We start from the raw sequence: 55,121 nt of genomic DNA on the forward strand, positions 1-55,121 counted from the left end.
TGGGACTATACTCATTTTAGCATTCCTAAGTTCAATTATTCCGCTCACTTTGCTTATGCATATATCAACACTCTGCTAAAACAGAGCCTAAATAAAAAATACTAATCTTAGATAAATTTAATCATGTAATATTTATTACATTTCACTCACATTTTGTAACTAATATCGTATTTCTTCATAATATAAAATATATATAAGTATGTATTAGTTATCGAGGTATTACTATGCTTGAATCAATTTTATTAATATCATCTATCTGTATAGATTCTTTTGTTGCAAGCATTGCTTATGGTACATCTAAAATTAAAATCCCGCCAATATCTGCTTTAATAATAAATTTGGTATCTACATGTACACTAGGTATTTCCTTATTACTTGGAGCTATCGTAAAAAAATTTTTACCAGGTAATCTGCCTATGTTGATAGGATTTGTTCTTTTAATGGGACTGGGTATATATCGTTTATTTGAATGCATATTTAAATCTTATATATCTAAGTGCTCTCAAATAGATACCCCTTTAACATTTAAATTATTTGATTTTAAATTTGTACTTGAGGTTTATGCTGATGAGACAAAAGCTGACTTTGATAAATCAAAAACTTTAAGTCCAAAAGAATCATTTTATCTAGCTCTTGCACTTTCATTAGATAGCTTAGCAGTTGGATTTGGTTCTAGTTTGACAAGTATAAATTATATTCAGGTCATAATTCTTAGTTTCATAATTGGCTTTTTAGCTGTATCAATTGGTGTTATAATTGGTAAAAAATTAGCTGACAATATAAACGTTGAACTCTCCTGGCTATCTGGTGTGCTTCTTATAATACTAGCTATTATAAAATTTCTATAAATCCTATCTATGAAAGAGCTATATCAAAATAATTCATAAAATTATTTTAATACAGCTCTTTTATATTTTAAATACCCATTATTTCTTTTATTTTGTTTACATCTATATTTTCTGAAAACACTTTTGCTAATTTTTCATATTGCTCATTTTTATAATCAGATATCTTATTTAATTCATCATCTTCTGATAAATTAAAATTGTTATTCTTCTTTAATGCATTAATAAATGCATTAGTAAATTCCTCCGAATCAAAAATTCCATGCAAGTAAGTTCCTGCAACAGATCCCTCTTTATCACAAACTCCAATGACTTTTCCTTTAGAATCCTTTATAAATGGTTTTACATTTTTTCCAACTTTACTTATCCCATTGTGTATTTCATATCCTACTAATGATTTATTTTCTATTTCATTAATATCTTTTAAATTTGATACTACTTGAGCCTCAACTTGCTTAGTTACTTTTCTTTCATTAAATCTAGTCTTTATATCAAGTAAACCTAATCCTTCTTCTTGAAAAGTATTTCCTTCTACACCCTGTTGATCAAGAAGTAACTTTCCTAGCATTTGATATCCGCCACAAATTCCCAATACTAATGTGCCATTATCATGCAATTTAATTATCTCATCTGCAAGTTTACTTTCCTTTAAGATTCTCAAATCTTCAATTGTATTTTTAGTTCCTGGTATAATAATCACATCTGGATCTTTTAAATACTTTGTACTTTCTACATACCTTATATTAACTCCATTTATTCTGTTAAGTACATTAAAATCTGTAAAATTAGACATATGAGAAAGTCTTATTATAGCTATATCTATATTTTTTCCTTCAGTAGATTCTTTATTACTTATCTTTTCTGTAACACTATCTTCATCCTCAATATCAAAGTATTCATATGGCATTACTCCAAGAACAGGTATTTTTATTATGTCTTCCAATTGTTTTACACCAGGTTCAAAGTATTCTTTCTTTCCTCTAAATTTGTTTATTATAACACCTTTAACTCTTTGTCTTTCATTTTCTGTTAGCAACTGAAGTGTACCAACTATTGTGGCAAACACTCCACCCCTGTCAATATCAGCAACTAATATAACTGGTGCATCAACACTTTCAGCCATATTCATATTAGCTATATCACTATCTTTTAAATTTATTTCAGCACAGCCTCCAGATCCTTCTAATACTATTAATTCATACTCATTATCTAGTTCATCATATGATTCTTTTACAATACCTTTTAACTTCTTGTTTAGTTCTTTATATTTATAAGGTTCTATATTATCATAAACTTTTCCATTTACTATAACTTGAGTATGTCCTCCACTTGGTTTTAATAATATAGGGTTCATTAAAGCACTAGGTTCTATTTTAGATGCTTCAGCTTGTACGACTTGAGCTCTTCCCATTTCCGCACCATCTTTGGTTACATAGGAATTCAACGAGATATTCATTGCTTTAAAAGGAGCCACTTTAAACTCTTCATTTTTTAGCACTCTACATAGTGCTGCTACTAAAGTACTCTTTCCTACTGAAGATGCTGTACCTAAAAACATTATATTTTTTTTATTCATACTACCCTCCAAAAACATCTTTTGCAGTTTTTAACATAATACTTTAACTGCTTATTTTATTATTAAATATCCATAGTTATCTAAAATCTACTTTTCTATTATTTAAAAATTCTATTCATTATTACCAAGTATATTTTTTATACAAGAAATTAATTTAGTATTATCTTCTCTACTTTTAACTGCTACTCTATAATAATATTCATTTAAACAATCGTAGTTACTACAACTTCTTATTAAAATATTGTGTTTTAGTAGTTCTGATTTTAAATTAATATCTAAATTGCTTTTAAAAAATATAAAATTCACACTAGGCTCATATACCTTTAAGCTTTTAAACGTCTTTAGACTATTATATAGGAAAGCTTTCTCTTTTTCCATATATTGTATTGTTTTTCTCATATAATTTTTATCTTGTAAAGAAACTCTCGTTGCTACATCTGCCAGTGTATTTATATTCCAAGCTGGAGTTATCTTATAAACTTCACTTGTAAAATCCTTATTTGAACATAAACCATATCCTATTCTCAATCCCGGTATAGCAAAAAATTTAGTAAGCGACTTTAGTATAATTAAATTATCAAAAGCCTCTATAGTATTAACCATTGAAAAATCTCCTATTGTAAAATCCATAAAAGATTCATCAATTAAAACTTTACTATTGTTCTCTTTAGACTTTATTAAAATTTTCATTAATAATTCTCTATTCGTTAATACTCCTGTTGGATTATTAGGATTACATATAAAAACCAAGTCAATTTCTTCTGTAATTTTATCTAAAATATCCTCACATATTTTAAAAGAATTATTTTCACTCATTTTATATAATTCAACTTTTGAATTTACACATTCTACAGCTTCTTTATATTCTGAAAAGGTTGGCACAGGTATTAATACTTTTTTAGGATTTAATGCTTTAACTATATTAAATAGCACTTCAGCAGCACCATTACCTAACATTAAATACGATTTATCAATTTGTTCATATTCAGATATTGATTTTTTTAATTCCATGTAACTTATATCAGGATATTTTTTAATATCATCCATTGAATCTATTATAGCTCTCTTTACTTCATTTGACATACCTAAAGGATTAATATTAGATGAAAAATCTATTATATTATTATAATCAATTCCCTTTTGTCTTGCTATTTCTTTTATATTTCCACCATGTCCTATATTAGCCATAGATATGTCCTCCAATAAAAATTAATATGATTGATAATATGTATGATAAAATAGTACTACAATAAAGTACTTTTGACGTTTTATCTACATCCAAAATCTCTATTTCCTTAATACTATCTCCTATAGTTTGTTTTTTTACTAATTTTCCAAAATAATAGTTTGCTCCCCCAAGTTGAATTCCTAATATGCCTGCCATTGCAGCTTCTGGATGAGCGCTATTAGGACTTGAATGATTATATCTATCTCTTTTATATATTTTAAAACTACGTTTATAATCATATCCTAAAATCATAGCTGATAATACTATTAAAATTCCTGTAATTCTTGCTGGAATATAATTAAATACATCATCTAATTTTGCAGAAAAGTATCCAAACTCCATATATTTATCATTTTTATATCCAAACATAGAATCTAAAGTATTTACTGATTTATATGCCATAGCTAATGGTGCGCCTCCAAGTCCTGCATAAAAAATTGGTGCTATAATCCCATCTGACATATTTTCTGCAATTGTCTCTATCACGGCTCTTATAATATCTTGTTTATCTAAATTTTCAGTGTCTCTTCCTACTATAAAGGCTAATTGCTTTCTAGCAGCATTAATATCATCTTTCCTTACTAATGAAATAACCCTATATCCTTCTGTCACTAATCCTTTAGCAGAAATACAGAAATATATTACTACTCCACCTAAAAGTATACCTAAATACTTATTAAAATCACTTACAATCTTTAATATAAAAAAGTTAAATAAAAATGTAGTACTTATAATTATTAACCAAGTAATAAGGCCACCTATCTTTAAATAATTCTTAAATAACTTTCTAGATATTTTTTCTAATTTACTAGCAAAATTTCCAATTATTCTAACGGGATGTATCGGATTTTCTGGATCTCCAATTATTAGATCCAAAATAAATCCAATAGTTAATTCTATCATTCTATAAACCACCCTTAATCTTTTGAATTTTAAAATTACATCTTAAAAATTTCTTTAACACTTGTTATTTCTACATCATTTTCTAGTGATATTATAAGTTTATATCCATCTCCACCTTGTGGTTGCCACTCTATAAAGCTTTTTTTATTGTCATATAATTCTTCTAATAACATTCCTATAGTGCCTCCATGCAAAACAGCTAATGCACTTTTAATATTTTCATTACTCAATTCACATATTAAATTAAAAAAGCCTTTTAATATTCTTTCTTTAAATTCTTTTTTACTCTCCCCATTAGGACATTTAACTTCTCCAACCTCATCCATAATCCATTCTTGATATTTAGGATTTTCTTTTAAATCTTCATAAGATTTTAACTCAAATTCACCAAAATTATATTCACACAATTCTGGTACTAAATAATATTCTTCATTTGGATATAAAATTTCAAAAGTTTCATTAGCTCTCTTTAAACCACTAGTAAAATATTTTTCACATAAAGGATATATATAGTTTTTCTTCTTATCTATAAGATCTATAATACCTTCATCACATAATGAGACATCTGTTTTGCCATAATATAATTTTTCTTTATTACAATATGTCTTTCCGTGTCTAATTAGGTACAATTCAATTTTACTCATCTTTTAATACTTCCTCCAGTCCAAAAAATATTCTACATACCTTATTTGAATTTTGTGATAAAAATTGTAGTACTTTTCCACATTCTTCTCTCCATAATCTATCTTCTCTATTTAAAGGTACGATTCCAGAGCCTATTTCATCGCATACAATTATCTTATCCTGAAGAATATCTAAATTTTCTTTTATTATCTCTAAAGTATCAATTTTTTTTAAAACACAATCTTTTATAAACATATGTAATCCCATTATAACTTTGTATGAAAAATCTAAATTCGAATTATTGCAATAAAATAAATCTTTATTTTCTAAGTTATATTTCTTTTTAACAAATTCATTTTTTCCATTATATGCTCCACCATAAATTAAAATCATATCTCCTATTTCCTTTCATTGATACCTTATATAAGTATTCACATAATGTTAGAACAAAGTGGCTGTGCCAACCTTTTTTTAGTTAAGAGTGGATAATTGAAAGTTGAAAGTTTTTGTTGAAAGTCCTAAAGACTTTCTGAAAAAGTATTATATTTGAAAAATTCCATCAAAGAATTTTTTTCCTCAACTCTCCACTCTTCACTCTCAATTCTCAACTCTTATTTACTTTAACTTAGATTTTATCAGCTTTTCATTCTTTAAAAAAATATACATGCTGAAAACAGTCCTACTAATTCTCCAACAACAAGAGAAAATCCTGCTACATCACCAGATATTCCACCAAATTCATTAATGCATTTTTTCACACATAAGCTTATAGCCACTGCAACAATTAGTAAAATTGCTATTCCAGTATATCCAAGTATAATTCCAAACAATATACATACCAAGACTAACTCTAATATTAAAATAACCTTGTCTTTAATGTTTGTCCCTTTTGTAAAATAGCTTCCTAATGTACTTTCTTTAATTGTAATTATAGTAATAAAAAAATATGCTACTATATTTCTACTTATTATAGGTAAAAATATCAATATATATGGATTTTTATTATATTCTAAAAATGAATAAACTGCACCAAATTGTATAAAAAATAAAATAATAACAGATATAACTGAAAATGCTCCTGTTGTAGAATCTTTTAATATTCTTAATTTTTCTTCTTTATCTCTTCTTGATAAAATAGCATCACATACATCCATAAATCCATCTAAATGTAACATTCCAGTAATTATGAATGGTATTATCATTATTAATGCACTTTTTAAAACTATAGATATATTTAAATAATTTATTAATTTATATCCTAGAAACCATACGCATCCTACAATAAGGCCTATAATTGGATAACACTTCATCATGTTTTTAGCTCCATCTTCATCCCATTCTACATATGGCATTGGAATTATAGTAAACATACTTAAAGACATCATAAACCCTTTAAATAAATTTTTCATCTCTTTATTTATCCCTTCTTAGCTAATTCACTTAATAAATTATTTCCTTTATGTACTTTTACATTACTAAAGCTACATTCAATAACTGTATCACATATCTTAGCTAGTTCTTTATTTATTTTACCAAGTTCTCTCTTATAATTTTCACTTATCTCATCATATTCTATAGAATCATTAAATATGTAGTCTGATATAATTACAACATTTTTAACAGTATCTATTATTTCTTTAATATTACTTATTATTTTTAATGAAGGACATTTTATTATATCATTTTTTATAAACATTTCATTAGTTAAAAGTGAAGTTATACTATCAATTAAGATTGTATCTTTTTCATTTATATATTTTATTGTTTCATTTAAATCTCTAAATTGTTCTAAAGTAACAAAACCTAATCCAAATCTGCTAATAATATGTTTTTCTATTCTTTTTTTATCTTCATCATCATAAGGACTCATAGTAGCTATATATATAACCTTATCTTTATTTAAAGATAAAGCTATTTTTTCACCTGTGTTAGATTTGCCACTTTTAGATCCCCCTATTATTAAACAATTCATATTACTTTTCTATTCCTATTCTTGATTTAATACCTTTTTTATAAGGATGTTTTATTGCTTGAATTTCAGAAACATAATCTGCAAGTTCTATTAATTTTTCATTAGGATTTCTTCCTGTTAATACTACTTCAAGACCTTTAGGTTTACTCTTTAAAAAATCTATAACACTATTTAAAGGTATCAATTCTAAATTAGTGGCTGCAATAATTTCATCTAATATAAGAATATCAAAATTTTCTTCTCTAGCTTTTAAAGTTAGATTTTTAAATCTCTTTTCATGTTCTAATTTTGTGTGTTTTTGTTCTTCCTCTGTCATAAATTTAAAAAACTTTTTAACAGGTTCTCCCTTTACTATTTGAAAATTTTGTCCAATTTTATCTATAGAAATTAATTCACCTGTATTATTATCTTTTAAAAACTGAGTAAGAAGTACTTTTTTATCTCTTCCTGCACCTCTCATACCGAGCCCCATAGCTGCTGTAGTTTTTCCTTTTCCATCTCCACAATAAATATGTATCAGTCCTAAATCCATTCTCTTCATTCCTCACTTTTTGTTATAAGTTTTAAGTACTTTATAATTTTAAGTTTTCTATATAATGAAAAGTTCTTATATCTAAAATAGTCTTTTAATAGAATTACCTAACTTTTAACTATACTCACTTAGCATTTATATATTAGATATCTTATCATTATATTATATAAATTATATGTATTAAATTCAAAATAATTATAACATAAGCCAATGATATATTAATTAATATCATTGGCTTATTTATCTTTTCCTTAATCATATTATTTTATTATATATGTCTTTATAAAAATTTTATAGCAAATTATTTTCTTTTAAAAACTCTATTGCAACATCTTTTGGATCTTTTCTTAACTCATCTACTTGATAATTTAAATCTATCATTACTTCATTAGTTAATAAAGGTGCTATCTCTTCAACTATAGGAGTTATTTCTGGATATTTTTCTAATGTTTCTCCTTTAACTAGTGGTATAGCATAGTATGGTGGAAAGAACTTTTTATCATCTTTTAAGACAGCTAAATCAAATTTCTTTAATAATCCATCAGTTAAAAATGCATCTATAACATCACTTTCATTATTCATTAATGCTGTATATTTGGGACTTCCATCAATTCCAATTTCATCTTTAAAGTTAAAATTATATGTTCTTTTTAATCCAATAATTCCATCTTCTCTATTAAGAAATTCTAGACTTGGAGATATTGTTAACTCATCTCCTACTTTTGCAATATCACTTATTGTTTTTAAATTATATTTTTCAGCAGTATCTTTCTTAACTGCTAAAGTGTAAGTATTATTAAATCCCATTTGGTTTAATACTTCAATATTAAACTTATCTTTAAAATCAGTTTTAACTGTGTCATAAACCTTTTCTACATCAGATATAGGTGTATATTTTAATGTATCTCCATAGCATGTACCACTATAATCCACATACATATCAATATCGCCACTTTTTAACGCAGAAAAACAAATTTGTGTGCCTCCAAGAGCACTTTTACGTTTAACAGAAATATCTGTATTTTTCTCTATAGCTTCAGAAAAAATATTACAAAGTATCTCTTGTTCTGTGTAATCCTTACTTCCAATTGTAATGGTCTTACCATTGCTTTTAGCTGATATATTAGTTACTATAAATATTCCTAATATTATACAAGCTGTAAGTGCAAGAATACTTTTTTGTCTTTTATTCTTTTTTACTTTGGAAATTCCTTGTTTAGAATTTCCCTTTTGAATACTTACAGGTGTAACTAAATTTTCAATTAATCCAAATAAAAAATCAACTGCTAATGCTAATATACACGCTGGAATTGCACCTGCTAAAATTTGATAATTATTAACTGTTCTTATTCCTGAAAATACTAAATATCCTAGTCCCCCTCCACCAATGAAGGCAGCCATTGTCATAAGACCCACTGCTGTAACAGCAGATATTCTAACCCCTGACATAATAACAGGTAAAGCTAACGGTAATTGAACTTTTACTAAAATTTGAAACTTTGTAAGTCCAATTCCTCTAGCTGCCTCTAGTGTCAGTGGATTTATACTTTTAATTCCTGTATTTGTATTCTTTATTATTGGCAAAAGTGAATATAAAACAACCATTACAATGGCTGGTGTTGTTCCTATCCCTAAAAACGGTATTGCAATCCCTAAAAGTGCCATGCTAGGAATTGCCTGAATTATATTAGCTATTGCTATAACAGGCTTGTTCATTTTCTTTATATAACTTATACATATACCTAATGGCATTGCAATTATAATTGCTAATCCTACAGATACTGAAGTAAGTTTTATATGCTCAATCAATAACATAAAAATTTGAGATTTAGCTTCCATTAAATAATTTAAAAATCCCATCATTTTTATTCCACCTCCTCAGTATCTAAAAATTGCTCACTTAGCGTTGTAACTAAGCTACTTTTCGTTATTATACCTTTTAAGCATCCACACTCATCAACAACTGGTAATCTTGATATTTTATTTTCTTTAACAAGTTCCAATATATCTATAATTGTATCCTCTGGAAATGCCTTTATAAAATCAGAATTCATTATATTTTCTACTGGTATACTTCTATCCATATTATTTTGTATTTGTTTAGCTGTAACAATTCCTAAAAGATGATTAAATTTATCAATTACCATTAAGCTATCAACTTTTGAACTCCTCATCTTTTCCATACACTTTAGTAATGATATATTTTTATAACAGGTAATAGGATTATCAATCATTATATCTTTTACCTTTATAAATTCTGGTGAAGACCATATTCTGTTTTTTCCAATAAATTCACTTACAAAATCATTGCATGGATTTTTAAGTATGTTTTCTGGAGTATCATATTGAATTATTCTTCCTCCATTCATTATACAAATTTTATCTGCTATTCTTATAGCTTCATCCATATCATGTGTAACAAAAACAATAGTTTTTCTTAATTTAGATTGTAAATCAATTAATTCATCTTGAAGCTGTAAACGCGTTATAGGATCTAATGCACTAAAAGGTTCATCCATTAATATTATTTCTGGATTTGTTGCAAATGCTCTTGCAACACCAATTCTTTGTTGCTGACCACCACTAAGTTCTGTTGGATAACGATCTAAATATTCCTCAGCATTCAATCCTACCATATCCATTAATTCATAAGTTTTCTTTTCAATATTAGCTTTTTTTACTTTTTCTAGACGCGGGATTATTTCAATATTTTCTCTAATAGTCATATGAGGAAACAATCCTGTTTGTTGAATAACATATCCCATATTTCGTCTTAATTTTATGACATCCTTGAATCCAATATTTTCACCATCAATTAAAATTTTACCTGAAGATGGTTTAATAAGGCTATTTATCATCTTTAAAGTGGTAGTTTTACCACAACCGCTTTCACCAATAATACTTACTAATTCTCCTTTATCTATTTTAAAAGATACATCCTTTAAAACAGTTTGATTTTTAAAAACTTTACTCACATTTTTAAATTCTATCACTGAAAAACCTCCTCTTTTTGCAAAGTAACAACTTTATTGTATCATAAAGTTGTTACTTTTGGCAAAAAAATAAAGACAACAGAATAATTGTCTTTATTAAAATCCTTATGGATACATAAAATTTTGTACTCTTTCATAACAGTCTTCATCACCCACGAAATAAAATATATCTCCTTCTCTAAAAATTGCATATGGCCCTGGAGACATCACTAAAGACTCCCCTCTCTTTATTGCAATTATAGTTGCAAAAGTATTATGCCAAAAATTAATTTCAGATATATTTTTTCCTATATATGGCGTATTTTTATTAATATTTATTTCAAATGGTATGAATGGATTTATAGATTTAAACCTATCTGTTTTATCTATTAAATCTAATAAATGTTCTTTGAGATATTTATTTTCTTGTGTTTGACGTTCTATACTTCCTAATATTTCTTTTTTTAAGTCATTCACTGTTTGAATATCTTCATATTGCTTTACAAATTTAATTGCATTTTGACATGATTTTATTGTAACTCCACTACCCTTAGCTGTATCTACAATTTCCATATCAGATAAAATACAAATAGCTCGTCTAGCCGTTTCTGATGAAACACTATATTGAGCTGCTAATGCTGAACGTGCATATATTTTTTCTCCAACTTTATAATGTCCATTTGCTATTTTTGAAGCAATATCTGCTGCTATTTGTTGATATACAGGGCTTACTATTTTTAAACTTCTTTTCATTTCCATATCCTCTTATTAAGTGTATTTAGCTATTAAATACACTTAATAAGAGATGTTGTATTTAATAACTTTTCAACATGTATTCTACCATAATAAATTTATTTATTCTATTTATAAAAGTATTTTGATTTATATTTTAATAATTTTTTAAAATTACATATCATAATATAACCTTATATTATGGAATAAATGTATAACGACTAATTAAAGCAGCAATAAATATCAATAAACTAGATATAAAACTATCATATGCTCTTGTAATTTCTTTTTTATCTTTGCTTGTAGATGATATTTTTTGAAATTGTTCCCAATTAATACATAAGAAAACTGCCGATGCATAAATATTTAACATGTTTGCATTCTTAGGATTGTCAGTTTTATCAAGAAGATTTTCAGCATAATTAGTACCATTTATTTTATCTATTAGTTTAGCTCTTTGCCAAAAAAGGAAATCCATATTTTGGAGTATAGCTATAATAATAACGAATAGTGCATTTATTGATAGATTAATAATCTTTAATTGTTCTAACAATTCAGGAATGTTAATATCTGAAGTTGTATCCTCAGTTTGATTTGTACTCGAATCATTATTATTTTCGTTATATTCATTTGTATGTTTAAATTTAATGTCAGATTTATTTATATTATTGGAATTTGTTTTCTTATTATTTCTGATCATTATCTCACCCACATTTAAATACTATTAATCCATTAGAATTTAATAATTAATCTATATTTTAAATGAATGATGATATTTTAAAACACAGACATCAATTAAATTTGGTACTATATTATTTAATGTATGTTTAAGTAATAAAAATGATTTTATTACTTAAACATATTTTTACACATATTTTAATTTAGTTTTCTTAACTCATCTAAATAACTATCATTAATTTTAGCTTCTTCAAATGTAGCCATATTATTCATCACAGCACATGAAGAGTCCATTATAGAAAAAGCTAAAGGACAACCACTTCCTTCGCCAAGTCCCATATCTAAATTTAATATAGCCTCTAATTCAAGTTCCTTCATTGCAATCTTAAAACCAATTTCTTTTGAATCATGAGAAGTAAACATATATTCTTTAGTTTTATGATTTAATCTAAATGCTACAAGTGCTGCAACTACTGATATAAATCCATCAATTACAACAGGTATTTTATAGTATGCCGCTCCTAAAAATACTCCCACCATTGCTGCTATATCAAATCCGCCAACTTTAGATAGTATATCTATAGGATCATCTTTTTTAGGCTTATTTATCTCTATTGATTTTTTTACTACCTCTATTTTCTTTTTATAAGCCTTCTCTAAAAGTCCTCCGCCATAGCCTACAACATCTTCTACTTTGCAACCCGTTAATGATGATAAAACAGCGCTACTTGTTGAAGTATTACCTATTCCCATCTCTCCAACTCCAAGTATTTTATAGCCTTCTTCTTTTGCATTTTTCACTGCTTCAATTCCAACTAATATTGCCTTAATAGCTTCTTCATAAGTCATTGCATTTCCTTTAGCTATATTATTAGTTGATTTCCTTATCTTCCTATTTAAAACTGATGAATGAGTAAAATCACTATTTATTCCTACATCAATGACTTTTAAATCTGTATTATTAGCCTTAGCAATTACTCCAACTCCTGTTAATCCTTTAGTAAAGTTAATTGTTTGTGCTAATGTCACATATTGTGGTGTAGATGCAACACCTTCTTCAACTACACCATTATCAGAACACATTATAATTATAGCTCTTTTATCCAAAGTATTTTTTATATATCCTGTTATTCCTGAAAGCCTTATTGACATTTCTTCCAGCTTTCCTAAACTATTTAATGGTTTTGCAAGAGAATTCATTCGTTCCTTTGCTTTTTCCATAACATTTTTATCTACACTATCTATATTCCTTATAATTTGTCTAAGAATTTCTTCCTTACTCTTCATAACTTTCCCCCCAATTTATTATAATGTTTCTTGTAATTTACCATTCATTATTTTATTTATAATAAAATAATGAGTTCCTATCTTCACTATAGATAATCTCTATTTGAAGCTAAGAACTCTAATTATATAGTAACAACATAGCTTTTATTTTAATTCATTTACTAAAAAAGAAATCAAACTTTCTTCATCATTAAATTCTAATTCATATTTAAATTTTGGTTTTTCTATAACTATTAACTTTATATTATATTTCTGTACTGCTTTAAATTTTTCTAGTACGCCACCTTGCAAACCACTATCTTTTGTTATAATACCTTTAATATCATATTGCTTAATAAATGCTTCTTCTAATTGTGCTGATATTGGCCCTTGCATGCCAATTATATCTTTAATCTTAACTCCACCATCTATCATTTTTTTTAACACTTCATAAGATGGCAAAACCCTATGAATTATCCTATGATTAAAATCTATATGTAAAAACTTAGAAAAGTTATTGCTACCTGTTGAATTTAATATATTTCCATTTAAATTACTAATTGCATCAATAGCTTCTTCATAGTTTTTAACTCTTATGATTTCACCAGCGTTTATATTCTCTAATGCACCTAATCTCTCATATCTTATATATTTTACATTAAGCTTCTTAGAACATTTCAATGCTGTTTTAGTAACTTCCTGTGCATAAGGATGTGATGCATCAACTAAAATATTTATACTATTTTCCTGAATCCACTTTAACATTTCTTCTTCATTTAATGGCTTTGTATTTAAACTTTTAATATCAAGTTCTTTTAAAAGTTCTCCACCGTATCTTGTTGCTGTACTAACTGCAATATCATTTGTATGTTTGTTAATTAAAGATACTATATTTTTTCCTTCAGAAGTTCCTAATATAAAACCAATCATTACTTTGCTACATCTCTTTTCTTAGATGCATATCCTCTAGGTGTTATAAAACATCCATTTTTAATAAAACTTTTTGAGTTTCCTATAATAACAATAGACATCATATCAACAATTTCATAATCAAAATCTTTAAGTTCAACTAATGTATAGCTTTCATCATCTCTTAAAGCATTTCTGACTACTGCAATTGGTGTATTATCTTGTCTAAATTCTCTTATTATATCAATACATTCTTTTAAGTATTTATCTCTACCCTTACTTCTAGGATTATAAAGAGAAATTACAAAATCACCTTCTGCTGCTAAACTCACTCTTTTTTTAATATCTTCATAAGGCGTCATTAAATCACTTAAGCTTATATTACAGTTATCATGCATAAGAGGAGCTCCAACTACTGACCCTGCCGAACTTGAAGCTGTTATTCCCGGTATTACTTCAACGTCCTCATCACTTCTCATTTCAAGAATTAAACCAGCCATCCCATAAATTCCTGAATCTCCAGTACTTATTAATGCTACATTCTTGTCTTTTGAAAGTTCTAAAGCCTCCTTGCATCTAGCTTCTTCACCCATCATTCCAGTTGAATAAATTTCTTTATCCTTAACTAGATCTTTTACCATATCTATATATTTTGTATATCCTACAATTATATCGCTTTCTTCAATAGCTTTTTTAGCTCTTATACTCATATTGTCTATTGAACCTGGACCTATTCCTATAACTCTAAGTACTCCCAAAGTCTTTTCCTCCTAAAATTCATCTTTATTTATTCCGATGCATAACGTAATTCCATTATCTTTTATCTTATTTATTAGTATTTCAGCACCCTCTAGATATACACAAGGCTCACATACAGAAGTTACCCCTACACTTTTTAATACAAAATTGCTACCTTCAAACTTATGTTGAACTTTTCTTATTTCATCACCTGAAAATGTATTAAAATCGCACTCTAATTTATTACTTAAATTAATTATTGCTTTTTCATCTTTTTTTACATCAATAGATACAATTTTCTTTACAGCCTTAATTTCTAAATTATTAAGTAAAAGATGTTTTCTCACACACTCTTCTAACTTTTCACTAGGTGTATCTCTTCTACAACCTATTCCAAGTATTAAATCCTTCTTTATTAACCTTAATATTTTTGAATAATCTAAATCTGGATTTTCTATTATCTTATTTGTTATCCATATAGAATTTTCTTCTAAGCTGTTTAGGTTTTTATATCCTTTATTAATATTTATCTTTTCATAATCATCTTTTAAACCAATAATTTTTTCATTCACTAAAATAGCTGATATATATTTAGCTTTTTTTAAATCCTCTATAATAAGATTGTTTTGCTTTGCTAATATATCAGGTGCTACTATTCCTAAATTATCAGTAGCTGTAGTTATTATAGGTATATTATTTAATATTTTAGATACCTCTAATGTTAGTTCATTTCCACCACCTAAATGACCTGATAATAAACTTATAGTATACTTATTAGCTAAATCTACAACCACAACACCTGGATCTTTATCTTTACTCTTAATAAATTGAGCTATGGCCCTTACTGCAATGCCAGTTGATGATATAAATATAATTTTATCGGAATATCCAACTGCATCTTTTGTTACATCATATAAATTGAATCTATCTGTTTTAAATATATTATTAACCAGTTTTACTTCACTATTGTTGTATAACTTTTTTGTATCTAGATTAGATTCTTCTTTTATGTATAAATTACATCCTAACTCTTCTTTAAGAGTATAAGCAATGCCCTTCCCCTTAGGTGATGGACATATTATACTTATCATTTTTGTGCCTCTGCATTTCTAAACATATGAGAGAAATTTTTATCATATAATAAACTTTTTTCAAATTCATTGCCTATAAAATCTCCCACTAATATTTGAGCACATTTAGTTATATTATTTTCCTTTACCTTCTCAACTATGTCATCTAGTGTTCCCATTAATATTCTTTCGTCATCCCAAGTTGCTCTTTCAACAACTGCTATTGGCACGTTCTTCTTATATCCTCTTCTTAACTTATCAACAACCTTATCAATCATAGATACTGATAAGAATATAGCCATAGAAGCACCTATTGATGCTAAAGCTTCAAGATCTTCTGTTTCAGGTACTGGTGTTCTTCCTTCAACTCTTGTTAAAATAACAGTTTGTGTAACACTTGGAAGTGTAAATTCTTTTTTTATTGATGATGCTGCTGCTGTAAATGAACTTACTCCTGGAACAACTTCATAATTTATATTTTCCTTATCAAGTTCAACCATTTGTTCTCTTATAGCACCATATATTGATGGATCTCCAGTATGTAATCTAACTATCACACTATTTTCACTTTCTTCTGTCTTAATTACTTCAATAACATCATCTAAAGTCATAGATGCTGAATTATAAAACTTAGCATCTTTTTTGCAGTATTTTAAATGCTCCTTTGATACTAAAGATCCTGCATATATAACAACATCTGCTTTTTCTAAAATATCTCTTCCTCTAACTGTAATTAAATCTACTGCTCCTGGTCCTGCTCCTATAAAATAAACCATATTTTACCTCTTTTCTTAATATTTGAATGTGCCTTATTATCTGCTTGCTATAACTAATGACATATAATCACAAAGCTTTAATATTTCTTCTCTGTCTTTTAATATAGTTTCTCCTTCTCTTCCAACTCTACTAATATAAGTATAGTCAAATCCCTTTTCTTCTAATACATCTAGAACCTCTTCTTCGTGCTTGTACATCTTCATAATTACTATGTATTTTTCATCTGTTATTTCTTTTATCTTGCTTGCAGGTAATATAACTAATTTTTCATCTCCAATTACTAATGTTCTATCTATTAAACTTGCTGCTGCACAAAATGAAGTTATTCCTGGTAGTGTCTTTACTTCAAATCCATGTTCTTTTACATGACTTAACATATGAATATAAGTACTATATACATATGGATCTCCAATAGTTAAGAATGCAACATTTTTACCTTCTGCTAATTTCTTTTCAATAAAGTCATAAGCTTCTCTTGATTTTTTTAATCTATCTTTTCCCCCCATAGGAAAATGCATAATTGCAACTTCAGCATCTTCTCTAACATATTCTCTTGCAGTTTCAAATGCGATACTTTCTCCACCTTCTGTAGCTGTTGGTGCAACTATAACATCACACATATTTATAGTTTTTGCTCCCTTTACTGTTATAAGTTCCTTATCCCCTGGTCCTACACCTATTCCATATAATACTGCCATTTTATTCTTCTTCTCCTCTTCTACATTTAATTATATATATTGGGTTAAGAGATATCATCATTAATGTATCTCCTTTATTTTTACTTACATTAACCATAGAAACTTCTACTTTATAATTTAATGATTTCATCTTTTCTATAGCTTTATAAGCATTATCTAAAGTGATAAAATTCATAACAATTGTTCCATCACTACTTAAAAGTTCATTACAAATTCTTATTATTTCCTCTAACTCTCCTGAACTTCCACCTATAAATATAGAATCAAACTCTAGTTCTTCATCAACTAATGTATATAATGCATTAGTTCCCTTTTTATTTAAAACCATAACGTTTTTACATTGAAATTTTTCCACATTACTTTTTGTAATATTATAAGCTTCCTCTTCTTTTTCTATAGCTAAAACTTTTCCGTGTTTCGCAATCTTAGATGCTTGAACTGTAATACTTCCAGTTCCACTTCCTATATCTAATACAAATGAGTCTTCTTTTAAATCCATCTTACTTATTGAAAGAACTCTGATCTCCTCCTTTGTCATTGGACATTTGCCTCTAATAAATTCATCATCTTTTATAAATATCATAATATAACACCTTTACTCTCTATTAATTACTTCGTCCGCCTTTGCTTATACATATATCAACACTTTGTTAAAACATGGCTAATTATTAAAATACTCAGTTCACTAAATTGTTTATTTATAAACTCTTCAGGTTTTCCTATATTTATAATTTCGTCCTCATAAGAAAGATTTTGACCTATAATTACATTACAATCAATAGATTTAGAATATAAAATTTCACATAATTTACTTGGATTGTTTTCTTTATCAGTGAGCCATACAGTCATATTATTTTCTTTTACAGTATTTAAAAACTCTTCATTTCTTCCATGTAAACTCCCTAAATGCGCATTATTCCAAGGTAATTTAACCTTTGAAGATAAGTACTGAAAAGAACTTATTCCTGGTATTACTTCAAAATTATTAGTGATATTGTTTTTTAAATAATTTACTATTCCATAAAACATTGGATCACCTGAAGCTACTAATGAAATATTAAAATTTTTATTTTCTTCTAATATTCTTTCTAAATCTTTTAAACCCTTTAAATAAATTTTTTTAGTATCAATAAAATCAAGAGAATCTACTGCTCTTTTAAACCCTATAATTACATCTGAACTTTTTAATACATTTGTTGCTTTTCCTACAATATAATCTTTATGTCCTGGACCAATTCCAACTACAAATAACATCTCTTTATCACTCCAAACATGAACTCCAAAGTAAGATTGGATTTGATGCTCCATAATACATGATTGCATCTATATTTAATTCATCATAAACATAATTTTTCATACTCTTTAATATTTTTTCACCTATATTTTCATATAATTTTTCATAGCCTTCACCTAATAATTTCACAGCACCTTCACAAGTTTTTTCATTTAAAACTTTATTTACTAAAGAAATGTCGTATCCTAAAAGTGCTAATTCTAAAGCTAATACTTCAAGCCTTACTCCACATACTCTACTATGGGTATTAAAACATCCATAAGCTATCTTGCTCATCTTTCCTATATGACCAACTATAACTATATTTTTAACATTACAAGAAACACAACATTCTAATGCAAATCCTATGAAATTTGAACATATAATAATTTCTTCTTCTTTGTAACCTAATCTCTTACAATAATTCTCACCTAAATTTCCAAAAGTAAGTATCAGATTTTTAAATTTTAAAGACTTTTGATTTATTTCTAATTTTATAGAAGCTTTTAATGCATCTTCCGACATAGGGTATACTATTCCAGATGTACCTAATATAGATATTCCCCCTTCTATTCCAAGCCTTGGATTAAAAGTTTTTTTACCTATCTCAATGCCTTGAGGAACAGAAATTATCACTTTTACATATTGATTTTTTGGTAAAATGCTCCCGACCTCTTTTATAATCATTTCTCTTGGAACTGGATTTATAGCTGGTTCACCCTTTGCTACAAATAGTCCATCTTTTGTAACTCTTCCAACACCAATTCCACCATCTAAGAAAATAGTCTTACTTTCATTACTTATTAACTTTTTAGATAATTCTTCTGCTTCTTCTTTACTTATTTTTTCTGCTCTTGCTTGTATCTCGAGTCCCATTGTAATGTCTTTATCATCACCACTAAATTTTAATATAGTGCACTGTACAAAGTTTTCACCTATAACTACATCATCAATAGGCATTTCAACTTTTATACCCTTGGGAGTGTCTATTTCTATTTCATTTAACTCTTCTTCATCGTCTAATATGTTAAAAAGTAACATTGTTGCTGCTTTAGAAGCTCCTGTAGCACATGATCCTGTTGTGTACCCACATCTCAACTTATTCATTCCACTTTCAATATACATTTCAAACATAGAAACTTACCTCCTAATTTCGGTACATGAAATGCACTTACTAATTTATATTTTCCCATAACAAGTCAAAAAAGCTAATTCCAAAAGCCAATGCTAATGGAGTATAAATATGACCGACCCTATCTTTTAACAATCATATACAAAAGTGCATTTACAATTGCAGCTCCAACTGTACTTCCACCTTTTCTTCCCTTTACTCTTATATAAGGAATTCCTAGTTCATCTAAATTTTCCTTACTTTCAGCTGCTCCAACAAAGCCTACTGGAACTGCTATTACAAGCTTTGGATTTGCTTTCTTTTCTTTTATAAGTTCTTTTAGTTTAAATAATGCAGTAGGTGCATTTCCAAATACAAATATATCTACATTATCACTGCAAGCTTTTTCAACAGCAGCCATACTTCTAGTAATTCCTTTTTCCTTTGCTTCCTTATGAACATCTAGTTCATTTACATAACAAATTACCTTACTATTTGTTTTAGCTAACGCCATCTTGTTTATTCCATTTAAAGCCATATTAGTATCTGTATATATCGTAGCCCCTTTAGATAACACCTCTTTTCCTACACTTATAGCATCATCACTTATTTCAACTAAATCTTTATATTCAAAATCAGCAGTTGTATGTATAACTCTTTTAACTATTAAAAGTTCTTCATCTGTAAAAGAATGCTTACCTAACTCCTCACCTATTATCTCAAAACTCTTTTCTTCAATCCCCATAGGATTCTTCAAATAATCCATACGCTCTCCTTCTCTTCTTATAAAATTGATTTAATTTATAGTTTATTTAAATTTAAGTTAATATATACACTAGGTAAAGTGGCATTGTAATTGGACTTTGAGAATACTTAATGAGTATTGTCACATTTACTGCTTGTCTCAATTTTATATTGAGAACAAGCTAAAATGGGACTATAGTTATTTTAGTATTCCTAAGTTCAATTACTCAGTCCACTTTACTTATGTATATATTAACACTTCATTAAATTTATTTATCTATTTATTAAACTTTCTATTAATTTAATATTTCCCAAGAAATTAATGTGTGCATATCCTGCTAATGTATTATTTTTTAAATATCCACACTGCCAAGTTATCTTTTCTCCATCATATTGTGTTTTTTCAACATTATATATTTTATTTTCATTTAAATTAACATCTGACTTATGAAATTCATGAGCATTTATTTTAACTTTTTGCCCAAAATATTTTTCATCTATATTTACTGTACAATATCCAAATCTTTTAAGACCCTTAGTCATTTCACTTTTTCCATTAAAGAATCCAACCATATTATATCCATCAATTTCTTTTGTTAAATACATAAGACCACCACATTCTGCATAACATTTTAGTCCAGAATCTAATGCATTTTTTATGCTTTTTCTCATAGATATATTACTTTCTAATTCTTCTTTAAAAACTTCTGGATATCCTCCTCCGATGTATAAAAAATCTAAGTTATCTGGTAATTTCTCATCATTCATAGGACTAAAATAAATAACATTTCCTATAGATTTTAAAAGTTCTATATTATCCTTATAATAAAAACTAAATGCCTTATCTAAAGCCACTCCAATATTTAGATTCTTATTCTCTATACTAATCTCTATTTTATTATTGCTATCACAATTAATTTCTAACATACTCTCTAAAATCCCATCTAAATCAACATGTTCATTTATTAGTTTACTACATAATGATAACTTATCTTGTAAATCATCTATTTCCATGCTTTGCACTAGACCTAAATGCCTGCTAGAAATTTTTAATTCTTCATTTTTAGGAATATATCCAAATACTTTTGTACTGCAATTTTCTTCTATAGCATATTTTAAAAGTTTATAATATTTTTCACTTACACAATTTAATACAACACCAATAATATTAGCATTTCTATAGTTCTTAAGACCGTTTATTTCTGCACATAGTGTTGAACTCTGTCCTTTAGGTGAAAGTACTAAAATTATAGGCATATTTCCTAATGTATTAGAGATATCATAAGTTGAAAATTTTGTTGTTACTCCTACACCATCGTATAATCCCATTACACCTTCAATTATTCCGATGTCACCATTTCCTTTAAAGTAACTTCTTCTAACTCCATCTTTCCCCATTAAAAATGTATCAAGATTTCTAGATTCTACTCCTGTAGCTTCTTTATGAAAAGCTGTATCTATGTAATCAGGGCCTACCTTATAACCTTGTACACTTAAACTTCTATCTTTAAATGCTTTCATAAGACCTAAAGTAAATGTTGTTTTTCCTCCACCACTACAATTAGACGAAATAATTATAGATTTCATATTATTCACTCCTTTCTTGATTTAATTATGATAAATAAAATGTATATATCCACACTACACTAAAGCGCAGTGTAATTTTTTCGTACTTCCTACATTTAAATATCTGTCTTCTATAAGATCATAAATTCTTGAAATATAAAGATTTGTAAATTCATCTATTTCACCTAATCCATGAATATATGCTTCAGCATTTATACGTTCATTTAAGAACATACTTTTCCAAGAATCTTCTTCTTCTGATGCCATATCATTTTTAACATGATCCCCTGCAACCACCATTAATGGAACTAAAGTAACATTATTAATATTTTTTCTTTTTACTCTCTTTAATACTGTTTCAAAAGTAGGATACCCCTCTACAGTTCCAACAAAAACATTATCATATCCTTCGTCAACTAAAACACTTTGAAGACAACCATATACAGAATTACAGCAATGTGGAGTTCCGTGACCAAATAATATAGTACATTCATTTTTCTTTAACAAAGTTTCTATGCTATTTATAAACAATGTATAATCCTGTGGTGCATCCTCTATGCCTTGATAATAAAATATTGGTCTACCAAGTTTAAGAGAAGAAAATTTATCTTTATACATCTTAGCAACACCTTTTATATAATCAAATTCCTCACCGGGAATTATATGTAATGGTTGAATTATTACTTCTTTAAATCCTTTTTTATATAAATCTTCTAATGCCTCTTCAGGTGTAGCTATATCTATGTTATTAACATTTTTTAATTTTTTTATTATTTTATGTGCTGTAAAAGCTCTAAATATTTCATAATCTTTAAATTCATATTTTATTTTATTTTCTATTCTTTCAATAGAATTTTCTAATGCATCTAAATGACTCGTCCCAAAACTAACTACTAAAATTGCTTTTTTCATATTTCTTTCTCCACTCTACTAATTTATTTTTTCTTATAATAAAACACAATTATTTTCTCAAAATAAAAAATATCCCTACTAAAATAATATACATTAGTAAGGACTTACTTAAACACATAACAAACTAAAAAAATAATTTCTTATTTTCTTTTAACTTGCTATTGTCCCTCCCTCCGAAAGATAGCATGAATTTTAGGCAGGTCTCCTGACTCAGGGGTCATCCTAAAAATTCTTTTCCTTCCCAAGTAAAAATTTCAGTGGATATTAGTCACATTCAAATAAATAACTAGTCAGTATGATAGTTTATTTTGTAAACTACTTCTTCCTTGGATTCTGCTAATAGCACAACTATTAGCAGAACTAAGTCATTGTATTTCACAAAATATCCGTCGCATCTTTGACTTGTTATTTATTTTCATATTCCTTAAAGAATTAGTCACCCTTTACAGTAGCGGGGGCTGTAGTGGATTTTAACCACTTTCCCTATTAATCTTAAGCAATTTAAATGCCTATAGAACCTAAAAAACAAATATTTTATTATGGATAAATTATAAGGTACTACTTACTTTTATTCAACTAAAAATTATATCCAAAACTTTTAATGTTCACTAAATGTATTAATTGAATACTATATTATAGGTATAATTACATAGGAGAGGTAAAATGGATTTTAATAATTTTGATTTTAACAATTTTAGCTTTAATGATTTTATTAACTATATTCAAAATAGTGGAAACACCTCAAATTGTGATTGGAATTGTAAGAATGAACAATGTAATTCAAATACAGAATCCAATAGTACAAGCACAAATTGTAATGATATTCCTGGTGGATTTCAAGATTTAGCTCCACAACTTTTTACATTGATAGCTCAAATACTAGGTTTGGTTATGGCTGGCAACTTGCCCTTTAACTTACAAAATGCAATTGGAAATTGGTTTGAATTATTAGGACAGGTTATACTAACTTTTAATTCTCAACAACAATATTTCCAAGGAGGACCTGGTAGGTACTATAATATAAAATATAAAAATGTAGCCAATCCTTTCTGTCCAAATCCACCTACTCATACTGATACTAATCAAACTGGTGATTCCTATGAATCTTCTTCAACTAATACCTCTAATAATCAGAGTAATAAATCATCAAATAAATACGAATCTGAAATTAAGAATCTAAAAAATAGCATTGAAGAGTTAAGAAAAGAAATAGCTGCATTAAAAAATAATGAATAAAAAAAGTCACCTTTAAATAACATATATATTATCAAGGTAACTTTTTTTATTTTATATTTTTTAAGATTATATAGATAAAATGTTATTTAACCAATTCCACCATATATAACACCAAGAATTATTATAATTATTGTTGCTGGAACAAATATGTATTTACCAAATTTAATAAATCCAATTCCCAATTTGTATTTTGCACCTTTATTTACTTCATCTAATGCTTTTTTATTATCAACTATATAATAGAAAATAAATGCCGTTATTACTGCTCCTATTGGTGATAATATTATTGTTATAAAGTTTGTAAAATTATTAAATAATTCTCCATTAAGGCCTAGTGGAATTGCAAAAATAAATGCTACACTAGCTATAATTATTGTTGCTTTTTTTCTACTCCACTTAGTTACACTTAAAGCAGCCTCTACTGGTCCTTCAAGCATTGCTATTGATGAAGAAATTGACGCAAATATTATACTTAAAAAGAATAATGCACTTAATAAACTGCCTAACGGCATTGTTTGAAATATACTTGGTACTGTAACAAACATTAATGCAGGCCCTGCTGTAGGGTTTAGTCCTAATGCAAAAACTGCTGGCATAATCATAAATGCTGCTAATAATGCCGATAAAGTATCAAATGCTGCTGTATTTATAGCACAGTTCGGTATATCAAATTTATCATCAGCGTAACTTCCGCATGCTACCATACAACATCCAGTTATAGATACTGTGAAAAACGCTTGTCCCATAGCCATAACCCATGTACTTGGTTTTAATAAATATGCCCAATCAGGTTTTAATAGATACTGAACTCCTTCAACTGAATTAGGTAAACTTAAAGACTTGATTATTAAAACTATAAAAATAATAAATAATAACGGAATAATTATTTTATTAATCTTTTCAATCCCCTTTGTAACACCAAAACTTACTATTATAAGTGTTATTAAAACAGCCAATGCATGCCATACTATTACACTAGGCCCATTAGTAAAGTTTGCAAAATATGTTTCAGTATTTATTGATGATATTTCTCCAGTTAAACTTATAAAAAAGTACTTTAAAACCCATCCAATTACCACAGTGTAGAACATGAATATTCCTGTTAATCCAATAGTAGGAATTATAGATATTATCTTTCCACCTTTTATATTCTTATCTTTAAAAGCTTGTCTTATTCCTCCTAATGATCCTTGTTTGTACATTCTTCCAAATGCAAACTCTCCCATTAATCCAACTACTCCTAAAATAATAACAAAAAGAAAATATGGGATTAAAAATGCTGCCCCACCATTTTCACCCAGCTTATAAGGAAACATCCATACATTTCCTAAACCTATTGCTGCTCCAATACAAGATAGTATAAATCCTAATCTACTTGAAAAGCCCTCTCTTTTACTCACTATATTCCTCCTCAACTTGTTAAATTTCAACATTTAAATTAACATACATTAACTATTATATGGAAAAAATATTATTATGTAAACAAAATATGTGATTTTTTTATTTTTTTTCATTATACAGTTAAATATTTTAACACTTTATCATATTTAAAGTAATTATTTTTAAAACAGTATTCGACTAATTTATGCGTAAAAGTAAAAAAAAAGTGTTAATATTAATTTTTATTTATTAATATTAACACCATTTTCTTCTATAATTTAATAAAATTAATTTCCAGCTCTGTTATAATGCTGACTTGAAAAACCTTCTCTTTTTACAGATTTATGTTTTGCATTAGGATTATGATTATGACCTTCTTCTGTTATTGGAGTTTGATAATTACATTTTTCCATTCTTGCTGTTTTATTATCTGGTTGACTATCTTTAGGCATTAAAATCCCTCCTAACATTCAATTTATAATTAGTCTAAATTTAGTATGTCCAACATAATTTTATTTATTATAAGTATGTTAATTAATTACTTTTACAATTTAAGATACTAGTTCCTATTTAGGTTAATTTTAGATTTTAATTTTATAATTTTTGTAAAATAAATTTATTTACAGGAAATATTGACATAAAAAAAATAAAGGCGTATAATCAAACTTGTTGTGAGGCCCATTGGTCAAGCGGTTAAGACGCCACCCTCTCACGGTGGAATCATGGGTTCGATTCCCGTATGGGTCACCATTGTAGTAAACATCAGTGTTTAAGGTAATTAAATCACTGGTGTTTTTCTTATTTTCCCACACTTTTCCCGACCTAGTTTTTTATATTTTACACCATTTTTACACCATAGTTTTTCATTATATATTATCAATTTATTTTTTCTATTAAAAGATGTGTGCTACTCTACTTCTTTTAATAGAAAGACTAGTGCTTTAAGAAAAATTTATATATATATTAGTATGAGTATGTAAATTAACCCTAAAGGTATTTTTTACCTTTAGGGTTTTGTTTTTTTACTCTAATAATCTTCCTTCTAAATATGACCATTTTAAATAATCTGGATTACTATAATAAACTGATGAATTAAAGTCTGAAATTTCATCACTTATAAATGAATTAAATACTTCAAATAAAACATCTGCTAAATTAGCTTTTTCTGAAATTATGCTTAATATTAATCTTTGATATACTTTTCCTATAGATTGAACACTTGGAACATTGTATTTACATAATCCAACTGTATCAAAGTTACCTTCTTGTATATTAAAATACTCTATTATTTCATCTGAAACTTGCTCAAATGATAGACAATGATTAACCTGAGCAATATCTAATTGCCTAGCTAATTCTTTCCTACCTAATATTTCAACAATTGTTGATCTTCTATTTTTGCTTTTTCTACTTATAAATTCTATAAGACAGCATACATAAAACAAATCATTTTTTTGAGTATCATTCATTAATAATTTCACCTCTTTCAAACTTAAGGCAATCAAGAGCTTTTAATATCTTAAATGCATGAAATTCTCTATTCTATTATTTATTTTATCATATCTTTTAAGAACTGTAATTATACTTTGATTTAATAATATGCATGTAAATAAACCTCTAAGATTGACATCCTACCTTTAATGATTTTTACTTTAAATTACTAATTATATAACCTATTTATTTAACAATTTTATTTTCAATTGTTAAATAGAAAATAAACAATAATTTTATTAAATAATAATACTTCTACCCTCATCTATGACCTTAAATTGTAATGTTATAGGTGCAGATAAAAGGTTAATAGTATCAATATTATCAAAACCAAGGACTTCACTAATTCTACATGATATATCCATCTCATCCATGATACCAATTTTTTTGTCTAATAATAATGCAATATCAATATCACTATCTTCTGTTTGATATTCTGTTCCATATGAGCCTATAAACCATGCTGCCACTATATTATCATTAGATTTAAAATAATTCTTTAAATCATTTATTTTATGATCTATATTAACCATAACTTCACCTCTTTAACTCTAAATTAAATGTATGAAATATTTTCCATCTATATCTTTATATAGCTGCTAATATATATAAGATTCTTTTGAGGTTAAATCTCTATACCTCACTTCATATAATAATTTTGATGTTTCTAAATTAAATCTCATTTTTTGATACACCCTTTCTACTATAAATAAAATTTATCCCCTTTTAATATTTTCTCCTATTAAAATTATTCCCCTTTATGGCAGTTACTATACATATCACAAAATAAATACTATAATTTATAAGTAAATATATTTAAATACAGTATATTTATGTTAAATAAAGACACTACTATGAAAAGAGGGTAAGATATTGTTAAAAAAATTACATATTAAACTTGTAGCTACTTTCGATAAATTCTATAGTATATTTTTTCTATATATATTATTTGGATTTCTTATATCTATTTCTTCAATTGGGAAAAATACTTTAGGACATAAATTAGAGATAATCTGTGGAATTATATGTATGATATCTGGAATAGTTGGATTAATAAAGTCATATAAAACTAAAAGAAAATCCTAATATAAAAAATTAATTACATAATTCTAATGACAAGCCTTGGGTATGTTTGATCTAGCTACAAAAGTTTATAAAAAATTAATAATGTCAATCTGCTCCTTAGTCCTAGCCCTTGACATTATTAACTTTTTTTATGATATAATTTTACTTTTCAAACTACAGATATATAGAAAACAATATATTAGCCGATGGCATATTTAGAAGATATAAACACCCTGAAAATTCGTTAAATTTAGTAATAAAAGTATAAAATCAATTTATTTAAAATTATAAAGAATATTGCTAAATAAAATATAAAATAGTATTTAATAAAAATACTATCTTATCTACTAATTCATCTATAAAATAAGAGAACATCTAAAAATATAATAGGCATAGGTTAAACCTAATGGACTAGCATTTTGCCTGTCCATTAGCTTTAACTTATGCCCTACAAAGAGAATTTTAGGCATCTGCCTCATTATACTCACGGGTTGGACTAGATTAATGAAAAGGTGATATAAACTTTAAAAATATAAATATAATTGATACTTTTGATTAAGTTAGTCCATACCCTACCTTGACCCCAGAGGAGGGCTTAGATAGTATAGGAGCTGTTCTTAAAATTCCTACTGCTTTAGTTGCAGCTCTTATACCTAACATCTATAAATTAGCTACATAGGAATATAACAATTGGGAGATAGAATATCTATAAATGAAGTATGAGTGGCTTGGATGTTCTATCTCCTGGTTGTTTTATTCCTCTTCCAGAATATTATCTATAAATCAATTAAGTTTAAAAATTAGATTTTTTTATCTTAAAGAAAATCTATTGTATTCAAGAATATAGGCATGTCTATTTAGGTAAACAAAGTTTCCCGAAGTGTACTAGCCTGTTTAGGCTTGTATCATTTACGGGATAACGTCTTGTTTGCCGGAATTAGACTTGCCTTTATATAAGATAATTTTTATTTGAAAATGATATTGAAAAAAATCTTCCTTTAATCAACCTATGTTAACATTTAGAACAAAATAAATACCTCATCATGAAATTGAAATTTACTTACCATATCTTTATGGTTTCGGTAAAGACTTCTTGTTCATTTTTCTTTGCTATGATAGTTAACGAACAAGGAATAAAACTATTCCCTCTATACTTTGGTTTGCACTCATAACCATTAACCTTTTCCTGTTCTAGCAAATCTTCAATCATATCATCATATCTGTCCTTTAATGTAACTACTACTGGTGGTACATATATGTATTTTCAAAAACTGGCTCACCATTAAAACGTAATGGCATCAAATAAAGAGGTACAAGAATCTTTTTTTCATATAATTCTTGAGCTTTTTTATTAGAATCAATTTCCGAAAAATCGAGTTTATTTGTATCTTTTTTTAACAAATTAAATAATTTCATTTGTTAGTCTCCTTTACAAATTTGGAATTTGTGTTACCTTAATACTTCTATTTCAAATCCATATTCACGCAATATAATATTATCATCTATTTATCATTTATCTATATTTTCAGGGAATAATTTCCACACATTAGAAATCCCTGTTTTAATCTTATGTGTATCATTGAATATGCATTTATATTCATCTAAATTAATAAAATCTGTCATGACTATTTTTAATTCATCTAAAGTTGATATATCATCACAATAAGCACTAACTCCACTAAACTCCACTTCTCCTTCAAAAGAAAATGGAACATCTTCACCATATTCATCATCCCAATACACATTTGCAGTTCCTGTCCATCGAACTAGAAACCTATTTCCATTTCTTTTTAAGAATTTAATTGTTCCACTAGTTACATCTTCATGTTCAAAAACATACAATGTTCCTGCTTCTTCACCGTTTGCATTATATTGAGAATCCCATTTTAAAGAAAGTCCTTCTATATCTTTCCATGATTTTATATCAAGCCTAAAACCATTGTTATGATACAAACGAGGCGAAACCGATTCATAATAAATTTCTTCATCATCTTCTAAGTCTTCCAATTCTTCATTATCTAATTCTGTTACAAAATCTCCTGCATTCATATCTATTTCTATAGACCAGTAGAATTCTGCCAGTCCAGTACTCTGCATTCTTTTACTCATGGCAGAATCCATAAAACTCCCACCAAATGTCGCATTCTCCACATCAAACTTTAATTTTCCCAACTTAAACATATTTTTCCTCCACAAATTACTATTTTTCTGTTGGTTAATTATATCATATTTTGTAAATACACCCTTATAATTTTTTAAGAGAATTTTAGTAATGACTACAACTTTACATATTATAAAAAAATATATAATTTTTTTCTTCTAACCTTGTATTTTTTAATTCTAAAACATATATCCTATGTGAAATCAAATTAAAGGGGTTAAACTAATGGCTATAAACAAACTTGTAAAGGACACTATCATGAGCATTGAAATTCAAAAAGGTGTTGATAAGAATGGTGATCCAGTATTTACAAAAAGAACTTTTCTAGTGTAAAAGAAGATGTTAATGCAGATCAAGTTAAAACATTAATGAACCTTATAATCTAAAAAGAAGTCTTTTTCATTAATGGTGGATTATTAAAAGCAATTGATTCTGCTCAAATAACACACAGAGCAATCACAAAATTTGATTTAAAATAATCTTTCTCTCATAATAAAAAACTCTTTCTTTTATAAGATAAACACCCATGCATAATTATTTATACATGGGTGTTTTGTTAGTTAACTCTGTTTACTCCTAGTATCTAAAACTTATATTTACTATACTATCATTTAAAGTTAAACTTCATATTTTATGAATAATGGATAGCTTTACATTATATATTTAGCTATAATATAATTCTTCATCACATTGCCTTCCATCTCAAAGCACTTTACCAAAAAAAACCCTTATAGCTTTCATATACATTTTCGCCAAATAAAATTGACTCACACGTTATCGGTTCTCCATTAAGAATATGCCATCGCCAATCACCTTTACCATCATATAAATCATTACCTTTAAGGTTACCTACTATTATATCAACATTTACCGTTCCATCTGTAAAATTTATAAGCGCTTTACGCATTTCTTCTACCTTCTGCAATGCTTCTTTTTCCACTTCAACCTTTTTTTCAGCATCATATAAACGGTCATCAAGTGAAATATGTATAGATAAATAAACTGGACATATGTCAAAAGCTTTCTCCATAGTAAAATCAGTGAAATTAATGCACCCCTCCGATGTCTCCAGTTTTTCCCTATATGCATTTACCTGTTTTTCCATAGCTTCATATTTATCATTATCCGTATAACCTGTACTGTCTGACAAATTGCAATAAGTATAGCTACTTGAATTTACTATTGGTATATCTATAAAATACTTGTTCATAAACCGTTCTTGATAATATTTACCAATATATTCTTTCAGGTAACTCTCTATCTGATGTTTCAAAGTAGAGCTATTGTTCAGCAGAAACTCTTGTTCACTCCCGTTAACATCTGTATATTTTATAGTCCACTGAATATATTTGATATCGTGCTTATCAATATCTTCATTAATATCACCGGCTTGGTGATATATTTCAGTTTCTTCGACAACTTCATAATCACTTCCAAACATCGCAGCCAGAGCTTTCTGGTACAATTCAATATAGTTTTCTGAATATATGTGTACATTATCTTCCACCGTATAATGGATGCCTGTAGAACTTCTTTCCGCTTTATTACAACTCGTTAACAATCCTAATGTAATAAACATTATAAAACAAAGTATAATATTCTTTTTCATATTTAATCTACCTTTCTATAAAATTATTTTATAGAACTTTATAAGTAACAATTATGAACTAAGTATTTATTTTCAATTACTTATTATAAATAATTTCTCCTAATTGTTCTAAGTATATGAATAATGGGAAGTATACAAAATTTGCGTCAATCATATATAGAAACAACATCTGTTGAAATACCATTAATTTCAAAAACTTCTGCCATATGTTTAGCATAATTTTTAGATAGCTGATAACTAAAGCATATATCAATATTTATTTTACATACTCCTTCATACAATCTAGCCTCTTCATTATTAATTAACCATAAAGCAAACTCTTTATCTTTAATTTCTAAAAATGAATATCCATACTCTCCTTGAGGAACAATATCTTTTTTTCCCAGATGTGAGGATATTACCATTGGAGTAATTTCATATTCTTTATTTGATTCAACTGCGTATTCCTTTGCTTTTTGTAAAAGTTTTTTGTAGTAATCTATTATAGTTTTTTCTATGAACAAATTTGAAACTTTCCCTTTTATTTGTTTCTTTTGATTAGCTACGTAAGCTGTTACGAGCCTAATTTTTTCAGCATTATGTGGCTCAAAAATCCATCCAGTTTCTATTGTTTTTCTGTTACCATCAATGCCTTGAACTTCAATAAAGGCTGAAAAAGGAAATCCATATTTATTTATATCCTTAAATTTTAATATGCTATTTTTTAAACCTTCTTTAAGCTGAGCTTCAAGTAAATAATAGTTGTCTTTGTTGAATCCTAAAGTTTTTTCAAAGACTATGGCTTTATCCTTACCTTTAGTATTTTGCTTATTTAAACAATAACCTAATAATTTCTTTGACATATCATCAATATCTTTATTTGATAAGCGTCGCTTTACGTTTATTTCAAAATTGCTAATAGCATCACTATTATTAATTAATGAATAAAATGCTTGTTCCGTTAATAGTTGCCAAAATGTTGACTCATTTACTTGCTTTGATTCAAATAAGTAGTTCTTATTCTCTTCATCAACAAACCTATTATTTTTATTAAACATAGCATTATCTTCAATTATAGTTTTATAAGTATCTATATCCACGAATGTACACTGTTCATCAAATAAATATTCTAAAATATCACATTTAAATATATTATCACTTATTATTGCTTTGCCGTCTAATATCATGCAATTATCTTCCATATAGTCAACAAACAATAAATAGTTTAGTAACAAACTATAATCAAGTATTGCATAACCCTTGTATGTTAAATCCATCATATTTAAAAGTTTATCTATGTCAATTAAAGCTTCTTTAAATTCCCCCACCACAGTTATAGAATATATTCCTTTTTCAAAGTCATCTAAACTAAATAACTGCTTTATAGAATTTTGTGAAACTTGTATTTCATTACAAAAGTGTTTGTATGCCTTAATATGCATTTTAGTATCTTTTGACATATTAAAAGATATTTCTTTTTCATCATTTAGCTTTACACTAGAAATTTTTTCTCCTAAACATTCAAAAAGAACAAGTCCATGAAATATTCTCATTGAGCAATTATTACTAAAATGTTTTAGTAAGGTAGATAAAAAAACTGCCAATTGCTGATGAGACATTTCTCTGTTATCTTCGTAAAAAAAGGTAGCTATATCCATCTGTATCTTCTCCTTTATTTTCAAGTAATATGTAAATTAACCCCTCATTATAGAAAATTATAGCCTGCAATAGTTTCGTATTATTAGCCTAATGGCTGTAAACACAGCTTGTCCAATTATATGAATGATGGGAAGTTAATAACTATAGATATTACCTATATCCTCAATACAGATAATGTCACAAAGTTATAAAAACATGCATTAACCAAACCACACATTATGCAAGTTTTGTTCAATCAAACAAATTGGAATTTGTACTTTAATAATTAATCCATTAAATCCTTTTATTTACCATCATAATTTTCCTTCACTTGATTCCTCATATTATTTATTTTTTCTATTCTTTCAATAAATTTAGGCTTCAAATTTAATCTCAAAACATCAAGATACCTATCTAAATCTGTCTTTTGAGCTTTATTCATAAAATAATTTTTACAAACTATACTTTCAAATCCGTTATATTTTATTAGGTTCATATAAGCGCTATCATAATAATGAAAGCGATACAATGATAAAATCTCAAATACTCTGCTAGAGATACTATGTATTCTTTTGAATTCTTCTAAATCTAATTGAATTCTTCTAGCTTCTTTTAGTTTAGTTAAGTCATAATGCGCTATATAAGCATTCCTTAAAATTTCTATTCTATTTACTAACTCTTTTGCTTCTTTAATTAGTTCTTTAAGCTGCTTTCCCATAATCTTTACGGCTGTTTCTTTATTTTCAGAATTTGTACATATGAAGTATTTCAAATAATCAAATCCAAAATTAGGATTACTACTATTCGGTCTTGCCTGAGAATATATTTTTGTTGCTACTAATGTCATTTCCGATATGGCATTATTCCAAAAATTGCTAATAAACATTATATCACTTGGGAATACACCATCTTTAGAAAATTCATTATTTATAAATTTCTCTATCTTATCACAATAGTTTATGTTAACATCAAATCTAACTAACTCATTTCTAATCAAATCAGTCATTTCTTCAAATTCAGTCCATTTATCAGGTTTAATAATATTTTTATAAAAACCTAGTTCTTTAAAGCTATTTTGTTCATAAGTACGTCTAGCCACAAATTCATCTAATTCAGAAGTAATTTTTTCATCCTCTTTCATTATTTCTTCTTTCCAACGTTCACAGTTATACAATAGAATATCACTAATATATCCCCTTCTCATTCTAATTGTTAATACATTATCTTTTCGCTCATATATTTTAGACATTTTTTCTTTTACTTTTTTTAATGTAATATCTTCGATTAAAAGAATTTCATTTTCAAAAATATATATTATTTCATCCAGTCTTAATATATATAAATCTAAATCATCTTTATTATTAAAATTATTTTGAAAATCTTCTAGCTGGTATATTGCTCGTGAAGCAATCAAATTAATAACAGTATCATTATTATAACAAATAAGAAAATCTCTTAGTAGCTCACTTCCCCGTTCACAGTAAATAAATAACAAGCCTTTAGTCATCCCTACAATATTATTTCTCTGTTTATCTACATCGTTACAAATCCATTTTTCAATATCCTTAATAAAATCAAAGTTATCCTTAAAATTATCATCTATAATTTCTTTAGTTAACTTTTCTATAACACCATCTCTCCCTATCTCAAAAGTTAACTTTCCTATTTCAAAGATTCTTGTATCTTTACTTATAACTATTGAAACTTCCATTAAATATCTCATTCCTTTCAAGATATGTAAATAATTCTTTTGTCATTTTCTAAAATTTTACTATTATATACTGCCATACATTATAATCACTTTTTCTTTAGTTAATGCAATTCCTAAGTCAAAATTACAATTTATAATATTTAATCTTAAAATTATAACGTCTGGATTGCCGAAGTGCCACCTTACCAATCTATATAAAAACTATATTGATATTACTTAAATTCTTAATTTTTTAATCCAAAATATATTTTTTTTGCTTTATCTGTAATTTTATATACATTTCTATAATCACCATCAATATATACCTGATTTTTTATTAATAGCCCTTTATCTTCCAATATACTAGAACGTTTGGATATTAATTGGTAAGAACAATCTAACTCCTTTGCTATTACTGTTGCATATAAATTTAAATCTTCATTTTGACTTAATACATGCAAAATATCCAATTCAATTTCTGATAATAAATCTTCTTTATTTACACTTTTAAATAGATCTTTATCATCAAAATAGTACTTTTCTTCTATAAAGCCTACTTCACGGCAGCCTTTATAACATAACATTCCTATTTTATTTAATACGTCATATTCGCTAAAATCATAAACTGTTCCACATTTACTACAAATAAATTTAGTTTGTCCTAATAAATATTTTTCTAATAAATCATTATTATCGAAATATCTCGAAATATAATATTTTCTATATTTCGTATTACCTTTTGGTCTTCCAAATAGTATATTATTTGCCTTGCATAATCCATAGTTTATAGAATAAATACTTATAGGTACTCCGTCTCTATCTGACTGTTCATAATATTTTGTTACAAAATAGTTTAATTCCAATGAATAAAAAAACTTTTCATATCCCTTTTTTATATAGAAATGACTTGTTGGAACTTTGCTCTTAGGAATATCTTTAAATAGTTCTGTATCTTCATTTGCAAGTTTTGATTTTAAATCTTTTGATTTATCAACAATTTTATTAATAAGAATTTGCTGTGCATGTCTATCAAGATTTTCATTAAATGCTTCTGCTAAATAATTTGTTTTTTCAAAATAATAAACTATCTGATTTTCATAGTATTTTTGAGTAGCTTCTTCAAGTAATGCTTTGGTTATCTTTTTATTATAAATTAGTGCACTTTGATAACAATAATTAAGTATGTAGCCAAGAACCCTAGGTATATTCATAGATACTTGAAATAATAGTTCTTTGTAACTTTCCCATGTATTATCCTTATTATCTATTTGAAATATTATTGAAGGGTGTTCATTAAGATAAAACTTAAATCTTTTTATCAGAAGTCTGTCTAGAAAATCAATAGCTTTTTCTTCAAGTTCTGGTAAATCTTTGACTTTATAAATACTATAATAGTCTAAACTTATTTCATTTATTTTTCCTTTTTCTATGTCACCATAAAAAATTCTTTTTGGATATGAGCCTATCTTAAATCTGAAAAATTTTTCAGACCAATTATTTAATGGCGCTAATATAGTATTAACAAAGACTTGTTGTGCTTCAAAATCTATTTCAGAGAAATCATCTAAAAATATATGCACTTTCATTATATCTAGTGATTTCAATTCTGAAGATATCTTTTCCATGTATTCTTTAATACTAAAATGCCTTAATAAAAGAGCTGAAAATTGTTTCATTTCTTCTTCAGATGTACTATTTTTCGCACCGACTACTTCTTCATAAGCAACTTCAAGTGATACATCTTTTGAGGATATATTACCTTTTGCTCGTGAAGTAATATTATTTGTATTTTCATTATTACTTGTTCCTTTGGATTGATTTGTACTTTGAACAATGAGACTAACATCTACAAAGTTAGGACTTTTTATTTCTTTCTTAAGTGTTGTTAATCGTACTTTTGTTTCTTTATACTTACTCTTCTTAAATATCTTTCTCAGAAGATTTTTATTTTCTAAGCTTTTTTCAAGTTCATCAATTAGTCCATTTAACACTTGTAAAATAAAATTTTGTAATAACAATAATTTCTGTACATGTTCATTATTAAATTCTACTTTAATATCTTGAGATATAGATTTACCATATAGTGTTTTAACATCAATATAAGCTGATATTTCTTTATTCTTATGTCTAAAATATTCTTGAGCTCTTGCAAATATTGTTGATTTTCCAGTTCCTTTTCTCCCAATTAAAAAAACAGTAGAATCTTCAATCACTTGTTTAAATATTGCCTCATTTGGTAAAGGATCAACATATAGTTTATCAATAATACTTTTATTATTATCTTCATTAATTAATTCAGCTCGCTGAGCAAGTTTTAATGATACTATTAATTTATTTAAATTGTCTAAGAAATCTTTATCAAATTGCATATTTTTCTCTCCTTATCTTAAATGTATTTATATGGGCATTTCATATAACAATAAAATATTAATATCAACATCATGTTTCTATTCTAATATATAGTTATAGCCGACCTTGATGTCTATAAATATTGCTTTACACAAATTCTAAAACATACTTTTCTTAAATTTCCGAACTTCTAGTTATAGACATTATCTCTATATAATCTTACATTTTCATCCTTATTATACTATATTAATCCAATATTTTACTACTAAATTCCAAATACTTTCCCATAATTATCATATCAACTTCCTACAAAAAAAATAAAACCCACCACATACAACTTCAAAAAGTCATATATAGCAGATCCTAAATACATCACTATTCTATTAAACATTCTCTTCCAAACACTAACTAATCCTTACCTTAATCTATAATTGTTCTCTTGCCTCTTCTCTATTTCCACAACATAATCTTTACACATTTCATAAAGTCTAGATTCTATTCCCTCATCAATAAGTAAAACATCACATGTTTGATATTTTGAAAGCATTTTGGTATAGTATTCATCATCAAGCATATTTTTTTATCTTTGTTAAAACATCTCTATATGACACATATACCACTTTAATTTTTTTATCAAGAAGATTAATTCCAAGAGCTACTGAAAGATGTGTTTTGCCACTACCTACTTGGCCACAAAATAAAATACTATTTTGTCTATGATTTCTTATATTTTTAAAGTCATTATAAAATTCTATTGCTACTTCTTTAGCAAACTCTGAGCTTTTATTCCAAACTTCAAAATTAGAAAAAGTTTGTGTACTCATTTCTGTATTAATACCAGATAATTTCCAATCATTCTTTAAATAACTTTTTAGCTCTAGTTTTATTTTGGATCCTTACCTTTTTCATACCCTCAATATTTTGATGCTTTTCCCAATTTGTAATTTTAATAAGATTGTCCTCACCTACTTCTATCATCCCAAAATCTCTTAATATTTTTAGGGCAAGCCTAATAGAAGTAAGTGATCTACAAAATATTGTGGACAATATTTCTTTCTTACTTTAGATGATGTTTCTAAAAAATTATCTATTAGCAAACCAACACTTCAAAGATATAAAAGTTTAGTAATATCATATAATCATTTTGTGTTTTATTAAGATTCAACTAAGGCACATGAAAATAAATAATATGCCCAAAATTGTAATGGATAGTTTTTGACTGTGCCCAAAGTACATATTATCAAAATATTTCATACTTATTTTTTCCTATATATACTAAATATTATAAACAAGTTTTGAAAATTAATATAGTAGTCTATTCTACATTACTTTATAGTTATTATATTCCCTTTTTATTCTTTAGGTTTACTGTCTTTGATATTTAATAAAAATTATAATTTACATCTATCCATAATACTCAACTATCTCTAAAGGCACATTTTATAAGCAAATTCTTAAGTTCTTAAATTCTAAAATTTATTTATTCTTTAATTCTAATATTCTTTTCTTCTTAAAAATTTTAGATCAATTATATTAGTTTTGTGTAACATATTTTAATTAAATTCATATATTATTAGTATAACAAATGATAATTATGAACAAAGGGGTAATTGATTATGAGAAATTGTTGTAACTGCTGTTGTAATTGCTGTAGATGTAGAAATCGTTGTAGATCTGGATTTAATAATGCATGGTTCTTATTGCCATTCTTATTCTTCTAAAATATTTTAACAATAATTTTATTCTAAAATTATTATTGTGCTATAAATATAATGAAGATAAATTCTTTAATAATATTGAATTAAAATCAACTAATTATATTATATAAAAATGGACCTAAAAGATAAATTTACTTACTCTTTTAGGTCTTAATTTTTCGTTTAAATTTTGTTTTAACCCAAGAAAATAATAAAATACAAATCTAATATAAAAACTTTCTCTACTCCATGTAATTTCTTTCTCAAATACATATATCCTATATTAAATAAAAATTAAAAATAATAATTTCGAAGTAATCTCTAGTGATAACGTTTAATCTATAAACATATTATATCTAATTTAAGTTCTTAGAATTCACTAACTATTGTTAAAACATACTAATCATATTATTATATTTATATATTTAGGTGATGGAGTTCGCCTTTAACTGCGTAATGCTAATGACTCCTACAAAAAACGGGTATACTGTCTTTTGTAGGAGTCTTTTTATTCTTTAGAAATTATATTATTAAAGAAGTCATGGCTAACTGCGTAAAAAATCGACGACTCCACAATCCCCTTAATAATTAATTATTAAAAATATAAAAAGGAGAAAGAGATTGTATGAACAAAGATAATTCTAAAAAAAAGAATACAATTGTATTTCTTAAAAATCCAAACTTAAGCACACTTCTTGGAATGTCATTTTTAAAGTGGATTTTTATAGGTACAATCGTTGGCTGTTTAACAGGAGTGGCTGGTGCTTTATTTTTAAACAGCTTAGAACTTGGTACAACTTTAAGAAACAATAATTCTTGGTTATTATTTCTTCTGCCCTTTGGAGGTGCTTTTGTTAGTTTTCTATATTCTAAATATGGTAAATCCTCTTCAAAAGGTAATAATTTAATTATAGATAAAATTAATACTAGTAATGGAGATATTCCTATGCGTATGGCATCTTTAGTTTTTCTAGGTACTTTTGTAACCCATCTTTTTGGTGGTTCTGCTGGTAGAGAAGGTACTGGTGTGCAAATTGGTTCTAGTATATCTGAAGGCGTTGGACGTTTATTAAAATTAGACAAGGTAGATACTAAAATTATTTTAATGTGTGGAATTAGTAGTGGATTTAGTTCTGTCTTCGGTACTCCTCTTGCTGGAACTATATTTGGATTAGAAGTAGCTGCACTTGGAACAATGAGCTATCAAGCGTTAATCCCATGCTTTACATCAGCTTTTATAGGAAATATTGTAACTACAGCATTTGGTGTTCATCATTCACATTATAATATATTAGAAGTTCCTACCATTACATATGTTGTAGTATTAAAAATTATAATTGCTGCAATTTTATTTGGATTAGTTAGTAAATTATTTAGCGAATTAACACATAAATTAAAAGACATATTTTCTTCTAGATTTGAAAATGCTGCAATTAAAAGCATGATTGGTGGATTTATAATAATTGTATTAACATATTTAATAGGAACAAGAGATTATCTTGGACTTAGTCTACCTTTAATAAATAATTCATTTACTGAACAAGTTAGTCCTTTTGCATTTTTTAACAAACTTATATTTACTTCATTTACCCTAGGTACTGGGTTTCAAGGTGGAGAAGTCACACCTTTATTTGTAATAGGTTCAACATTTGGTAATGCTCTATCAAATATACTTCATATTTCTCCATCCTTTTTAGCAGCATTAGGTCTTATTGGAGTATTTTCTGGTGCTACCAACGCACCTATAACATCATTTATTTTAGGGTTAGAGCTATTTGGTGCTCAAGGAATTGAATTTATGTTTATGACATGTGCTATAAGTTATTTATTTTCTGGTCATTCAGGTATATATATTTCTCAAAAAATTGGTACAAGTAAAAGCACGTTAATTAAGGTTCCTAAAGAATCTACATTAGCCTATTATAGAAAACCTAAAAATGAAGAAACTCCAACTAAGGTATTAGACTAGTTCACCATTCATATAATCCAGAGAGTGTAACATGGTGTGTAAATCTAATGTGCAAGAAAAAAATAATTATGTAATTAATAAATAATAAATTAAAACTGAAGTAATTTATTTATAACAATTACTTCAGTTAAAACTTATAGTCTCATTTTAGCTTATTCCCAATATAAAAATGTTATAAGCAGCAAATAATGCCACTTTACCTACTGTATATATCAACACACATTAAAAACAGAGCCATATTTTTATATTAGTTCTAATAATTTTAATATTTCATTAGCTATTTTTCTTTCTTTACCAATATAAGGATATGAATGTATATGAATTGCAGGATTAAAGTTTAATTCTATTATTCCATAATCAGATGTTTCATCCTTATAATCTTTAATAATCATATCAACTCCACATATATTAGCACCAATTGCCTTTGAAGAATTTACTGCTATCTTTTTGAATCTTTCTGGAATATCATCAGTATAATCTATACTGTCCCCACCTGTACTTATGTTAGAATTTTCTCTTAAATAAATCATTTCATCTTTATTAGGTATATAATTTATATCTATATTGCTTTGCTTTAAAAATAACTCTACATTTTCATCTATTTGTATTTTTTCTAATGGAGTTATGTAACCTTTTCCTCTAAGTGGACTTAAATTTTTATCTTTAATCAATTCAGATATATTTTTAACTCCATCACCAACAACATTAGCTGGTACCCTGTGAAGTATACCTGCGACTTTATCTCCTATTACTAAAAATCTATACTCTTTTCCTTGTATAAACTCTTCAATTAGAACTGTATTGTCATATTTAAATGCTATTTCTAATGCTTTGATTATATCTTCTTTTTTACCACCACTAGGGAAAATACTTATACCAATACCAAAATTCGTAGATTTAGGTTTTATTACTGCAGGAATATTAATAAATTTTTCTAATTCACTTATAGCATCTTTAATTGAATTAAACTCCATTCCCATTGGTACTCTAATCCCTGCTTTTCTTAGAACTTTTTTAGTAACTACCTTGTTTTCCATCATTAAAACAGATATGTAATTATCTTTAGATGTTTTAGTTGCTTGTTTTACATACTCAACTTTATCACCCTTTTTTAGTACTATAAAATTTTCACTTCTATCAATAATGTTTGTCTTTATTCCCCTCTTTATTGATTCCTTCATTAATATTTGTGTAGATAATTCTAAATCTTCATATCCAACTAATTTAAATCTGTTTTTATAAGCATCTTCTTTGTATTTCTTAGCTAAATTAATATGTGCATTAACATAGCCTTCTTCTTTAACCTTATCAATAATTTTGTAAGTATATGTTAATTTATAATCTTTAACCTTATCAATCATTGAATCTATTAAACTATCTTTTCCTAAAGATAATTCTTTATTTATTTCTTTAATTTGATTTAAAATATTCAATGCCCATTTTTCTTTAGAAATTACTTCACCATTTTTCTTTAGCTCAACATTATTTTGACCATATCTTGCTATTACCTTCTGATTATCGTATGCCTCTTCTTGCCAATTATCATATGATTCTTCTTCACTTATCAGTAAAAATAAATTAAACATTTGAAGAAAATGTAAGTCCTCAAGACTAATACCGCATTTATCAAATGGATTAATATCAATACTTCTATATTCTAAATAGTTAATTCCTTCATCTAATAATGAATTAAACAAATTATAATTATCTTTTGCCTTTAACCTTATAGAACTATATAGTTCCTTATGACTTTCAATTAAACCATCTTTTATAAATCCATTAATGCTTTCAACATAGCTATTAACTGAAGAATAGTTAGGAAATAACTCTATATTATTTTTATATCCACATTCACTATTTCTATATGACATTGCTCCATCATTAGAAAAAGCTCCTTGTGAAATCTTCTGAAGAGTTTTTACACATTCTCCAGTATAACTCTCATGAACTATACCAGTTGCTCCCAAAAGATATAATAGTAACCATCTATAACGAAGATAGTTCCTTGTTACCTTTAAATAAATATTATCTTTAAATCTTCTATAATTTAGTTCTGTATTAGCATTATCATATAGTTTTTTTATCATATCTTCATTAAATGAAAAATTGTAATGCACTCCAGATATTAATTGCTTTTTTCCACCATACTTTTCAATTAAATTCTCTCTATATTTCCTTGCTTCTTCACCCTTAGGAGATTTATTAAAACTTGCAATTGGTATTAATTTATCATCTGGTATTATGCAAGGCATAGATTGTGGCCAAATGTATTCATCCTTAATTTCAAGTGCAACAATATCATAAAGATTATTCAGAAAATTGTATGTTTCTTCACAAGTACCAAACACTGGTGTAATTAATTCAATTTGACTTTCTGAAAAATCAGTTGTTATATATGGATTAAGCATCTTATCTCCAAATATTTCTGGATGCTTTTTTAATGATAAATTTCCATATCTATCTACTCTTAATCCTTCCCTTTCTATTCCTACATTTCCTTTTAACAATTTACTACCTTTAAATAACTTTTTAAAAATTTCCAATATATTTATACCCCTTTCGTACTTGTATTATATATAAAATATAAGAAACTATTCCCTTGAAAATACTTGATAATGCTATACTCCACCAAATTCCATTTACTCCAATAAATTTAATCAAAATTAATGCCATAGGAATTCTTAATACCGTAAAAACTATACTAATGTATGCAGATATTTTAGGCTTTCCTATCCCTGTAAATAAGCCATTTGATACCATTTCAACTGTACTAAATATCTGTGAAAACGCCACTATTTGTAAATATAAACTAGCTATTAGAATAGTAACTTCATCTCTAATAAATATCTTTACTAATATACCTGGTATAAATGTGAATGCTAAAGCTGTTACTGTAGAATATATAATGCCTATTTTTAATGAACTCCTATATCCCTTAATAATTCTATGGAACTTCTTAGCCCCATAATTTTGACCTGCAAAACTTGCTATTGCTCCATTCAATCCCCCTATAACCATAAATGTTATAGATTCTATTTGAAGACCGATTTTCTGAGCTGCAATAGCATCAGAACCAAATATTGCTATAATTCTTGCAAGAATTATATTTACTAAAGTAAATAATATTCTTTGAAAGGACATTGGAAATCCCAACTTTATTATTTCTATTACTTTATCTTTTTCTATACCAATTTTAAAATCAAACTCAAATATGCCTTTACCCTTAACCTTAAATATTACAAACATAACAAAATTAGAAATTAGTGTTGCTATTGCTGCACCTATGACTCCTGTATCTAGGACATATATAAAAATAGGATCTAGTATTATATTTATAAGAACACCTAAAGCACTTATTTTTAATGCACTTTTATTATTGCCAAAACTATTTAGTATTCTAGTATATAAAATATTAAAAAAAGTAAAAAACATCATAGGGGCACTTATTGCTAAATACATATATGCATTAACTTCTACATCTGTATTATTTAGCTGTAAAAACCCAATAAATTGTCTGCCTAAAAATATTAAAGATAAAGCATAAATTATCCCTAATGCTAAATTTATTAAAATGCTAGCATTCATATAACTTTTTACGTCCTTATCATTTTTCTCTCCAATTGCATGAGATACCTTTATTCCTGTACCAATTACCACTAATGCATTTATAGAATATCCTAAACCTATAAAAAAACTTGAAGATCCTATACTTGCTACTGCATTACTTCCAAGTCCACCAACCCATATCATATCTATTAAGTTATATGCAAACTGCAACAATGAACTTCCCATTATAGGGATTGCTAATGTTAATATTACTTTTGCTACTTTTCCTTCAGTTAAATCAATTTTTTTCATTTTACCTCGCTCTTCTTTTCTAAGCATTTTTTATAAAATCTTTAAATAATTCAATCATATTAAATTGATCCCCTCTCATTTCTTCTGGATGCCATTGAACTCCTAAAACATATGAGCCTTCCTCTTTTTCAATTGCTTCTACTACTCCATCAGATGCCCATGCAATAGATCTAAATCCACTTGCAACTTCTCTTATCATCTGATGATGAAAAGAATTTACATATATATTATCCCCAAATATTTTATTTAAAGAAGATTTATTATTAATATTTATTGAATGTATTGGATGTATTGGATCTGTATTTTGCCAATGCTCATTATTTATATTAGGCACATATTTCACATCTTGATATAAAGTTCCCCCAAAAGCTATATTAATTAATTGCATACCTCTGCATATACCTAAAACTGGTTTTTCTAATGATATAAATTCCTTTAATAAATCTATTTCAAACTGATCTCGCTCTGGAGATAATTCATCAATTTCACCACAAGGTTCCTCACCATATAAAAAAGGTGATATATCACTTCCTCCAGTTAAAACTAGACCATCTAATTTTCTTGCTAAATCTGAAATATATTTTGTTTCTGTGATTGGTATTATAATTGGAATACCTCCAGCATCTGATATAGCTTTTACATATACATCTCCAACTATAACTCTCTTTTGTATCTTTCCCTTTGGATATTCTAACTCTACTAAATTTCCTGATATTCCTATAATTTTATCCATCTTAACCACCTGATTTTAATTCCCCCTTTCAACATAGCTACTACTTTATAATATATCAATTTTTTTTGATTTGTTGACTAAAATTTTTTATTGCTAGCTAGCTCTATAACATTATTATACATTAACGCCTAGAACATATCAAGTTTTTTTGATATGTGTTTTCACGCCCCCAATATTTTTTTGATTTTATACAAAATTTTATTACTTAACAATATCATTCATAACCTCTTTAGATAAATACTTTTCTAATTCCTCTTTATTAATACTATAGTGATTCCACTTACCACATCTCTCCATAGTTATAAGATTAGAATCTAGTAACATTTTTAAATGATATGACAATTTTGATTGAGGTATGTCAAAATGTTCAACCAAAGAACATACGCACATGCTATCTTTTTCACTTAATTTTTTAATTATATTTAATCTTGTGATATCAGATAAAGATTTAAATACACTTTCATACTTATTCATATCTATCTTCATTAATAACTCGCCTCACATAATTTAATAATTTAATAATTTAATAATTTAATTTCTATTTTAATGTTAACACTCTAAAATGTAAATATACTTTTTTTATTCTTTAGGTTTAAATTATTAAGTTTTTAAATAAACTTTTGCTATAAAACAGATAAAGGACTTTTCATATTGCATTTTTATGCATTATGAAACTGTCCCTTGTATGCTTAATCTATAGAATTTAATGATTACTAACCATATCAAATTTTCCTGCTTTATTATGAACAGACATTCTATCTATTAATTCTAAACATTGAGTACTCATTCCCATTAAATTAGTCTTAATTCCATTCTTATGGAATTTAATCACTACTTTATCTATACTATCAACTGCTGATTCATCCCAAATTCTAACTTTTGAAAGATCTATATCTACAGTTTCTACATCCTCTGTAAAATCAAAACTATTAATAAATTTTAAGGTAGATGCAAAAAATAGCTGTCCTTGCACTAAATATACTGTTTTTTTATCTTCATTTATTTTTTTAATACTAATTTCAGATATCTTAGCTGCAAAGAATATAGAACTTAAAATTATTCCTATAATAACTCCATAAGCTAAATTATGTGTTAATAATACTGTTATAACTGTTGATATCATTACAAATGTATCTGATTTAGGTACTTTCCTTATTCGCTTTATTGACTCCCAGTTAAAAGTGCTTATTGATATAACAACCATAACTGCGCCTAATGCCACTACTGGTATTTTTTACTAAGCTCGCTAATACTAATGCCATAGCACCAGCGCCAGCTGATATCATACCTGTTCTACCACCAAAAATTGATATAACTAAAGAAATGCAAAAAGATGCATACACTCCAACCATAGGATCAACTCCTGCTACTATAGAAAACCCTATTGCTTCAGGTATTAATGCCATACATACAACAATCCCTGCAAGGATATCACCTCTAACGTTTGAAAACCACTCTGCTTTTTAATTTTTATTCAAATTTTTATACACCTCACATTTAATTTTTCTCTTGTAAAAACTTATTTTTATTTTGTGCAAGAATCATTTTAACATATATCGTCTCAAAAAGGAACTATTTTAAGACTAATTTTATTTTATTAAAACTATGATATAATAAAATAAATTCTTTAAATATCAGGAGAATAAATATGTTAATTGGATACATGAGACCATATGAAGAAGATTCAAACTGTGAGATTCAGTTAAATAACTTAAAAAAAGCAGATTGTGAAATTATTATTGAGGAAGATCATTCCTCACCAAAGAAAAGATCAAAACTAAAAGATACAATAAATACTCTAAATAAAGGTGATAAAATAATAGTCACAAAACTTTTTAGCTTAGCTGATTCAACTCGTCATTTAGTTGAACTATTAGAGATAATAGATAAAAAAGAAGCGTTTTTTCAATCTATTAATGAAAAAATTGATACAAGTAATAAGAATGGATATAATTTTACTGAAATTATAAAACATCTTGTTAAATTTCAAAGTGATGTTATAAGTGAAAAAACAAAAAAAGGATTATATGAAGCAAAGCAAAAAGGAGTAACTCCAGGAAGACCAAAGAAACCTGATGAGAATGTAAAACGTGCTATTGTTATGTATGAAAGTAAAAAATATAGTTTAAGTGAAATAAAGAAAGAAACTGGAATTAGTAAATCTACATTATACAGATATTTAGAACATTAATTACCTAAAATTATACAATTAAAGAATAGCTATACTTATGAGGAAATATCGCCAATCACAAAATAATTGGCGATATCAAAACATTTTTATTTTTTTGAATGTGCCTTAATTATTTTTACATTAATACTAATTCTGTTATGTAATATATTCGTTTTATATTTACTCTATACTGCATACTCTATATCTAACCAGAATATTATTGTACTTTTCTTTTAAAAGTTATTACATCATCATATAATTTTGGCATCCATCCTTTCCCTTCTTGTTCTTTATGTAAAATACCTACAAGTTCCCACCCTTTTGATCCATAATTATCAAGTTCTTGCTTTAATTTTTCTGGATCCTCTAAACTTTTAAAATCTGTAATACTTATAACATTATATTCCCATTCCATCTTTAAAACCTCCTTTTATTATTTATAAAATATTTTTAATATTAGTATTTCATATTTTCCTTGTTATTATTCTTTTATTAATTACAATCCCTAATAAATTCATACTATTATCTTTCAGTAAAGTACATTTAAGTTTATTAATTATTCTAAAAATTTTATACTATCTAATTATTTTTAAACCACCCCTTAGTATTATTAGCTATTTTAACAAGAGCAAGCATTACTGGAACTTCAACAAGTACTCCAACTACAGTTGCAAGAGCTGCTCCACTTTGTAAACCAAATAATGATATCGCTACTGCTACTGAAAGTTCAAAGAAATTACTTGCACCTATCATTCCTGCTGGTGCTGCAATGTTATGAGGAAGTTTAAGTAATTTTGCTCCAACATAAGCAATAGTAAAAATAAAGAAAGTCTGAATTGTAAGTGGTACTGCTATTAATAAAATATGCAACGGATTGTTTAAGATAATATCTCCTTGGAAGGAAAATAATATTATAAGTGTTAAAAGTAATCCTATTATTGTTACATTGTCAAACTTCTTTAAAAATATATTATTAAAATAATCTTCACCTTTTTTCTTTATTAATACAGTTCTTGTTGTATATCCTAAAGCTAGCGGAATAACAACAAATAGTACTGTTGAAAGAAGTAATGTTCCCATTGGTACAGTTACATTACCAACTCCAAGTAAAAATGCTACTATTGGTGCAAATGCAATTAAAATTATTAAATCATTAACTGCAACTTGAACTAAAGTATAGGCTGCATCACCTTTTGTTAAATGACTCCATACAAATACCATTGCTGTACATGGCGCTGCTCCAAGTAATACTGCTCCTGCTAAATATTCTTTAGCAAGATTTACTGGTATAAAACTTTTAAATACAATATAAAAAAAGAACCATGCAATTGCATACATTGTAAATGGTTTTATAAGCCAATTTGTTACACAAGTTAATATAAGTCCCTTTGGTTTTTTACTAGCATTAACTATACTTGTAAAATCTATTTTTAACATCATTGGATATATCATAAGCCAAATTAATATTGCAACTGGAATTGATACGTTATAATATTCAAATTTATTTAGTGTATCTGGTATTATAGGTAAAAATTTTCCTACCGCAATTCCAACAACAATACATGCTGCTACCCATAATGTTAAATATTTTTCAAATACACCTAACCCTTTTCCTTTATTTTCTGACATATATCTATCTCCCTATTTATTATTTACTTTCTTTATTTTTGATCCTTTATAAAATTTGTGACCACCTGATAAATTATATACTTTTTTAAAGCCATGATTAATTAAAATATTTTGTACTGCATTTCCTGTAACACCTTTATTACAGTAAGTTACTGTAATAACTTTTCTATCTAACTTATCTAAATCATCTCTTAAAGTACTATGAGGCATATTTTCTGCCATATAAACATGAGCTTCATCATATTGCTTAGGTACTCTCGCATCTATTATTTGAAATTTTTCTGTATTTTCAGTTAAATTTTTAAGTTCATTACTAGTTATAATTGGTCTGCTATTGTTTATTGCGTTATCTAAAATCATTCCTGTATAATGAACTGGATCTTTTGTAGTAGAAAATGGTGGTGCATATGCTAAATCAAGATGGAATAATTCATCTACCTTTGCGCCATAAGTAATTAATGTTGCAAATACATCAATTCTCTTATCCACCCCTTCATAACCTATTATTTGCACACCTAGAATTTTCTCAGTTTTCTTATCTGCAATTGCTTTTATAACCATTTCCTTGCCATGAAAATATGATGGTTTATCTGGTTTTATATTGTGACATACAACTATATCATATCCTTCAGACAACGCTTCTTTTTCAGATAACCCAGTATTTGCAATAGTCATATCAAACAATTTAAATATTCCTGTGCCTAAGTTGCCTTTATATCTTAAATTTCCTTTAGTTAAAGCATCACCTGCAATTCTACCAGTTTTATTTGCAGTAGATCCTAGTGGTCTATATATTGATTTTCCTGTTATTAAAGAAAAAGTTTCTATACAATCCCCACACGCATAAATATCTTTAATATTTGTTTCCATTCTATTATCTACTTTTATTGCCCCTGTAATGCCTATTTCTATTTTGCATTCTCTAGCTAAGTCTACATTAGGTCTAACCCCTGTAGCCATAATAACCATATCACTATCTAAAACAGTTTTATCTGCAAGTATTACTTGCTTTTCTGAAATTTCACTAATATCAGTATCTTTAATAATTTTTACATCTTTCTTCTTTAATGTATTCTCTAAATACTGTGCCATATCTTCATCTAAATTTGGTGTTATTTTATTTGCTTTTTCAAGTATTGTCACATTTAATTTCTCTTCAATTAAATTTTCAACCATTTCAAACCCAATAAAACCTGTACCAACTATTACTGCATTTTTAGGCTTATTATTAATAATAAAATTCTTAATATTTCTAGCACTTTGTACATTTCTTAAGAAAAACACATTTTTATTTTCTATACCTTTTATATTAGGCATAAATGGCAGTGCACCTGTTGCTAATACTAATTTATCATAAGTATCCTTAAACACTTCATTAGTATGTAGATTCTTAACAGTAATATTTTTTTCTAAACTATTAATATTTAATACTTCATAACCTGTAAAAACATCAATATTGTATTTCTTTTTAAAAAATAAAGGATTCCTTGGAGTAAGTTCATCAAGTTCTTTAATTTCTCCACCAATATAATATGGCAAGCCACAACCTGAATAAGAAATATCTTTATCTCTTTCGTATATTACTATTTCAGCAAAATCATCATTTCTACGTGCTTTAGCAGCTGCAGATGTTCCTGCTGCTACTGCTCCTATAACTATTATTCTCATTTTTTCCTCCTTACTTTTAAAACAAACTTATTGCTTTATCATCTCTATTAATATTATTTATCCCACCACAAAATTTCATTCATTAATGTAGTGGGATAATACTTTAATCTAATAATTCTTTAAGTTTATCTCCCTTTACTTCTTCTGCTTTCCACTGAATTACTGCAAAATTTCCATTTGATATTTTATCTACTTTATTTATCCACTTTATCTCATTGCTAGCCTTAGCTTTTAATATGTCATTACTAGTATTTGTAGCATAAAGACTTGAATTTATAACCCACCATTTACTATAAATTTCTGCTCTATTTAAATCTTCTTGAAGTCTCATAGCTTCATAAACTGGTGTTGTTTCTGCTAAGGTTACAATTATAACTTCAGTTTCTTTATCATTTTTTAATTTTGGCAAAAGTTTTATAACTGATTCTGGAATATCTCCTTCTGATCTAACAATTTCCCTATTATAACTTTCAGTTGATTCTAATAGTAATAAAGTATGCCCTGTTGGAGCTGTATCAATAACAACAACCTCATTTTCTGATCTTTCAACTATTTCAGCAAAAGCCCTAAACACAGCTATTTCTTGAGTACATGGTGATCTTAAATCCTCTTCAACATAAGCTATATCCTCTTCACTCATATTGTTTTCTCTTGCTTTAGCTAACACTTCTTCTTTATATTTTTCAAGTTCTTCCTTTTCATCAATATTACTTAATGAAATTCCATAACTTTCATCTAATACAAATTTTAAATGTCCAGCAGGATCAGTTGTTGTCAAATGTACTTTCTTACCCTTTTTTGATAATCCAAGTGCAATTGCAGCAGCTATAGTAGTTTTTCCTACTCCACCCTTGCCCATTGTAAATATTACTTTTTTATCATTTTTATATAAATCTTCAATTATACTATTTAGTTTTGGTATTTCAGTTACATTTAAAATTTCATTGTCTATTACAATAGAATTATCTTTTAACAATGATCTTACGTTTTCTAATCCTGTTATATTATAAGGCCTTAGAGGAATCTCAAAAGTTTCAATATTCTTTAATCCTTCTGGAATATCTTTTAGTGCATTTTGTTGTTTCTCATAAATGGATTTAGACAAATAATCATCACACTGTTGAAGTACTCCATTTACAATTAAAACTTGATTTTCAACTCCAATATCTTGAAGTTCCTTGGATGCTCTTTCTGCTTCTTTTAAAGGGGTTATCTCTGGTCTTGAAACAAGTATAAGTGTAGTTTTTTCTTTATCAGCTAAAGTCTTAACTGCTTTTTTATACATCTCTTTTTTATCTTCTAATCCTGCAAGTTGACCAAGACATGATGCCCCATGAGTACTTTCGCTAATAAAATTACTCCACGCTGAAGGTAATTGAAGCATTCTTAATGTATGCCCTGTTGGAGCTGTATCAAAAATAATGTGATCATATTCATTACTTACACTTTTATCTGTTATCATTAATGAAAATTCATTAAAAGCTGCAATTTCAACTGTACATGAACCTGAAAGTTGTTCTTCCATATTATTTAAAACAGCTTCTGGTAACTTTCCTCTATAAGGAGCTATAACACTTTCTCTATATTCAGCAGCAGCATCTTCCGGACTAAAATTTGCAACTTTTAAATTAGGAACATCTTTTATTTTAACTCCCTTGTTATTTAATTCTGTATCAAATACATCCTGAAGATTTGAAGCTGGATCTGTACTAACAAGCATTATTTTCTTTCCTAAATCCGCTAAATTAACTGCTACTGCACAAGCAGTTGAAGTCTTTCCTACTCCACCTTTACCTGTAAAAAACAAATATTTTGTTAAATCTAATTTTTCTAAATCAAATAATTTAAACATTTTTATCTTCCTTTCTTTATATATTGTAAAATATGATACATAAAATCATTATTTTTATTTATAATTAACAACATCCACCTTTACAGTTACATTTAGTAGGTCTCTTTATATTTGCTTTTAAATAATCCTCTGGTATATTTAATAATTGACAAAATTCTTTATTACTAGGATAACTGCCCATTTTAACAATCTTACTATTTACCATAATAATAGGAAGAGCCTCTAAGCCCTTTGTCATTAGTATCTGGTTTATAATTGTATTAGTTACAAATATTTGAGGATTACTTGTAAGATTATATCTTTCAACTATTATCCCTTTATTTTTTAAAGTGTTTAATACTGTTGCAACTCTTAATAATTCTGGATTAACAGATGGACCACATACACCAGTTGAGCAACACATAGCTGGATCAAAAATAATCATTTTTTTCATATTAATTCACTCCTTTATTTGCATTCATATTTTGTTTTATCATTGCAAATACAGTCCTCTGTATTTGCAATGATGTTCATCAAGAATAAAATTAGATTATTACATTTATTGATATTCAAACAGTAGTAATTCCAAGATCTTTCTTTTCTAACATTTACTATTTCGCAATCAATTAATACCTTCATATGATGAGATAATGTTGGTTGAGTAAATTCAAAATTTTTCAATATATCACATGCACATCTTTCTCCACAAGATAATATATCAATAATTTCTAATCTATTTGGATCAGAAAGTGCTTTAATAATTTTGGAATTATTCTCATAGTTCAATAAACTCACTCCCTTATATAGATATTCATCTATATATAATATAGACCATCATCTATATGAAGTCAATGATAATATTATATTTAGTATCTACCCTTTGCATATTAATAAACATATATCTATGTATTATCTTTTTATGCAGTAACTTTAATAAATGTTCATAAAATTATTCTATTAAATTCAAATTTATTTTTATTTAAATAATACACATAAATTTAAAACTTATACATTTGATTTTTGCTCTAATTATAATTAATATTCCGCTCTCATCCCCCTTAAATCAACTCCTTTTTTTCTTAAATATGCTATAATATCCTCATATTATAAAAATATAAATTTATAAATAATCTATATATATACTACTTAGAAAGGATGTGACTTACTAGAAAGTTTATATAATTACACTTTCTAGTTGCAATTTATGAAAATATCTATAATTTATTTTAGTAAAACTGGAAAAACAAAAGAGATGGCAGATGTTATTGCTTCTAGCATGAAACTAGAAAAAAACATTGAAGTAGGAATTTTTGATCTTGATAATATTGACTATAATTTTGTTGATAAAAGCAATGCTGTAATCTTTGGAACACCAACCTATCACGCTAATATGTGTTGGCAACTAAAAAAATGGTTTGATGAATCTTCAAATTGCAATCTTAGTGGTAAAATCGGAGCAGTCTTTGCAACTGCTAACTTTGCACAAGGTGGTGCTGATACAGCTATCTTAACTATAATTAATCATATCATGGTTAAAGGTATGTTAGTTTACTCTGGGGGTTCTTCTTTAGGACAACCTTATATACATTTAGGTGCTGTTGCATTAAAAGAAAATTTTGAAGAAAGCAAAGAAATGTTTAAGATATTTGGAACTCGTATAGCTCAAAAAGCAAATGAACTATTTGCAAATAATAATTAATTTTTATTTAAAGCTATATTTTAAATATGTGTTGGTATATACAAAGTAGCATTGTAATTGGACTATACTCATTTTAGCATTCCTAAGTTCAATTACTCCGCTCACTTTGCTTATGCATATATCAACACTCTGCTAAAACAGAG

53 protein-coding genes, 1 tRNA gene, 2 pseudogenes and 2 riboswitches are annotated in these 55,121 nt (G+C 26.9%); of the genes and pseudogenes, 8 read left to right on the forward strand and 48 right to left on the reverse strand.

What is annotated here, in order from left to right; genetic code table 11:
- Positions 1 to 224: 224 nt before the first annotated feature.
- Complete coding sequence (gene ytaF, locus RGC78_RS10875) at positions 225 to 848, forward strand: sporulation membrane protein YtaF (RefSeq protein ID WP_309556641.1); 624 nt, start codon at positions 225 to 227, stop codon at positions 846 to 848.
- A gap of 67 nt (positions 849 to 915) precedes the next feature.
- On the opposite strand, the gene RGC78_RS10880 is transcribed toward ytaF, so the two are convergent.
- From RGC78_RS10880 to RGC78_RS10995, 24 genes are all read right to left on the reverse strand, one after another.
- Positions 916 to 2,421 (reverse strand): cobyric acid synthase, encoded by a 1,506-nt coding sequence (locus tag RGC78_RS10880; protein ID WP_252213853.1) that lies wholly within the window; start codon positions 2,419 to 2,421, stop codon positions 916 to 918.
- A 111-nt stretch (positions 2,422 to 2,532) separates the two neighbouring features.
- Positions 2,533 to 3,609 carry a threonine-phosphate decarboxylase CobD gene (gene cobD / locus RGC78_RS10885; protein WP_252213855.1) on the reverse strand — a complete coding sequence of 359 codons (1,077 nt, stop codon included), beginning with the start codon at positions 3,607 to 3,609 and terminating at the stop codon, positions 2,533 to 2,535.
- Positions 3,602 to 4,552: an adenosylcobinamide-phosphate synthase CbiB gene (cbiB, locus tag RGC78_RS10890; RefSeq protein WP_252213857.1), complete on the reverse strand. Its 951-nt coding sequence runs from the start codon at positions 4,550 to 4,552 to the stop codon at positions 3,602 to 3,604. The genes cobD and cbiB overlap by 8 nt, the downstream gene beginning before the upstream one ends.
- 35 nt (positions 4,553 to 4,587) lie before the next feature.
- Positions 4,588 to 5,196 (reverse strand): histidine phosphatase family protein, encoded by a 609-nt coding sequence (locus tag RGC78_RS10895; protein ID WP_252213859.1) that lies wholly within the window; start codon positions 5,194 to 5,196, stop codon positions 4,588 to 4,590.
- Positions 5,189 to 5,569, reverse strand: a complete 381-nt coding sequence (locus RGC78_RS10900; RefSeq protein WP_252213861.1) for a bifunctional adenosylcobinamide kinase/adenosylcobinamide-phosphate guanylyltransferase — start codon at positions 5,567 to 5,569, stop codon at positions 5,189 to 5,191. The genes RGC78_RS10895 and RGC78_RS10900 overlap by 8 nt, the downstream gene beginning before the upstream one ends.
- Before the next feature lie 257 nt (positions 5,570 to 5,826).
- Positions 5,827 to 6,585 carry an adenosylcobinamide-GDP ribazoletransferase gene (locus RGC78_RS10905; protein WP_252213863.1) on the reverse strand — a complete coding sequence of 253 codons (759 nt, stop codon included), beginning with the start codon at positions 6,583 to 6,585 and terminating at the stop codon, positions 5,827 to 5,829.
- Positions 6,586 to 6,593: 8 nt separating this feature from the next.
- Positions 6,594 to 7,148: a bifunctional adenosylcobinamide kinase/adenosylcobinamide-phosphate guanylyltransferase gene (locus RGC78_RS10910; RefSeq protein ID WP_252213865.1), complete on the reverse strand. Its 555-nt coding sequence runs from the start codon at positions 7,146 to 7,148 to the stop codon at positions 6,594 to 6,596.
- A gap of 1 nt (position 7,149) precedes the next feature.
- The gene (locus RGC78_RS10915) at positions 7,150 to 7,680 is read right to left on the reverse strand and encodes a cob(I)yrinic acid a,c-diamide adenosyltransferase (protein ID WP_309556642.1); all 531 of its coding nucleotides are present in this window, start codon (positions 7,678 to 7,680) and stop codon (positions 7,150 to 7,152) included.
- Positions 7,681 to 7,971: 291 nt separating this feature from the next.
- Positions 7,972 to 9,543: an ABC transporter permease/substrate-binding protein gene (locus RGC78_RS10920; RefSeq protein ID WP_252213869.1), complete on the reverse strand. Its 1,572-nt coding sequence runs from the start codon at positions 9,541 to 9,543 to the stop codon at positions 7,972 to 7,974.
- A gap of 2 nt (positions 9,544 to 9,545) precedes the next feature.
- Complete coding sequence (locus RGC78_RS10925) at positions 9,546 to 10,673, reverse strand: ABC transporter ATP-binding protein (protein WP_252213871.1); 1,128 nt, start codon at positions 10,671 to 10,673, stop codon at positions 9,546 to 9,548.
- Between the two features lie 105 nt (positions 10,674 to 10,778).
- Positions 10,779 to 11,405, reverse strand: a complete 627-nt coding sequence (locus tag RGC78_RS10930; protein ID WP_252213873.1) for a GntR family transcriptional regulator — start codon at positions 11,403 to 11,405, stop codon at positions 10,779 to 10,781.
- Between the two features lie 178 nt (positions 11,406 to 11,583).
- Positions 11,584 to 12,084, reverse strand: a complete 501-nt coding sequence (locus RGC78_RS10935; RefSeq protein WP_252213875.1) for a hypothetical protein — start codon at positions 12,082 to 12,084, stop codon at positions 11,584 to 11,586.
- A 176-nt stretch (positions 12,085 to 12,260) separates the two neighbouring features.
- Positions 12,261 to 13,349, reverse strand: a complete 1,089-nt coding sequence (gene cobT, locus RGC78_RS10940; RefSeq protein WP_252225457.1) for a nicotinate-nucleotide--dimethylbenzimidazole phosphoribosyltransferase — start codon at positions 13,347 to 13,349, stop codon at positions 12,261 to 12,263.
- 144 nt (positions 13,350 to 13,493) lie between these two features.
- The gene (locus RGC78_RS10945; protein WP_252225458.1) at positions 13,494 to 14,258 is read right to left on the reverse strand and encodes a cobalt-precorrin-6A reductase; all 765 of its coding nucleotides are present in this window, start codon (positions 14,256 to 14,258) and stop codon (positions 13,494 to 13,496) included.
- A complete protein-coding gene (gene cobJ, locus RGC78_RS10950) occupies positions 14,258 to 14,995 on the reverse strand; it encodes a precorrin-3B C(17)-methyltransferase (protein WP_252213881.1) in 738 nt (245 codons plus the stop codon). Before cobJ ends, RGC78_RS10945 begins: the two co-directional genes overlap by 1 nt.
- A gap of 12 nt (positions 14,996 to 15,007) precedes the next feature.
- Positions 15,008 to 16,066, reverse strand: coding sequence for a cobalt-precorrin 5A hydrolase (cbiG, locus tag RGC78_RS10955; RefSeq protein ID WP_252225459.1), 1,059 nt, complete (start codon positions 16,064 to 16,066; stop codon positions 15,008 to 15,010).
- Complete coding sequence (gene cobM, locus RGC78_RS10960) at positions 16,063 to 16,821, reverse strand: precorrin-4 C(11)-methyltransferase (RefSeq protein ID WP_252213884.1); 759 nt, start codon at positions 16,819 to 16,821, stop codon at positions 16,063 to 16,065. The genes cbiG and cobM overlap by 4 nt, the downstream gene beginning before the upstream one ends.
- Positions 16,822 to 16,857: 36 nt before the next feature.
- Positions 16,858 to 17,520 (reverse strand): cobalt-factor II C(20)-methyltransferase, encoded by a 663-nt coding sequence (locus tag RGC78_RS10965; RefSeq protein ID WP_252213885.1) that lies wholly within the window; start codon positions 17,518 to 17,520, stop codon positions 16,858 to 16,860.
- A 1-nt stretch (position 17,521) separates the two neighbouring features.
- Complete coding sequence (gene cbiT, locus RGC78_RS10970; protein ID WP_252213887.1) at positions 17,522 to 18,103, reverse strand: precorrin-6Y C5,15-methyltransferase (decarboxylating) subunit CbiT; 582 nt, start codon at positions 18,101 to 18,103, stop codon at positions 17,522 to 17,524.
- A 56-nt stretch (positions 18,104 to 18,159) separates the two neighbouring features.
- The gene (gene cbiE, locus RGC78_RS10975; RefSeq protein ID WP_252213889.1) at positions 18,160 to 18,774 is read right to left on the reverse strand and encodes a precorrin-6y C5,15-methyltransferase (decarboxylating) subunit CbiE; all 615 of its coding nucleotides are present in this window, start codon (positions 18,772 to 18,774) and stop codon (positions 18,160 to 18,162) included.
- Positions 18,775 to 18,781: 7 nt separating this feature from the next.
- Positions 18,782 to 19,927, reverse strand: coding sequence for a cobalt-precorrin-5B (C(1))-methyltransferase CbiD (gene cbiD, locus RGC78_RS10980; RefSeq protein WP_252213891.1), 1,146 nt, complete (start codon positions 19,925 to 19,927; stop codon positions 18,782 to 18,784).
- Between the two features lie 119 nt (positions 19,928 to 20,046).
- Positions 20,047 to 20,670, reverse strand: coding sequence for a precorrin-8X methylmutase (locus RGC78_RS10985; RefSeq protein ID WP_309556643.1), 624 nt, complete (start codon positions 20,668 to 20,670; stop codon positions 20,047 to 20,049).
- 251 nt (positions 20,671 to 20,921) lie between these two features.
- Positions 20,922 to 22,235 carry a cobyrinic acid a,c-diamide synthase CobB gene (locus RGC78_RS10990; protein WP_309556644.1) on the reverse strand — a complete coding sequence of 438 codons (1,314 nt, stop codon included), beginning with the start codon at positions 22,233 to 22,235 and terminating at the stop codon, positions 20,922 to 20,924.
- Between the two features lie 54 nt (positions 22,236 to 22,289).
- Complete coding sequence (locus RGC78_RS10995; protein ID WP_309556645.1) at positions 22,290 to 23,126, reverse strand: sirohydrochlorin cobaltochelatase; 837 nt, start codon at positions 23,124 to 23,126, stop codon at positions 22,290 to 22,292.
- A gap of 371 nt (positions 23,127 to 23,497) precedes the next feature.
- Positions 23,498 to 23,663: riboswitch (cobalamin riboswitch) on the reverse strand.
- Between the two features lie 126 nt (positions 23,664 to 23,789).
- On the opposite strand from RGC78_RS10995, the gene RGC78_RS11000 reads away from it, so the two are divergent.
- Positions 23,790 to 24,362, forward strand: coding sequence for a hypothetical protein (locus RGC78_RS11000; protein WP_252213898.1), 573 nt, complete (start codon positions 23,790 to 23,792; stop codon positions 24,360 to 24,362).
- Positions 24,363 to 24,448: 86 nt separating this feature from the next.
- On the opposite strand, the gene RGC78_RS11005 is transcribed toward RGC78_RS11000, so the two are convergent.
- Together RGC78_RS11005 and RGC78_RS11010 are read right to left on the reverse strand one after the other, a co-directional pair.
- Positions 24,449 to 25,762 (reverse strand): sodium-dependent transporter, encoded by a 1,314-nt coding sequence (locus tag RGC78_RS11005; protein WP_309556646.1) that lies wholly within the window; start codon positions 25,760 to 25,762, stop codon positions 24,449 to 24,451.
- Positions 25,763 to 26,029: 267 nt separating this feature from the next.
- Positions 26,030 to 26,194, reverse strand: a complete 165-nt coding sequence (locus tag RGC78_RS11010; protein WP_252213901.1) for a hypothetical protein — start codon at positions 26,192 to 26,194, stop codon at positions 26,030 to 26,032.
- A gap of 223 nt (positions 26,195 to 26,417) precedes the next feature.
- On the opposite strand from RGC78_RS11010, the gene RGC78_RS11015 reads away from it, so the two are divergent.
- Positions 26,418 to 26,492, forward strand: a tRNA-Glu gene (locus RGC78_RS11015).
- Positions 26,493 to 26,764: 272 nt separating this feature from the next.
- Here the strand turns inward: RGC78_RS11015 and RGC78_RS11020 are convergent.
- Together RGC78_RS11020 and mntA are read right to left on the reverse strand one after the other, a co-directional pair.
- Positions 26,765 to 27,211, reverse strand: coding sequence for a hypothetical protein (locus RGC78_RS11020; RefSeq protein ID WP_252213903.1), 447 nt, complete (start codon positions 27,209 to 27,211; stop codon positions 26,765 to 26,767).
- A gap of 261 nt (positions 27,212 to 27,472) precedes the next feature.
- Positions 27,473 to 27,766 (reverse strand): type VII toxin-antitoxin system MntA family adenylyltransferase antitoxin, encoded by a 294-nt coding sequence (mntA, locus tag RGC78_RS11025; RefSeq protein WP_252225488.1) that lies wholly within the window; start codon positions 27,764 to 27,766, stop codon positions 27,473 to 27,475.
- A gap of 340 nt (positions 27,767 to 28,106) precedes the next feature.
- Here mntA and RGC78_RS11030 point away from each other — a divergent pair, with 340 nt between their 5' ends.
- Positions 28,107 to 28,319, forward strand: a complete 213-nt coding sequence (locus RGC78_RS11030; RefSeq protein ID WP_252230455.1) for a hypothetical protein — start codon at positions 28,107 to 28,109, stop codon at positions 28,317 to 28,319.
- A gap of 1,218 nt (positions 28,320 to 29,537) precedes the next feature.
- On the opposite strand, the gene RGC78_RS11035 is transcribed toward RGC78_RS11030, so the two are convergent.
- Together RGC78_RS11035 and RGC78_RS11040 are read right to left on the reverse strand one after the other, a co-directional pair.
- A complete protein-coding gene (locus RGC78_RS11035) occupies positions 29,538 to 29,714 on the reverse strand; it encodes a hypothetical protein (protein ID WP_252230453.1) in 177 nt (58 codons plus the stop codon).
- Between the two features lie 93 nt (positions 29,715 to 29,807).
- Complete coding sequence (locus RGC78_RS11040) at positions 29,808 to 30,479, reverse strand: hypothetical protein (RefSeq protein ID WP_309556647.1); 672 nt, start codon at positions 30,477 to 30,479, stop codon at positions 29,808 to 29,810.
- A 205-nt stretch (positions 30,480 to 30,684) separates the two neighbouring features.
- Here RGC78_RS11040 and RGC78_RS11045 point away from each other — a divergent pair, with 205 nt between their 5' ends.
- Complete coding sequence (locus RGC78_RS11045) at positions 30,685 to 30,792, forward strand: DUF1659 domain-containing protein (protein WP_252213916.1); 108 nt, start codon at positions 30,685 to 30,687, stop codon at positions 30,790 to 30,792.
- A 379-nt stretch (positions 30,793 to 31,171) separates the two neighbouring features.
- Here RGC78_RS11045 and RGC78_RS11050 read toward each other — a convergent pair whose 3' ends face one another.
- The 6 genes and pseudogenes from RGC78_RS11050 to RGC78_RS11075 form a co-directional block, all read right to left on the reverse strand.
- A complete protein-coding gene (locus tag RGC78_RS11050) occupies positions 31,172 to 32,068 on the reverse strand; it encodes a hypothetical protein (RefSeq protein ID WP_309556648.1) in 897 nt (298 codons plus the stop codon).
- A 146-nt stretch (positions 32,069 to 32,214) separates the two neighbouring features.
- A complete protein-coding gene (locus RGC78_RS11055; RefSeq protein WP_309556649.1) occupies positions 32,215 to 33,705 on the reverse strand; it encodes a DUF6883 domain-containing protein in 1,491 nt (496 codons plus the stop codon).
- A gap of 284 nt (positions 33,706 to 33,989) precedes the next feature.
- Entirely contained in the window at positions 33,990 to 35,396 is a 1,407-nt protein-coding gene (locus RGC78_RS11060; RefSeq protein ID WP_309556650.1) for a hypothetical protein, read from the reverse strand.
- A 224-nt stretch (positions 35,397 to 35,620) separates the two neighbouring features.
- On the reverse strand, positions 35,621 to 37,744 hold the full coding sequence (locus tag RGC78_RS11065) for a hypothetical protein (protein ID WP_309556651.1): 2,124 nt from the start codon (positions 37,742 to 37,744) through the stop codon (positions 35,621 to 35,623).
- Positions 37,745 to 38,139: 395 nt separating this feature from the next.
- Positions 38,140 to 38,548 (reverse strand): annotated as a pseudogene (locus RGC78_RS11070) (DnaA ATPase domain-containing protein).
- A 43-nt stretch (positions 38,549 to 38,591) separates the two neighbouring features.
- Positions 38,592 to 38,780, reverse strand: a pseudogene (locus RGC78_RS11075) (phage replisome organizer N-terminal domain-containing protein); the annotation flags it as partial.
- 1,060 nt (positions 38,781 to 39,840) lie between these two features.
- A riboswitch (Fluoride riboswitch) is annotated at positions 39,841 to 39,900 on the forward strand.
- Between the two features lie 146 nt (positions 39,901 to 40,046).
- On the opposite strand from RGC78_RS11075, the gene RGC78_RS11080 reads away from it, so the two are divergent.
- On the forward strand, positions 40,047 to 41,390 hold the full coding sequence (locus RGC78_RS11080) for a voltage-gated chloride channel family protein (RefSeq protein ID WP_252225500.1): 1,344 nt from the start codon (positions 40,047 to 40,049) through the stop codon (positions 41,388 to 41,390).
- Between the two features lie 242 nt (positions 41,391 to 41,632).
- On the opposite strand, the gene gshAB is transcribed toward RGC78_RS11080, so the two are convergent.
- The 6 genes from gshAB to RGC78_RS16195 all read right to left on the reverse strand — a co-directional run bounded on the left by gshAB (position 41,633) and on the right by RGC78_RS16195 (position 47,411).
- Complete coding sequence (gene gshAB, locus RGC78_RS11085) at positions 41,633 to 43,936, reverse strand: bifunctional glutamate--cysteine ligase GshA/glutathione synthetase GshB (RefSeq protein WP_309556658.1); 2,304 nt, start codon at positions 43,934 to 43,936, stop codon at positions 41,633 to 41,635.
- Complete coding sequence (locus RGC78_RS11090; protein WP_309556652.1) at positions 43,920 to 45,248, reverse strand: MATE family efflux transporter; 1,329 nt, start codon at positions 45,246 to 45,248, stop codon at positions 43,920 to 43,922. The genes gshAB and RGC78_RS11090 overlap by 17 nt, the downstream gene beginning before the upstream one ends.
- Before the next feature lie 19 nt (positions 45,249 to 45,267).
- Positions 45,268 to 45,981 carry a gamma-glutamyl-gamma-aminobutyrate hydrolase family protein gene (locus RGC78_RS11095; protein ID WP_309556653.1) on the reverse strand — a complete coding sequence of 238 codons (714 nt, stop codon included), beginning with the start codon at positions 45,979 to 45,981 and terminating at the stop codon, positions 45,268 to 45,270.
- A 201-nt stretch (positions 45,982 to 46,182) separates the two neighbouring features.
- The gene (locus tag RGC78_RS11100) at positions 46,183 to 46,467 is read right to left on the reverse strand and encodes an ArsR/SmtB family transcription factor (protein ID WP_252213927.1); all 285 of its coding nucleotides are present in this window, start codon (positions 46,465 to 46,467) and stop codon (positions 46,183 to 46,185) included.
- A gap of 217 nt (positions 46,468 to 46,684) precedes the next feature.
- Positions 46,685 to 47,185 carry an STAS domain-containing protein gene (locus RGC78_RS11105; protein ID WP_309556654.1) on the reverse strand — a complete coding sequence of 167 codons (501 nt, stop codon included), beginning with the start codon at positions 47,183 to 47,185 and terminating at the stop codon, positions 46,685 to 46,687.
- The gene (locus tag RGC78_RS16195; RefSeq protein ID WP_309556659.1) at positions 47,157 to 47,411 is read right to left on the reverse strand and encodes a SulP family inorganic anion transporter; all 255 of its coding nucleotides are present in this window, start codon (positions 47,409 to 47,411) and stop codon (positions 47,157 to 47,159) included. Before RGC78_RS16195 ends, RGC78_RS11105 begins: the two co-directional genes overlap by 29 nt.
- Positions 47,412 to 47,629: 218 nt before the next feature.
- On the opposite strand from RGC78_RS16195, the gene RGC78_RS11115 reads away from it, so the two are divergent.
- Positions 47,630 to 48,172, forward strand: coding sequence for a recombinase family protein (locus tag RGC78_RS11115; RefSeq protein ID WP_252213930.1), 543 nt, complete (start codon positions 47,630 to 47,632; stop codon positions 48,170 to 48,172).
- A gap of 196 nt (positions 48,173 to 48,368) precedes the next feature.
- Here the strand turns inward: RGC78_RS11115 and RGC78_RS11120 are convergent, their stop codons facing one another.
- The 6 genes from RGC78_RS11120 to RGC78_RS11145 form a co-directional block, all read right to left on the reverse strand.
- Positions 48,369 to 48,566: a DUF4177 domain-containing protein gene (locus RGC78_RS11120; RefSeq protein WP_252213931.1), complete on the reverse strand. Its 198-nt coding sequence runs from the start codon at positions 48,564 to 48,566 to the stop codon at positions 48,369 to 48,371.
- Positions 48,567 to 48,730: 164 nt separating this feature from the next.
- Complete coding sequence (gene arsB, locus RGC78_RS11125; protein WP_252225506.1) at positions 48,731 to 49,780, reverse strand: ACR3 family arsenite efflux transporter; 1,050 nt, start codon at positions 49,778 to 49,780, stop codon at positions 48,731 to 48,733.
- A gap of 12 nt (positions 49,781 to 49,792) precedes the next feature.
- A complete protein-coding gene (locus RGC78_RS11130) occupies positions 49,793 to 51,448 on the reverse strand; it encodes an FAD-dependent oxidoreductase (protein WP_309556655.1) in 1,656 nt (551 codons plus the stop codon).
- Positions 51,449 to 51,551: 103 nt separating this feature from the next.
- On the reverse strand, positions 51,552 to 53,300 hold the full coding sequence (arsA, locus tag RGC78_RS11135) for an arsenical pump-driving ATPase (RefSeq protein WP_309556656.1): 1,749 nt from the start codon (positions 53,298 to 53,300) through the stop codon (positions 51,552 to 51,554).
- A gap of 64 nt (positions 53,301 to 53,364) precedes the next feature.
- Positions 53,365 to 53,733: an arsenite efflux transporter metallochaperone ArsD gene (arsD, locus tag RGC78_RS11140; RefSeq protein ID WP_309556657.1), complete on the reverse strand. Its 369-nt coding sequence runs from the start codon at positions 53,731 to 53,733 to the stop codon at positions 53,365 to 53,367.
- 14 nt (positions 53,734 to 53,747) lie between these two features.
- Positions 53,748 to 54,065 carry an ArsR/SmtB family transcription factor gene (locus RGC78_RS11145; RefSeq protein WP_252213938.1) on the reverse strand — a complete coding sequence of 106 codons (318 nt, stop codon included), beginning with the start codon at positions 54,063 to 54,065 and terminating at the stop codon, positions 53,748 to 53,750.
- Positions 54,066 to 54,483: 418 nt separating this feature from the next.
- On the opposite strand from RGC78_RS11145, the gene RGC78_RS11150 reads away from it, so the two are divergent.
- On the forward strand, positions 54,484 to 54,978 hold the full coding sequence (locus RGC78_RS11150) for a flavodoxin family protein (protein WP_252225511.1): 495 nt from the start codon (positions 54,484 to 54,486) through the stop codon (positions 54,976 to 54,978).
- Positions 54,979 to 55,121 lie beyond the last annotated feature (143 nt).

Origin of the sequence: Clostridium aquiflavi, assembly GCF_031344075.1 — a bacterium.
In the GTDB taxonomy this organism is placed as follows: domain Bacteria; phylum Bacillota; class Clostridia; order Clostridiales; family Clostridiaceae; genus Clostridium; species Clostridium aquiflavi.

Excerpts from the sequence above, each read along its gene's own strand:
- RGC78_RS11040 (WP_309556647.1), bottom strand. The coding sequence starts at position 30,479 with ATGTTTAAGTTGGGAAAATTAAAGTTTGATGTGGAGAATGCGACATTT.
- cbiG (WP_252225459.1), bottom strand. The coding sequence starts at position 16,066 with ATGATAAGTATAATATGTCCATCACCTAAGGGGAAGGGCATTGCTTAT.
- cbiD (WP_252213891.1), bottom strand. The coding sequence starts at position 19,927 with ATGTTTGAAATGTATATTGAAAGTGGAATGAATAAGTTGAGATGTGGG.
- RGC78_RS11100 (WP_252213927.1), bottom strand. The coding sequence starts at position 46,467 with ATGAAGATAGATATGAATAAGTATGAAAGTGTATTTAAATCTTTATCT.
- RGC78_RS11020 (WP_252213903.1), bottom strand. The coding sequence starts at position 27,211 with ATGAATGATACTCAAAAAAATGATTTGTTTTATGTATGCTGTCTTATA.
- arsA (WP_309556656.1), bottom strand. The coding sequence starts at position 53,300 with ATGTTTAAATTATTTGATTTAGAAAAATTAGATTTAACAAAATATTTG.
- RGC78_RS11050 (WP_309556648.1), bottom strand. The coding sequence starts at position 32,068 with ATGAAAAAGAATATTATACTTTGTTTTATAATGTTTATTACATTAGGA.
- RGC78_RS10895 (WP_252213859.1), bottom strand. The coding sequence starts at position 5,196 with ATGAGTAAAATTGAATTGTACCTAATTAGACACGGAAAGACATATTGT.
- RGC78_RS11060 (WP_309556650.1), bottom strand. The coding sequence starts at position 35,396 with ATGGAAGTTTCAATAGTTATAAGTAAAGATACAAGAATCTTTGAAATA.
- RGC78_RS10900 (WP_252213861.1), bottom strand. The coding sequence starts at position 5,569 with ATGATTTTAATTTATGGTGGAGCATATAATGGAAAAAATGAATTTGTT.
- arsD (WP_309556657.1), bottom strand. The coding sequence starts at position 53,733 with ATGAAAAAAATGATTATTTTTGATCCAGCTATGTGTTGCTCAACTGGT.
- ytaF (WP_309556641.1), top strand. The coding sequence starts at position 225 with ATGCTTGAATCAATTTTATTAATATCATCTATCTGTATAGATTCTTTT.
- cobT (WP_252225457.1), bottom strand. The coding sequence starts at position 13,349 with ATGAAGAGTAAGGAAGAAATTCTTAGACAAATTATAAGGAATATAGAT.
- RGC78_RS11150 (WP_252225511.1), top strand. The coding sequence starts at position 54,484 with ATGAAAATATCTATAATTTATTTTAGTAAAACTGGAAAAACAAAAGAG.
- RGC78_RS11010 (WP_252213901.1), bottom strand. The coding sequence starts at position 26,194 with ATGCCTAAAGATAGTCAACCAGATAATAAAACAGCAAGAATGGAAAAA.
- RGC78_RS10945 (WP_252225458.1), bottom strand. The coding sequence starts at position 14,258 with ATGATTGGTTTTATATTAGGAACTTCTGAAGGAAAAAATATAGTATCT.
- RGC78_RS10920 (WP_252213869.1), bottom strand. The coding sequence starts at position 9,543 with ATGATGGGATTTTTAAATTATTTAATGGAAGCTAAATCTCAAATTTTT.
- cbiE (WP_252213889.1), bottom strand. The coding sequence starts at position 18,774 with ATGTTATTTGTAGTTGGAATTGGTCCAGGACATAAAGATTATATTGTA.
- RGC78_RS11065 (WP_309556651.1), bottom strand. The coding sequence starts at position 37,744 with ATGCAATTTGATAAAGATTTCTTAGACAATTTAAATAAATTAATAGTA.
- RGC78_RS11105 (WP_309556654.1), bottom strand. The coding sequence starts at position 47,185 with ATGGTTGTTATATCAATAAGCACTTTTAACTGGGAGTCAATAAAGCGA.
- RGC78_RS10915 (WP_309556642.1), bottom strand. The coding sequence starts at position 7,680 with ATGGATTTAGGACTGATACATATTTATTGTGGAGATGGAAAAGGAAAA.
- RGC78_RS10935 (WP_252213875.1), bottom strand. The coding sequence starts at position 12,084 with ATGATCAGAAATAATAAGAAAACAAATTCCAATAATATAAATAAATCT.
- mntA (WP_252225488.1), bottom strand. The coding sequence starts at position 27,766 with ATGGTTAATATAGATCATAAAATAAATGATTTAAAGAATTATTTTAAA.
- RGC78_RS10880 (WP_252213853.1), bottom strand. The coding sequence starts at position 2,421 with ATGAATAAAAAAAATATAATGTTTTTAGGTACAGCATCTTCAGTAGGA.
- arsB (WP_252225506.1), bottom strand. The coding sequence starts at position 49,780 with ATGTCAGAAAATAAAGGAAAAGGGTTAGGTGTATTTGAAAAATATTTA.
- cbiB (WP_252213857.1), bottom strand. The coding sequence starts at position 4,552 with ATGATAGAATTAACTATTGGATTTATTTTGGATCTAATAATTGGAGAT.
- RGC78_RS10990 (WP_309556644.1), bottom strand. The coding sequence starts at position 22,235 with ATGAAATCTATAATTATTTCGTCTAATTGTAGTGGTGGAGGAAAAACA.
- RGC78_RS11095 (WP_309556653.1), bottom strand. The coding sequence starts at position 45,981 with ATGGATAAAATTATAGGAATATCAGGAAATTTAGTAGAGTTAGAATAT.
- RGC78_RS11055 (WP_309556649.1), bottom strand. The coding sequence starts at position 33,705 with ATGGATATAGCTACCTTTTTTTACGAAGATAACAGAGAAATGTCTCAT.
- RGC78_RS10905 (WP_252213863.1), bottom strand. The coding sequence starts at position 6,585 with ATGAAAAATTTATTTAAAGGGTTTATGATGTCTTTAAGTATGTTTACT.
- RGC78_RS11035 (WP_252230453.1), bottom strand. The coding sequence starts at position 29,714 with ATGAAATTATTTAATTTGTTAAAAAAAGATACAAATAAACTCGATTTT.
- RGC78_RS10985 (WP_309556643.1), bottom strand. The coding sequence starts at position 20,670 with ATGGATTATTTGAAGAATCCTATGGGGATTGAAGAAAAGAGTTTTGAG.
- RGC78_RS11080 (WP_252225500.1), top strand. The coding sequence starts at position 40,047 with ATGAACAAAGATAATTCTAAAAAAAAGAATACAATTGTATTTCTTAAA.
- RGC78_RS11115 (WP_252213930.1), top strand. The coding sequence starts at position 47,630 with ATGTTAATTGGATACATGAGACCATATGAAGAAGATTCAAACTGTGAG.
- RGC78_RS11120 (WP_252213931.1), bottom strand. The coding sequence starts at position 48,566 with ATGGAATGGGAATATAATGTTATAAGTATTACAGATTTTAAAAGTTTA.
- RGC78_RS10930 (WP_252213873.1), bottom strand. The coding sequence starts at position 11,405 with ATGAAAAGAAGTTTAAAAATAGTAAGCCCTGTATATCAACAAATAGCA.
- cbiT (WP_252213887.1), bottom strand. The coding sequence starts at position 18,103 with ATGATATTTATAAAAGATGATGAATTTATTAGAGGCAAATGTCCAATG.
- RGC78_RS11090 (WP_309556652.1), bottom strand. The coding sequence starts at position 45,248 with ATGAAAAAAATTGATTTAACTGAAGGAAAAGTAGCAAAAGTAATATTA.
- cobD (WP_252213855.1), bottom strand. The coding sequence starts at position 3,609 with ATGGCTAATATAGGACATGGTGGAAATATAAAAGAAATAGCAAGACAA.
- RGC78_RS10910 (WP_252213865.1), bottom strand. The coding sequence starts at position 7,148 with ATGAATTGTTTAATAATAGGGGGATCTAAAAGTGGCAAATCTAACACA.
- RGC78_RS10995 (WP_309556645.1), bottom strand. The coding sequence starts at position 23,126 with ATGAAAAAAGCAATTTTAGTAGTTAGTTTTGGGACGAGTCATTTAGAT.
- cobM (WP_252213884.1), bottom strand. The coding sequence starts at position 16,821 with ATGGTTTATTTTATAGGAGCAGGACCAGGAGCAGTAGATTTAATTACA.
- RGC78_RS11000 (WP_252213898.1), top strand. The coding sequence starts at position 23,790 with ATGGATTTTAATAATTTTGATTTTAACAATTTTAGCTTTAATGATTTT.
- RGC78_RS10965 (WP_252213885.1), bottom strand. The coding sequence starts at position 17,520 with ATGGCAGTATTATATGGAATAGGTGTAGGACCAGGGGATAAGGAACTT.
- RGC78_RS11045 (WP_252213916.1), top strand. The coding sequence starts at position 30,685 with ATGGCTATAAACAAACTTGTAAAGGACACTATCATGAGCATTGAAATT.
- RGC78_RS11130 (WP_309556655.1), bottom strand. The coding sequence starts at position 51,448 with ATGAGAATAATAGTTATAGGAGCAGTAGCAGCAGGAACATCTGCAGCT.